Genomic DNA, 57,671 nt, shown 5'->3' on the forward strand with positions numbered 1-57,671 from the left:
GCTATGGCGGGAGCTATCTTATGGATTGTGAGGTTAAGCGGATAGTTGAATGGTGTTATTGCCGCAACCACACCCAAAGGCAGCCTTTGAGTGAATGCGAAAAATCCCTTGCCGTTGAGACCTGCATCCAGAGGCACACTTTCACCATAGATTCTTTTAGCCTCTTCGGCAGATAGCCTCAATGTCTCAATTGACCTGTCTACTTCAACCAGTGCCTCATTAATCGGTTTTCCCACTTCCTGACATAGGAGCTGAGCAAATTCCTCTCTCCTTTCCTCCAGTTTGGCGACTGCATTGAGCAATTTATTAGAAATCTTGAACGCTGACATTACAACCAAAGATTCCTTAGCATCATTTGCTGCATCAATTGCCAGTTGTGCAGTTTGCCTGTGAGCTATGGGTACCGTATCGATTACCTCACCGGTATAAGGGTTTTCAACATCAACTAAATCTTCACTTGAAATATGCTTTCCACCAATCAACATGTCCATTCTATCACCTTTACTTAATATTTTATATCATGAAATAATAAATATTGACTTATGGAAACAAATCGCTTTGAAACATTTTTCGACGCAATCATTGCAATAGTGATAACAGTGCTTGTTTTGAAAATCCCGCAACCTGCAAGTCCAACCTTAGGTGCCTTTCTAGAGTTGGAAACAATGTATGTTGCCTATTTTATCAGTTTCCTGATTTTATATAACCTATGGTATGCCAACCATAATTTATTTGGGCTTGTTGAAAGCATAGACAACACCACCCTTTGGATTTATGGAATGATGACATTTGTAATCTCATTGATACCTTATTTCACTATTTGGGTTGCCAATAACTTTTATTCAGTGCCCGCCGAGACAATGTTTGGAATCATATTCATTGTAACCCATATTCTTAACACATTGGCCACAAGGGCGGTTTACAGGAGCAATCCATACAATCAGAACCTGCAGAACATCAATCATAACTCATATTATATGAATTTGCCTTTAATCATAATTGCAATAGGATTCATTTTAACATACACAATATATGTTCCGGGAATCTATTATTCCTGTTTGATATCAATTATCCTATGGATTCTAATTGGAAGATTGCTGAGGAGGGATAACGATGGAAACTGAAAGATTCGAAGCGTTGATTGATGCGATTCTTGCAATCATCATCACAATTATTGTTTTGGAAATTCCACTTGCAAGCAACGGCAGTTGGCAGGCGCTGCTTGACATCAAATATGAGTTTATCATCTACGCAATAAGTTTCATGATCTGCTTTAACTTCTGGAATTTCAACAATAACGTATTCAGCATCGTGAATAAGATTGACCCTAAGGTTATTTGGACAATGGGACTTACACTGTTTGTGTTTTCATTGCTTCCGTATCTTACAACATTCGTTGCCGAGAACTTCTATGTGTTCTTCCCTCAATTCATGTACGGATTGATCTTTATCATAACCGCAATACTTTCAATGACAATCTGCAGATTCCTGAAGGATGCCGATCAGGGAAACATTGCCCTTCTGGTTGCCTTGGACAATTCCTATCCCATGTATTTCACAATCGCCTTGGTCCTAATTGGAATGGTGATTGGATATCTCGCATATCCTCCTGCCATAATGATATGCTGCCTGATTTCAATCTTTGGAGTTTGGATCATTCCAAAGCTTAAGGGTTAGACTATTTGAAATATTTTCCAAGACCATTCAACTGATTATTGAACTGGTTGACTTCCCTTGATGAGATTTCACCTGACAAGTCGCTCATGTAATTGTTGTACATGTGAATTGCAAGCAAAACCACGACAAATATTCCTCCAAAAAGCAGAATGAATTCCGCTGAAGACTGACCTTTGTTATCCATCACAATCCCCCCATGAGCAGGCTTCCGCCAAATGTAGAAATGAAATAGAATATTCCAAATGATGAAGCTGCCAAGGGTAGTGAAAACTTGATTCCCTTTTTGACATCAGCATACATGATTATGCTGATGATGAAGGCCACCAGAATCGAATGAATCACCAGATACGTCTCCCCTGCAATCGGTGCGGTCATGATGATTTCCGACTCGATGCCGTAGCTTTGCATGAAAGAAGAATAGACGCTGACCATACCAATCGAGAATGGCGTTGCGATGACAGCGGAAATCAGAAGGAACATCACAGACATCATCACTGCAGACTTTCTCTCACGCTTAATAGCCATCAAATCCCTCAGGTCATCGGATACATCCGACAACACCCTGGATATGCTTGATCCTGATTTTCTTCCATCAAGGATTATTCCAAATATCCTCTCCAGTTCCCTTGACTTCAACCGCCGGCTCATTGCACGCCAGGCATCATCAAAATTCCTGCCCATGCGAATCTCGATGATTGTCCTGTGAATTTCATCATAGAGCGGTCCTTCGCCGTACTGGGACATGTCCTCCATTGCGTTTTCGAAACTGAGTCCGACCTGAAGCATGCTTGAAAGCTGCCTTAGAAAGTCAGGCGCAGTCTTTTCAATCTCCTGAGCTCGCCTTTCCTGCTGGACAATGACATATGTGAAAAGTCCCGGAATTACGAATAACGGCAGAATAAATACGGAAATGGGAAAGCTTATCATTGTTACTGTTAACATTAATACAATCTCACTTACTGAAATGAAAATTATAAGTATGGCTAAAACTTTACTTGCATCCGTGAAAATGGCCCCACTCAGTAAAAACTCCTGCAATTTAGATAATTGCTTTTCAGGCATAATATTGTCAATAAATATCGCTAAATCATTGATTATTTTAAATTTCATGAAATAATATTAGATGTTAAATTATATAAAGCGTTGGTTGTTCTTAAAAACAATTTTATAATGTGAAAACAATATTATATCAAAAAAATAATGACCATAATTAGAATTATTGAAACTATATTCCGGAAAAAAAAGAAAAAGGTAAAATAGAGATTATTGATCTCTATTTTTTAATGGTTAATTTTTTGGTTACAATGTCTTTTCCGTAGGTTACTTTGTATTTGTATTTTTTGCCAACTTTGAGTTTTTTGAGCATGGATTTTTTGACTTTCCAGGTTGCAACTCCTTTTTTGTTGGTTTTTACTTTGTAAGTTTTCTTGTTGAATTTAATCTTGAGAATTTTACCTTTGAGGTATTTGCCGTTGACTTTCTTCAAGGAAACTTTTACTTTTGTAACTTTTTTGGATTTTTTGACTTTTTTGTTGCTTGCTTTGATAACATGTTTTATTGTTACCTTGTTGGTCACTTTTATGCCTTTGTATGTTGCTGTGATAGTGTATTTTTTGACTTTAACTTTGGTGTTAAGTTTCAAGGTTGCGTAACCGTTCTTGTCTGTTTTTACATTGTATGTTTTGCCATTGTATTTGATAGTGACTGTTTCACCTGCACCAACAGCTTTACCGTCTATTGTTACAAGAACTTTGTAGTTTGCTTTAGCTGAGTAAAGAGCGGCAACATTCTTGTTTTCAGAAAGAGCGAATACAGGAGGTGCATTCGAACTGACAGTAACGGCAATAGTCTGATTTTCTGCAGTATCATAAATTTCATTACCTGCGAAACTGACAGTGATTGTAGCGGTACCCGCAGCAAGAGCCTTGATTACTCCATTCTCAACTATAGCAACACTTGTATCGTTTGAAGTGTAAGTCAAGTTACCTGCAACAGCAGGATTCAAAGTGGCACCAGCAGAAATGTTTTCAAGAGCGTTTAATGTAAAATTATCATTTTCAAGAATGATTTCAGTAAAGACTTTACTTACAGTGACGATGACATTAGTTGAACTCTCAGCGTAATGATCATCACCCTCAACTTTAACAACAATATTCGCAGTACCCGCTTTCAAAGCAGTGACAACGCCGTTTTCATCAACACTGACGACACCAGAATTATCAGGAACAAAAGTAACATCCAAACCATCAGGAACAGTGGTGGCTACAATAGTAAATGTATCACCAATTTTCAAATCCAAAGTGGAATTATTGACAGTGACACTAGTACCATTCAACTTAACAACAACATTGATGGTCTTGTTTTGAGCAGCAGCATAATATTCATTACCCGCAAAACTGACAGTGATTGTAGCAGTGCCCGCAGCAAGAGCCTTGATTACTCCATTTTCAACTATAGCAACACTTGTATCGTTTGAAGTGTAAGTCAAGTTACCTGCAGAAGCAGGATTCAAAGTGGCACCAGCAGAAATATTTTCAAGAGCGTTTAATTCAAAATTATCATTTTCAAGAATGATTTCAGTGAAAAATTTACTTACAGTGACTGTGACAGTGGTTGAATTCTCAGTGTAATTGCCATCGCCGCCAACTTTAACAACAATAGTCGCAGTACCTCCTTTCAAAGCAGTGACAAAACCGTTTTCATCAACACTTACAACACCTGAATCATCAGGAACAAAAGTAACATTCAAATTAGCAGGATCAGGAGTGGCAACAATAGTAAATGTATCACCAATTTTCAAATCCAAAGTGGAATTATTGACACTGACACTAGCGTCATGCAAAGTGACATCAATATCAAATTTCTGTTCTACATTTTTAAATTGCGCAGTTACAGTAGCGATTCCACTTTCAGTAGGAGTGAATTTGATAGTTTCATTTAACTTGGCAACTCTTTTATCAACGCTGCCTCCTGTTGATGTGACTGTCAAGTTGATGTTGTTGAACAGAGCGTTATCATACTCAGCGACGCCTTGTGAATTTGAATCATATGCATATAATTTGAATATGATTTCTGAGGTTTCTAAAGGCCCCAGAGTATCTGAAGTTGCTGTAGCGTTTAAGAATAGCCAGACAGTACAGCTTGGCAAATTAGGATTAACGTTATAATTGGTTGCATTGTGCCCGAACCAGTTGTAGTCGGCATTGGAACCTGAAACACTTCTATAAAAGGAAATTGCAGCACCATTGCAATTCAAGAAGATATTGTCATTGATTGCCAAGTTGTGAACATCATCATAATTGTTATTCTGGAAATATATTATGCCATCATCGGCACTGTTATTTAGAAAAGCGCAACCGGAAACAACACCATCACTTAACCAATTCCAATAGATGGCGCCTCCCATTGAAGCAGAATTATTCACAAATATGCAGCCCGAAACAGCACTGTTAGGACCACACAACATGATAGCTCCACCCTTAGTTGCGGAATTATTCACAAAAACACAATCGGAAATATTGGCATTGCCGTCATACTCCCATAAGATGGCACCTCCATCATTCGCCCGGGATGCATTTATGAATGTTATACTCTTGAGCACCACATCATGTGATTGAATATAGAATATCCCTGCCTGTCCGGCACCATCTATGACATGGCCATTTCCAATGATTGTCAGCGGACGATTGATGATTATTCCATTTATAAAATAGCCGTCCGTGGTTGAATTATATTTGAAATCCTTATCCAAAGTAATTGTATCAATAGTGACGCCGTTTATAACGCTGTTCAACTCGGAAAATGACATTACCTCTGAAGTTATTTGTATAGTGTATGCAGCATCTTCCACTGTTGCCGTCAGCTTGCTTCCAGAACCCTCTGAATAGTAGCGTACAGGCCTTTCCAGATTTGTCCTGGTAGTATTGACTCTGCCATTTATTGGAGTCAATGTCAGGTTGACCTCTTTTAAACGGCCATTATCATATTCGGATATTTCGCTTGAGTTATAAGTGCATAACCTAAAGACGACATCGAATGAGTCTGAAAGGTAGAGTGCATTCGGAGTTGATGTGGCTGTTAAAAACAGCCAAGTATTTATTTCCACATTGGCTGTGGTTGTTGGCCTTATATTGTAATTGGTTGCATTATGCCCAAACCAGTTGTAGTCGGCGTTTGATCCGGAATCCATTTCATAAAAATAGATTGCAACCCCCTCATTATTCAGGAAGATGTTGTCATTGACTGAAAAGTTCTTGCCGTGATTTCCATTGTATAGATAGATGATACCCTCATCAGCGCTGTTGTTTACAAAAAGACAGCCTGAAACATTGCCGTTATCTCGCGTCCAGTACATAACACCGCCACACTCGGCACTGCTGTTCACAAAACTGCATCCAGAAACAACACCACCATTACCATTCCAAGAGATGACTCCCCCCGCATTTTGAGCCTCCTTTACAGAATTATTCTCAAAATTACAATAGAAAACAGAGCAATTATCGGCAAGAGTATTATCGATTGCACCGCCATATCTTGCAGAATTGCCTATGAAACTAGAATAAGAAACAGAACAATTGGTGCTTCGATAATAACAAATGGCACCGCCGCTATTTGCAGAATTATTCACAAAACTGCAGTCGAAAGCCATGCCGTTGGCACCATTCCATACAACGGCACCGCCAAAACCCTCAGCGGAATTATTCACAAAACGGCAGCCGGAAAGGCTGCCACAGACGCCATCCCAGCTGACAGCGCCACCATCATATGTTGATTTAGCGTTTATGAATGTTATATTTTTGATGACTACATTATCCGCCCGGATATTGAATATCCTTGCCTGTCCCTTGGCGTCGATTGTGCTTCCGTTTCCGTCAATGGTTATGGACTGGCTAATGGTTATCCCATCTTCATATCCGGATCCCTCATATGCATAGTCATTCTTCAATGTTATATTGGAATTGTATCCATTTTGAATTTCGCGTTCCAATGCGGCGAATGTTCCCTTGACATCCGCACTTATCATTTCTTGATTATCCGTTTGGCCGACTACTTGGCTTTCATCAGGCAAACTTATCTCCTCATTTTCATCAGTTTGAGTCGATTCTATTGTTGTAAAATTCTGACTTGCTACTGCTTCATCATTCACATCACTTGCACATACTCCCGCAATGCTGATGAGAAAAACAGCAATAATCAATATAAATATTGTCTTTTTGAACTTCATTTTACTTATCCTCTAAAAATATTTTTGATAAAAGATATTTTCATATATATACTTAAAAGTCTATAAAAAGACATATAAATATATATTTATATTGCAAAAGATATATTATATTTAAAAAAAATCTGAACAATTAAAAAGAATCATCTGAAAAAATATTAAATTTAGCGAATAAAAAAAATGTAAATGACCAAAACCCGATATGAAATATAATTATTTTAAAAATTTCGAGAAAAATAAAATGTGTTTAATATATTTCTAAAAATTTAAACAAATATCTCCTAATAAAAAATTTAATGATAATTTCACAGAATCCAGTCAATTTTACTAAATAATTTCAAAAAAATAAAATGGATATCATGAATATGACTAAAACTTTACTTGCATCCGTAAAAATGGCCTCACTTAGTAAAAATTCCTGCAATTTAGAAAATTGCTTTTCAAGAATAATATTGTCCAATAATATTACTAAATCATCAATTATTTTAAATTTCATAAAATAATATTAAACTTTGAAATATATAAAGGGATTGTTGTATTCTAAAGCAATTTTACAGGGTGAAAACAAGATTTATATTGAATAAATAATATTCTAAATCCTAATACGATTAGAGAATATTTTTTTCATGTTAAATTTATCAACATATAATGAATATTTCAACATCATTCAATTCAAACTAAGAGAATAAATTTAAAATAAAAAATAGAAAAAATATAGATTAATTAACTAAACGATTATTCTTCAGGAATTATCTGTTCAAATAAACTATCATCTGTAGTCATTACACATACCAGATCACCATCTTCGGCATAAAAAAATGCATGAACATTTAAATCATCAAATTTCTTTTCTGCAATTAAACCTTCATGGCCATTAATAAATTCTTTTTCTCCCAATCCTGACTTTTGAACATGGGCATCAGTCAAATTAGTTTCATAACCCGGATAGCTGTAATCTGACACTTGAATATATACTATATCATCTTCACCTTTATAATAACTCTCTGCACTAGCATAAAAAATAGCTCCGTTTGAGTTAGTAGTTTCATTTTCTGATATAAATGACTCATTTTTCTTATATCCATCAGGTATATTAAAATCATGCCCTGCAATGGTAGTTTCATCATTTAAAAAGTCCCCTGCACTAACTGAAACTATGGAAAAGATAGCTAAGCAAGCCAATGCCAGTACTAAAATTAATTTTTTAGAAACCATTTTTTTATCACCTATCTCCTAAGATTTAATTAATAATGTCTCTATCCTAAAGTATTATTAAAATTATCTATTTTCAATTAATTTTAGAATATTCGCGAAACCCTCTTCCAGTCACTGCTTTGCATTTCACGAATCATTTATTTTTACTCCACCCAAACTTAAAAGTCAAAGTCTATGTTAATCTCAAATAAATTATCGGTTTGCGCCAGTGCATTCACCAGCCTTTCATCCAAATCTGCATTATTGTCCTTGTAGTCAATTTCACCGAATTCCTCCCGAACTTGAAAAGCCAACTGGTCTTTATCCAAACTAAATTCCGCATCATCCTCCCCAGTATTTCCCCGAGCATCAAGCCTGATCCATTTATCTCCATTGAAGACTGTATTTAAAGCATGAACAATGTGGCCTTGACTGTCATCCTCCGCTATTGTCAGAAGCTGATAGCTGATTCCTGACGGAATTCCGTTTGCCCTTAGAAGCGCTGCAAGAAGACATGATTTTGCCCAGCATATTCCAGTTTTATTCATCAATGTATCACTGGCAGTTCTAGAAACAGTACTTACCCCAATATCCCATGAGTGGGGAATTTCATCTCTAACAAAGAAATAGCATCTTTTTATATAATCAGCGTCATCAGCCGATTGATTTTTTAATTCACAGACCTTCTCTTGAATATGAGAATTCATATAATCAATACTTGGTGTTTCAGCTAAGAACCTGTCCATAAACATCACCTAAACCCTATAGGAACCATAGTTACATATGTATTAATCTTGTTACTATGTCTGTTGGCACTAATTTATAATTTTTATTGGATTTATTATTATAAAAAGTAAATTTGAACGTCAGCGCATTTAGAATCATAGGATTAAAATTAAATATTTATGAAAAAATAACAGATTATACCTGGAATTTACCTAACTAACCTAATATATACTTTTTCACTTCTTTAAAAGCGTTCCTAGCTTCAGGTGACGGGAATAATGGATAGATATGGAACAGACCCTCTCCAACTATGAGCTTGACATCGACACCATCGCTTTTGAGATTATCAACGTATTTTCTGATATCCTTATAGAAGATTTCACTGCCCCCTACAAATATGAGCGTTCTTGGCAATCCCCTATTGTCGCCATAAAGCGGACTTACGTGATAATCCTTCATGTCCAAATCTCCAGCCCAGGACCTGCCGATTTCCCTTAAGCCGATATCCCCTAGAATAGGATCGTTTTGACTGTCATACGGAGTATTTTCCATTGAAACATCAACCCATGGGGAAAACACGATTATCTTCTCCGGCTGTGGCAAATCAATTTCTTTTAAGTGTTGACAAAACGATAATGCGAATCCTCCTCCAGCGGAGTCTCCCATCAATATGATGTTCCTATTCTGTGCAATTAGACCCCTATATACTTTTTCAATGGCATCCAGACATTCCATTGCATTGTGATTCGGGGCAAGCCCATAAACCGGTGCGATAACCTGAGCGTCCAAACTTCGTGACAGCTTGAAGCAATAGAGCAAATGCTGATAATTGATTTCATTTATGTATGCTCCTCCATGCACAAATAGAATGGTATGGTGAGCATTCTCATCGCCAAAAGTGAAAACATCAATACCGTTGAAATCCCTGCTTTTAAAAATTCCTTTAGGAATTTTAACCTGACTAGTTGCCTTTTCCTTGATAAAATCCTCAATCTTATCTTTAGAATCCATATAGGCGGGTTTTGTAAACCTTAAAATTATCTCTTCCAGACTTGCAACAAATGATTTTCCTGACATATTGACTCACATCATCTTCCATTATGGAAATGGATTGTTTCAAGTTAATATATTAATCAATTATCTTTTAAAAATTTCGAAAAATGCCCTGAATGTGATAAGCAAAGGATATATTTCCAGCCTTCCGCTCCACATGTTGAACATCCCTATTATTTTTAACGGCCATTCCATTGTTTGTGATAGTTGTCCAATCTCCAAACCGATGTTACCCTGCATTGACATGGAGAAAAACAGTGAATCGAAAGGGTCATGACAGTAAAGACAGAATGCAGCCCATGTGAATATGATGCACAGGCAGTAAAGGGTTATGTAGTTTCCGCTTTGTGTTGCGACCTTATCATCAAGTTTCCCCTTGGATTTAGGGTTTGGAATAACCGCTCCCCTCGGAGATATTATTTGACGCAGATTTCTATATATCCCCCTGGAAAAACTGATGACACGATTCAATTTGATTGCACCTACAGTGGATCCGGTGGAACCGCCAATAAGCATCAGCATCATTATAATGAATATGACAAATGAAGGCCAGGCCCCCATTACAGTGGAACTCTCAATACTTGCCCCAGTTGTTGTAATGGCAGAAACCACCGTGAACAGGATGTCCATTGGAAGAATGTTTGATGCGAAATATATTAGCATTGATGTAACTGCAATCAGGCAAATCATCACCTGAAACTGTGAATCATGAATTAATGATCTTCCGCGTGTCTTTATGATGTAAAAGTGAGCAAGGAAGCTTGTTGCCCCCAATACCATCAGGACCATTGTGATGAAATAGATTATGTCATTCTGGTAAAATCCTATGTTTGCGTTCTTGATGCTCATACCTCCGGTTGAGATAATGCTGAAGGTATTGCAGACCGCATCGAAAATAGGCATTCCGGCAAGAATGTATAGAACAATACCCAAGGCAGTATAAATAAAATAAATTATGATAGTATTTTTAAGAGTTGCCTTAGTGGATGGCTTTATACGGTCCTCACGGGCTTCTGATACATATAGCTTATGAGATGCGCTTCCGGGTTTTGCAACAAATGAAATAATAATAAGAACAACACCCAATCCCCCAATCCATTGTTGGAATGCTCTGAAGAACAGTATGCTGTATGGCAAAGCCTCCACATCAGCATAAATGGTAATTCCACTACCGGTTAAAGCTGACATGCATTCAAAAGCACAGTCAATGATGCCTGTACCGGTCACCAGATAAAGTATCGAAGCACAGACGATGCACGCCCACAGCCAAGAAAGAGAGGATATCATCATCGTATGCTTGAGGCGGACCCTTTTATCACCATATTTCCCAAAGGCTTTTGCAAATATAACTCCAAGAAAAATAGATATCAATGCAGGTATGAGATAACTGATTGCATTGAATTCCAGAAATATCAAATCGACTATTATGGGAACTAGGCATAGGAGTCCTATTCCAATCATCAAGAGACTCATATTTCTGGCAATAATCAACAAATCAACCTTATTAATATATCTCATAGAATTACCTGATTCATCAATCACTTAACTATTGAATGAATAAGTATATAAAATTTCATGTTATACAAATTTTACAGGAAATGTGGAAAAAATTGAATAACATTAAAGGCCAAATATTTAAAAATTTAAAAAGAAGAGGACATGAATAACTCTTCATAGCAAATTCTAATCGATATTCAACGGCAAATCACCAATGACATTGCCCCTTTTTGAAACGGCTATTGTATCCTCAAGCCTAACTCCAAATTCGCCTTCAAGATATATTCCCGGTTCAACCGTTATCACCATGCCTTCCTCAACTGTGGTCTCATCTCGAAGGGAAAACCCGGGAGTCTCATGGATGTCCAATCCCAAACTATGGCCTGTTGAGTGGATGAACTTATCGCCATAGCCATAATCAGCAATGATGTCCCTTGCAACCTTATCGACTTCACAACATTTCATTCCGGGCCTTATTGCCTTGATTGCCTTGTCATGGGCTTCCGCCACAATGTCCCAGATTTCCTGTTGAAATTCAGTATAAACCATTGTACGGGTGTTGTCCGAACAGTACCCATCATAGATTGCACCCCAATCGATTAGGATTGGCTGTTCTAATTTCTTGGCCTGCGGAATTGCATGCGGAAGACTTGAATCGGCTCCGCTTGTCACGATTGTGTCAAAGGATTCCTTGAATGCCCCGTTTTCAATCATGTGGCGGACAAGGTCAAATGCTATCTCCTTTTCAGTGTTTCCATTGTTCAATATGTCCAGCTGCAAAAATGATTTCTGAGCGATTTCTGTTGCCTTGGTTATCTTTTCAATCTCTAAAGGAGTCTTGATCATCCTTTGCTTGTCTATGTAGGTCTTGGCCTCAATTTGGAAGTCATCCTTGAATCTGGAATATGTGCTGAATGGCAAGGTTGGCTCGATTGCGAGGCTTTTGATTCCATCTTCCTTAAGTTCACGAATCATGACCTCATATGATTCATACTCCTTGACTTCTATTTTGGAATCCCTATTGGCCAGTTCCATATCCATTCCTGAGGCATAAATAATTGGATTATCCTTTATTATGCAAAATGCGAAGCTGGTTGGCTTATAATTTGATATATATTCCACATTAGTGAATTGAGTTAATAAATAAGCTTGGAAATCATCCTTTTTCATATCTTTTATAATATTGTCAATATGCAGGTCCATGATTAATATTTTAGAAAAAACTTTATATATATAATTAGATATTTTAACATTATGTTTAAGTTTACAGCAAGTGAAGTTAGAGATTTAATAATTGCATTCATCATCATTTCACTTTGTTTTGCAATAGTGAACGGTGGAAGAGATGTAAATGCAATATTATCTATTTTGCCTATTGTTATGGTTGGTGTGGGAGCAGGTTTTATCCTACACGAGCTTGGACACAAATTCGTGTCAATGAAATATGGATACTGGGCCGAATTTAAATTATGGCCTCAAGGATTGATATTCGCACTCATCACTTCATTTTTCGGCTTTGTATTCGCAGCACCTGGTGCTGTATACACCTACGCCAATTACATGACCGATGAGATAAACGGTAAGATATCCATTGCAGGACCTGTCGTCAACATTGCTCTTGCACTGATATTCCTTGGGATTGCAACAGCAGTTTATCCTTCCGCATTATATTCAGAAACCTACGCATTGGTATTCATCATCTGTGCAGTTGGATATTCCATCAACAGTTTCCTGGCCGTGTTCAACCTATTGCCTATCGGAAACCTGGATGGATCAAAGGTAATGGCATGGAATTTCGGAATTTGGGTTGTCACTATAGCAATAGCTGGAATTTTGACCTTAATGTCCATGACAATCGGCGTTCAAAATATTGTTAGATTAATTATAGGAATGTAAAATGACTGAAAAACTCACATACTTTAAAGGAACCCATAGGGTAATAGCTCCTAAAAAAACCGTTGAAATCAACGAGGACAAGCTGAAAACCGTTGGAATAACACGTGTTGCCGACATTACTGATTTGGATAGAATCGGAATGCCGGTATTTACAGCTATCCGACCAACCGCTGAGGATGGGGCAATCAGCATTTACGGTGGAAAGGGAATCAGCAAGGATCATGCCAAGGCTTCAGCCATGATGGAAGGTTTTGAGAGATATTCCGCCGAAAAGCAGGAAAGCGACGATACCATCTTTGCAACCCCAAACGAGATTGGCGAGAAGGGAGAATATATTGAGCCCAAATCATTGAACCTACCTCAGAAATTTGAAAAGGCAGATTTGGGAGACACCAGGTTCGAATGGAATTTGGCCCATGACATAATCACAGGCAATGATTATTATGTACTGTCAAATGCGGTTTTCCACCCATATAATCATGACAGCGATGTTGAAAGCCTTTTCAAGTCAAATACAAACGGACTTGCTTCCGGAAACGTTCTTGAGGAAGCGATATTGCATGGAATATTTGAGGTTATCGAAAGGGATGCATGGAGCATTTTCGAGATGACTCACAAGAACTATTCCCAAATCAACATAGACAGCATTGAAAGCGAGTTGATTAATGAGATTATTGACAAGTTCGAATCACAGGGAATCAAGATCAAACTGATGGACTTCACTGCAGACATAAACATTCCTACAATAGCCGCCTCAGCAGACGATACCGTGACAAGGGATGCGGGACTTCTGACATTGGGTATCGGAACCCACCTTGACCCGGAAGTCGCAATATTGAGAGCCTTGACTGAAGTTGCGCAAAGCAGAGCAACACAAATCAACGGTGCCCGTGAAGATACCGTCAGAGCCGATTTCGCCCGTGAAGCCGGCTATGAGAGAATGAAAAGAATCAACAAGTATTACTTCAGACAGGAAGAGGAGCAAATCAACCTCTCAGACATTGAAAACAAGTCCACCACTTCAATCGATGAGGATATTGATATTGTCAAGGAGGAACTGATTGCAAATGACATCAAGCATGTCCTATACACAGATTTGACAAGGCCTGAAGTCGATGTGAGTGTTGTTCGCGTAATCATTCCCGAAATGGAAGTCTATGCAATTGACCCTTCAAGGGCAGGCTACAGATTTTTAAAAGTATGATACTATGAAAATTTTAATTTATACAGGATTGTCAATTCCTTTTGATGAGGCTCGCCAAATCCTCGATTCCAGTGATGATGTTGAGGTCATCTACAAAAGACCAATCAAAAGAGGGGATTTGGGCCATGACATCAAGGAAAATCCGGACATTATTGGCATAATCGATGGGGTTTTCCATCAGAACTCCGCTGTGGGCCATCGTGAAATCCTTGATGTGATGAAAAGGGGTGTCAAGGTGTTTGGAGCCTCAAGCATGGGTGCGTTGAGGGCATCCGAACTGGACAGCCTCGGAATGCAGGGCATCGGGTACTGCTACAATCAGTATGCAAGCGGAGCCATCGATTCTGATGATGACGTTGCCGTGATGCTTGACAGCGAAAGCCTGGAGGCACTGTCCGTGCCTTTGATAAGCATGGATTATGTTTTTGCAAATGCCGTGTCTGAAAACATCTTGACACAGGATGAGAAGGACGAACTGGTTGAGATTTCCAAATCAACATTCTATCCGAAAAGGAACTATGCCAACACTTTGGCCAAATCCAGTTTGGATGATGAGAAAAAATCCAAATTGATTAATTTTATTCGTGAAAGCGAAGACATCAAAAAGCAGGATGCAAAGGAATTGCTCAATTTTATCAAAAACTACATTAATGAATAAGTTGATGTAGATTTACAAAAAACTATTTCTAAAAATTATAATAAGAACTCATTTAATTGAATCTGCAATCAAGCAAATGAAAGTAAAATTAAAAAACATTGTTTAAATAATCGAAAATTAAAATAAATGAGAGAGTTGAACTCTCCGAAAAATAGATGAAAAATTAATGAGGATTAATTCTTGTTTTCCATTTCCCTATATTTTTTCAAGACAATGTCTGGGGTTTCGATAACATGGTCAAATGTTGTTGAAAATTCTTTACTTTCAAAATCATCTTCGACCTTGCGGATACCGGATAAGGAAAATGAGTTGCCGTCAATTTTGAAACCAATGTCATCGGCGACCACGGAAATCAGATTGATTTCGATTTCGGAAGCCTTTTCCAAAGTCTGGTTAGCGGTGACATCATACTTTAGTTTCAAATTCTTATGTGGCATGATCTCATTAATTGTCCTTTTGATAACTGAATCAAAAAGTTCCAAAAATTTTAAAGCTGGAGGCATGTTATTAGCCCACCAGTAAGTGATGACAGAATTCAGAACAATGTTGTGTTCTGCAAAATCATCATATAACCTTGCACGAACACTTACAACACTATCATCTGTTTTAATCACTAAAACAGGACTAACAGCCATCTTATCACATTATTCTACTAATGCTTTAATCAAGTCGCTTGCCCTTACAAGTCCCACTAAGTCTCCTTCAACACCGATAACAGGAATTTGCTCAATGTTTAAGGATTTCATTTTTTTAGCGCAGTCTGTGACTTTGGTTTTGGAGTTTGCCACTTCAACATTGCTTACTGCAACGTCAGCAACTACTTTGTCTGTGAATTTCAAGTGATTTTTCTCAATGTACAAGACGGAAGTACTGTCCCAGGACCATTTGTCCCCTTCAGTACCTACTGTGGAACTGTGTTCGCTTCTTTCAGAGATGATTTCGATTTCGGATATGAAATCGGTTTCGGTTAAAATTCCTGATAACTTTGCATCATCATCTAATGCCAAAACAGATTTTAAACCAAATTGATTCATGGTTTCAAAAGCAACATTTAATGGAGCTTTTTCCCAGGTTGTTGGAACAGTAGTGATCATGAAATCTTCAACAGCTTGATTTACTTCAATTTTGGTTAAAGCCTTGGATACTATATCAAAAGATGTGATAATACCTACTAATTCGCCGTCATCGTTTACAACTGGAACTCTTCTAACGTTATTCTCCATCATAAGACGAGCAGCATCAACCACATCGTCACCAGGTTTAACAGTAATCAAATCCCTGGTCATCAACATTGCAATTTGTTCTTCATCAGGATTATTAATTAAGTCAGAACGAGTTACTAGTCCTACTAAAATATCAGTGTCTTCTTTAACTACAGGAAGCACTGCTTTGTTTTCTTTTCTCATTAAGTCTAAAACTTTTTCACGATTTCCCGGAACGGAAACGCTAACTACATTTTTAGACATTGTTCTTTTAACTAACATAAAAAACACCTTTTTACAATATACAATAATAAAATGGTAAATTTAATGAACTACGAGTACTGCGCATTTGGCTGAATTTACAACCTTGTCCGCTACACTACCCATAATAAATCTATCGAAACCAGATTTTCCGGAACTACCCATCACGATCAGGTCAACATTTTCTTCTTTTGCAACCTCTAAAATTACTTTAGCAGGTGACCCCTCTCTAATTACATGGGTAATTTTTATATTATCCTCATTTAACTTGTCAAATTCCTTGAGATTTTCTTCAGATCTCTCATTGAGAATTTGATTTAACTGGTATACTTCATCATCTAATGGAAGCCCGTTAACAAAATTATTCTCTGTGACACTCACAGCAACTATTTCAGCTCCACTGACCTTTGCCAAAAACAAGGCATGCCTCTGAGCTTTTTCTGCAAATTCGGACCCGTCTGTAGGGACCAATATTTTTTTATACATCATTAACATCTCCCATAATATATAGATTTATATCCATGATATTATATGCTAAATTTTTTGTTAATGGTATATAATATAGTTTTCGTTTCTTGCCTATTGCATATATTTAGGTAAGGATTTTTAGAAAAAGACTTGAAAATTATAAACTGTGCAAAATCACCCTCAGATATTAATGATTTCTGAACAACATCATTAATTTTGAAGCCACAGACGTTGGTTGTGGCCATCTTCAGCAGCTCCTGAGGATTGATATAGCTTTTATAATATACGGACATTATCTTTAAGCTGAACTCCAATTCCCTCAGCATGTTCGGTGAATTGAGCATGACATTGTCGGTTCCAAGCAATGGCCTGATTCCCAAATCAAGCATCCTGCCCACAGGTGTCACACCGACATTCAATGTAGCGTTTGCCCTTGGACAAACCACAACGTTCTGATTTGAAGATGCCACTGATTCCAAATCATCTCCTTTGGGGTTTGTGAGATGAACCAATTGGCTGAAATCGGATTCAACACCTTTGGCTATTTCACTGACACCAAAGTCATTCAATGAATCTATCTGATTGGATTCGGATTCCGCAACATGAATCGATGAAATCTTGCCTTGTCTATTGCACTCCTCAACGATCAAATCGGCAACTTCAGAAGTAATTTCGCCAAACCCGCTTGGAGCAATTCCATCAGCGATTTTCAATAGTTTACGAATAGCAACCTTAACCTTACTTAAATCCGGATCATCACCATAAAAGCTATCGTCACGACCAAGGATTATCGGCTTGATTGGCAAATCTGCAGAAGCCTTTCTCAAAAGCTTGACTCCCTCGATGCCTCCTTCCCTATAGTCGATGAAGTGTGTGGTTCCGGAATTGATCATGTCAATCATGGACTGTCTCATTGCCTCAATCAATTCGTCATCCTCTGCATTGGAAAGTGCAACATGCTTGACGCCATCGGGAGGCCTGACCATCTCACTGAGTGAAAGGCCATAGCCCTCATCCTTGATGATGGAATCCCCAATATGGATATGGCCGTTGATAAATGATGGGCAGACGACCGCACCATCAACATCAATGATTTTTCCTTCCTTGGCCTCCTTTGAGATTTCAATGATTTTCCCGTCGTCCACAACAACGTTTTCACGGACGGGAAGCAAATCCTGGCCTTTCAATATAATTCCGTTTGCTATAGTAAACATTAAAATAAAGTCTAACTTTTTTTATTAAAATAATTTATCATTAAATTTATTTAATCGAAAATCAATACTATAATTCAGCAATCATGAAAAATGATTTGCAAAAAATATTTTTCTTTTTAAACCATCAGGGTGATTTCTATTAACTCTCAGGAAATACGATACTTTTACAGGAACATAGTGAAAACCGGTAATGTATACAGAGTTAAATATAACAATAAGGACTATGGGGAGTTCAGTAAATTATCCGATGCATTATATGAAAGGGACGCACTGTTTTTCTGTAACTTCGATTATGACCTGCTTGTTGAATGCGACCTTGAGAACAAATATGAGAATATGGAATTGCCGCCGTTTCCCGAAAGGCGACCTAAAGGCAGGATCAAGGGAACCAAAGTCAACAAGAAGGAAAGGGAAGGGGAAATCCTATTCAATCATAAAATCAGGAAATTCTATATCAAAAAGGGCGATGACATCCTTGGATATTATGACTCAATGACCGAGGCGTTCTACTATAAGAAACTGCTGATGGACAACAATTGGGACATGAATGTCCTGAAATCCCACATCACCGAAAGAATTGACGTCAACATCATCATTGACCAAACTAAAGAGTATAAAGTCCAACTCAACTTCTGTCCTAAGTGTAAAAGCAGACTTAAAATTGGCGAAGAGGAATGTCCTTCCTGCGGTATTAACATTAAGGAATATCTATACAAAAATAATTAAAAAAAGGATAGAGAATAATTATTCTCCATCTACGTATTCGTTTAAAGATTTTACATTGATTTCATTATTTTGAACAGCCTGAATACCGTTTAAGACTGCTCTTGCGCCGGCTAATGTGGTAACATAAGGAATACCAAGTTCAATAGCCAAACGTCTAATGATATAACCGTCTTTTGCAGATTGTTTACCTTCAGAAGTGTTGATAATCAAATCAATTTCTTTATTTAAGATGGCGTCCCTGATGTTAGGTGAACCTTGTGACACCTTCAAGACCTTTTCGACTGAATCGAGTCCTGTAGCATCTCCAGTACCGTCGGTAGCCATAATCTTAAATCCTAAATTGGCAGCCTTCTCAGCGATTGGTCTGATTTTTTTCTTATCTGATTCTTTAACGCTGATGAATATCTTACCTTCTTTAGGCAATTCCATACCTGCTGAAAGCTGTGACTTATAAAATGCCATTCCATAGCTTTCGTCTATACCGATACTTTCACCGGTGGATTTCATTTCAGGTCCAAGCACGGTGTCTGATTCAGGCAATTTCAGGAATGGGAATACGGATTCTTTTACAGCGACATGCTCTATTTGAATTTCTTTGGTTAATCCAAAGTCTTTTAGTTTTGCACCGTTCATAATCCATGTTGCGACTTTTGCCAAAGGCACACCGATCGCCTTACTTACAAACGGAACTGTTCTACTTGCACGTGGGTTTGCCTCAATGATGTATACCATTTCCTCATCAAGCTTTACAGCATATTGGATGTTCATTAAACCTTTAACATCTAATTCCAAAGCCAGTTTTCTTGAATTTTCACGGATGGTGTCAAGAATATGTTTTGGAAGTGTTTGAGGAGGTATTACACATGCGGAGTCTCCTGAGTGGACACCAGCTTCCTCAATGTGTTCCATGATTCCTGCAATGAATACGTGATCTCCGTCACATAACAGGTCCACGTCGACCTCAATTGCATCTTCCAGGAACTTGTCCACTAAAATAGGGTGGTCTGGTGAAACCTTTACAGCTTCCTTCATATATTCCTCAAGCTCGTTCATGTCATAAACGATTTCCATTGCCCTTCCACCGATTACGTATGATGGACGTACGAGAACTGGGAATGTGATTCTTTCTGCAATCTCTTTTGCTTCCTCGAATGAGTTTGCTGTACCGTATGGAGCTTGGTGAATGTGGAGTTTTTCAAGCAATTCTGCGAAGAGTTCACGGTCTTCTACACGGTCGATGCTGTCATATGAAGTTCCCCATATCTTAACTCCTGCATTTGCAAGCGGCACTGCAAGGTTGATTGAGGTTTGACCTCCGAACTGCACGATAACGCCGTCAGGTTTTTCCTGTTCGATTACACCCATTACGTCCTCAAAGGTTAACGGTTCGAAGAACAGCTTATCTGAAATGTCATAATCTGTACTTACTGTTTCAGGGTTGTTGTTGATCAATATGGTTTCGATTCCATCTTCCTTCAAAGCAAGGGAAGAGTGTACACAACAGTAATCGAATTCGATACCTTGACCAATTCTGATTGGTCCTGCACCTAAAATCACTACCTTTTTCTTGTTGGTTGAGGTCAATTCATTACCCATATCATAGCTGCTGTAGTAATATGGTGTTTTTGCCTCAAACTCTGCAGCACAGGTATCTACCATCTTATATGATTGCTTGATATTGTACTTGTTGAGCAGGTTTCTGATGTACTCCTCGGTCTGGCCTGAAAGGTCAGCCAAACGTTTGTTGGAACAACCTATTTGTTTTGCTTTTCTTAAGTACTCTTCATCATCTAGTTTATCGGCTGAAACATCATTTTCGAAGTTGACGATGTTTCTGATTTTGTATAAGAAGAAATTGTCAATCTTGGTGAGTTCACGGATTTTGTCAATGTCCATTCCATCCTTGATTGCTGAATAGATTTGGAAGTAGATTAGGTCTGTTGGATTTGCAAGGTCTTCCTCTGTGTATTCGACATATTCAAATCCGTCAAAGCCCATGTCAAGTGATCTTAATGCTTTTTGGAATGCCTCTTCAAAGGTTCTTCCAATAGCCATGACCTCACCGGTTGCTTTCATTTGAACTCCCACTTGACGGCTGATTCCCTTAAACTTGTCGAACGGCCATCTTGGGATTTTGATAACGACATAGTCGATTGCTGGTTCGAATGATGCAGGGGTCTCTTTTGTGATGTCGTTTTTGATTTCATCCAAGGTGAGTCCCAGTGCAACTTTTGATGAGATTTTTGCAATCGGATAACCTGTCGCTTTTGATGCTAGCGCACTACTTCTTGATACACGTGGGTTTACTTCAATTACCTTGTATTCATCGGTTTCCGGATTTAAGGCAAATTGAATGTTACATCCTCCGCGTATTCCCAGTGCACGGATAATCTTGATTGATGCGTCACGCATCTTCTGGATTGTCTCATCACATAAACATTGGATTGGGGCAACTACCACACTGTCTCCTGTATGGATTCCCATAGGGTCGATGTTTTCCATGGTACATACGATGATACAGGTGTCTTCCTTATCCCTCATTACCTCAAATTCGATTTCCTTCCATCCTAAAACGGATTCGTCAATGAGAACCTGGTTAATGAAACTCATGTCAAGTCCGTGGTTTGCGATTTCAATCAATTCCTCTTCGTTGTGAGCGATTCCCCCGCCGGTTCCACCTAATGTGAATGCCGGCCTGACAATTACAGGATATCCAATATCCTTAACTGCCTCAAGCGCTTCGTCAACGCTTTCAACAGCGTGACATTTAGGAATCTGTTCACCGATTTCTTCCATGAGGTTTGCAAACAAGTCACGGTCTTCCACATCTTTAATTGTTTGAACGTCGGAACCTATGACCTTAATTCCTTCGAGTAATCCTAAGTCTCCAAGTCCTGTTGCAATATTCAATCCGGTTTGTCCACCCATGGTTGGTAAAATAGCGTCAATATTTTCTTGTTCAATGATTTTTGCAACAACTTCAGGAGTCAATGGTTCAGTATAAACAGTATCGGCCATTCCAAGGTCGGTTTGAATTGTAGCAGGATTACTGTTAACGAGTACTGTTTCAATACCCTCTTCTCTTAATGATTTACATGCTTGTGAACCGGAATAGTCGAACTCTGCTGCCTGTCCGATTTGAATAGGTCCGGAACCAATAATCAATACTTTTTTAATATCTTTATCAACTGGCATTGTGTAATCCCCTCTTATCTAATAATCATCCATCATTTTGCTAAACTCATCGAAAGTGTCTCTTGTATCATTTGGACCAGGCCCTGCTTCAGGGTGGTACTGTATACAGCGCATTGGAAGCTCTTTGTGAGAGATACCTTCCGGAGTTCCATCATTCAAGTTAACGTGAGTCAATACTAAATCAGTCTCTTTTAAAGATTCCTTATCTATAGTAAAACCATGGTTCTGTGATGTGATAAACACTTTTCCTGTGTTTAAGTCTTTTACAGGCTGGTTTTCACCACGGTGTCCAAATTTCATTTTATAGGATCTTGCTCCAAATGATTTAGCAATTAGCTGTTGTCCCATACAGATTCCGAAAATAGGCAATCTGTTGGATAATTTTTTCATGGTTTCAATGGTTTCAGACACCCTGTCAGGATTTCCAGGTCCTGAGGTAATCATCAAACCGTTTGGTGAATAGTCAAGTACGGTCTTGTAATCAATATCATAAGGGAACAATATTACTCCTATGTCCCTTTCCAAAAATGAGTTGATAATGTTCTTTTTGACACCACAATCGATTAAAGCAACTTTCTTGTCGGCATCCTCATTGAACATTTTAATTTCTTTTGTTGAAACCAATGGCACGACATCAACATCTTCAATGCTTGGTTGGGACTTTGCCATTTCAATCAACTTGTCGTCATCAACATCTTCAGTTGTTATAGCTGCTTTAAATGAACCTTTTTCACGTATTTTGAGTGTTAGGTCACGAGTGTCTATTCCACTTATTCCTGGAGTTTTGAATTCTTTTAAAAACTCATCCAAAGTCTTTTGAGGTCCGAAGTTAGATACTTCACGACAAACTTCACGACAAACGAATCCTTCAACTTGTACTTTATCTGACTGATACCAGTCCTCACTTACTCCATGGTTACCTTCCAATGGGTAAGTGGACATTAATATTTCTCCTTTAAAAGACGGATCAGTTAATGATTCGGTATAACCGCCCATACCTGTGGAAAAAACGAGTTCTCCCAATTTGGTGGTTTCATAACCGAACGCTTCACCTTTTAAAACAGTTCCATCTTCCAAAGCTAATTTAGCTATTTTTACCATTAAATCACCATTTTAAGAAAATATAATTCTATATCCTTTATATATTTTATTTTACTATATTATTAAAGTTTGTTTTTTAGATGAAAATTAATATCTAAAACAAAATATGATTCAGATTTCAGATGATAATTTTCAAATTTTTGAATGAGTTTATAATCTAAAAATTATAAACTAATATTCAATCAGAATTTGTGCGAGAGCAAGAACATGGACGGCGAATCCGAAAAGCTAATCAAAAAACAGATGAGAAATCCTGCCGATTTTAAAAAATTCAAAAAGATGGTCAGTGAAACAAAGGCATACAACGTACCCAAATCATTTACAGGAGAATTGAGGCCATATCAGAAAATCGGCTACTCATGGATAGTCTCAAACATAAGATACAACTTCGGATGCATATTGGCGGATGACATGGGGCTCGGTAAGACAGTGCAGGTGCTGACCGCAATCCTGCATTTCAAGGAGATGAATCCCCTGGACAATGAGCCGTCACTGATTATAGTTCCGCCCACCCTGATATCCAACTGGGAAAACGAAATCAGGAAGTTCACTCCGGAGCTGACATATTACATTTACCACGGATCCAACAGAACATTCCCATTTGAGGAATATGACATAATACTGACCTCATATGGAGTGGTCAGGCTTGATTTGGACATATTCATGGACAAGACCTGGTTTTTATGTGTCATTGATGAGGCACAAAACATCAAAAATCCAAATACCCAACAGACAAGGGCGATTAAAAGCGTTAAGGCAAAAACAAAAATAGCCCTGACCGGTACACCTATTGAAAACAAGCTGACAGACTACTGGTCAATATTCGATTTCGTGAATAAGGGATACCTCTCATCGCTCGACAGCTTCAAGGCGAACTACGTCATGAGAATCGAAAGGCTGGAAGAGACAAAAACCTTGGAGAAATTCAAAGCAATCACCAAGCCGTTCGTGCTCAGGCGTCTCAAGACCGATGACAACATCAAGGACGAGCTTCCGGACAAGATCGTCAACGACATCTACTGTTCCCTCACCAAAAAGCAGATATTGCTGTATAATGCCATAATGGAGGGAATATTCGAGGATCTTGAAGGAAAAACAGGAATTGAACGTAGGGGAATCATCCTGAACATCATAACCGGCCTGAAACAGGCATGCAACCATCCCGCACAGTACCTGCGTTCGGACAACCCTAAAATCTCCGAATCCGGAAAGATGGAACTGCTGATTACAATCCTTGAAAACATTCTGGACATGGATGAGAAGGTGATAATCTTTACCCAATATGCCCAAATGGGCGAAATCATTCAGAAGCTTGTTTCCAAAAAGCTAAAGACAGATGTGCTGTTCCTTCACGGTTCACTCACGCAACAGAAACGGGCAGAGGTGATTGAACGCTTCCAAGAGGACAATAGCTGCAAGATTCTGGTCGCAACACTGAAAACAGGAGGCGTTGGACTTAACCTGACCGCCGCCCAGAATGTAATACATTACGACTTATGGTGGAATCCTGCAATTGAAAACCAGGCAACAGACCGTGTGCACAGGATTGGTCAGAAAAGCGATGTGATGGTGTACAGGTTCATCACCAAGGGAACCCTTGAGGAAGTAATCGATGAAATGAGTAAAAATAAGCTTAACTTGGCCGAAAAGGCAATAAGCAGTGACGAGACATTCATCACTGAAATGAGTGATGAGGAATTGAAGGAAAAGCTATCCCTGAGATTATAGTCATTTCTTGCCGGATTTAAATTTATTCGCCAATTTCACGACTTTGCCGTTAATCTCTTTTTTAGTTGTTGGGTTCGTGATTGGCGTCAAAGGACCATTAAACGATTATTCAATTTTCAAGCTGAAATTGAGGCTTCTTGATGAATGTGTCAGTGCACCGATTGAAATGATGTCCACACCATATTCGACATAATCCATGATGTTTTCCTTGGTGATTCCTCCTGAAACCTCAATGAGGGAATTCTGACGAATATCCAATCTGTTCAACTCATCGATGACCTCCTTGACCTCATCGCCTGACATGTTGTCAAGCATCACGATGTCCGCACCGTTCCTGACGCATTCGACCGCATCCTCCAGTGATTCAACTTCAATTTCGATTTTTTTGGAAAAACTAGTGTTTTCTTTAGCCTTCAAAAGAGCCTCCAACGGGTCTCCACAGACTGCAATGTGATTATCCTTGATTAGAACCATGTCATCCAGGCTGAAACGATGGGTATCGACACCGCCAACACCTAAAGCGTATTTGTCGAATTTCGCTATTGCAGGTGAGGTTTTGCGGGTGCCTGCAATTCTCACATCATAATCCCCGACCAAATCAGCATATTCGCTTGCCGCACTGGCCACTCCACTCATCCTCATGAGCAGGTTTAGGGCGGTCCTTTCAAGAAGAAGTATTGTTCTTGCATCCCCCCTGAGGGATATCAGTAAATCTCCTTTTGATATTTTGACTCCTTCTTTCAGACAAAGTGTGATTTCAACGCCATATTCCTCAAATAAATTGCGAATAACGTCAATACCTGCCAAAATACCCTCATCCTTTGATACTATGGATGCATTTACAATCTTGCCTTCCTCAACCACTGCGTTTGAAGTGATGTCGCCAAATCCTTCATCTTCAGCCAGCATATATTCAATAATCTTGTCCAAAAAAATCACCTAAAATTTAATATGATTATGATAATATATATTAAAATAAGAACTATAAAAGTGATTACATTATGGAAATAATATTTTTAGGAACTTCCTCTGCAGTCCATTCAAAGGAAAGAAACCATCCGTCAATTGCACTTAAAGCATTTGGGGATGTGATGTTGTTTGATTGCGGTGAAGGAACACAAAGGCAAATTCTTTTCACTAAAGTGAGTCCGATGAAAATATCCAAGATCTTCATCACACACTACCATGGAGACCATATCCTGGGACTTCCGGGACTGTTGCAGTCAATGAGCCTCCATGGAAGGGAGTCCAAACTGACAGTCTATGGACCTCACGGATTGAACGGCGTCAAAAATGCCATTTACTCCCTTGGATACTGTGCAATCGATTTTCCGGTTGAGTTTGTTGAGATAGACTCAGGAATCGTTGAGGAGACTGACGAATACGTCATAACCGCACAAAGGGTCAGGCATAACGTTCCGACACTCGCATACTCCATTGAAGAGAAGAAAAAACCTCGTTTCCTGCGTGAAAAGGCAATTGAATTGGGCGTTCCGGTCGGTCCGGATTTTGGAAGATTGCATAACGGAGAGGAAGTCGAAGTCAACGGGAAGATAATCAAACCCGAACAGGTGCTTGGAGAACCAAGAAAAGGAATTAAAATAACTTATTCCGGTGACACCAGACCTTGTGAAGAGATAATCAGCCTTGCACAGGACAGCACCATTCTTATCCATGAATCAACTTTCATCAACAAGGACAACACCAATGCAGAAGAGCACGCACATTCAACATCAATCGACGCAGCATATGCCGCAAAATATTCCAACAGCAAGGAGCTGATCCTTACACACATCAGCACAAGATACGGTGAGGAATACGCCAACATAATGCTTGAGGAAGCCCGTGAAATATTTGAAAATACCCGAATAGCCAAAGATTTAATGGAGATAGAATTATGAATCTTCCGCCAATCAGCAACACATCAATGACCTTGCTTTCGATTCTGGCTATAATCATAATAACCTCAATAGTTACAAGAATCATTGCATCCCTAATGAACAGGATGACCCGATTCAAGAAGGACATGACAGCAATCTATCTCATAAGAGACATAATCAACTACATCATCTATTTCATTGCATTGATGGCCATTCTGCAGCTCTTTGGAATAAATCTTGCAGGAACATTGCTGAGCTTAGGTATTGTTGGTATTGCAGTGAGCTTTGCGGCAAAGGATATCATATCAAACCTGTTTTCAGGAATCATCCTGATTCTCGGCAGAAGCGTCAAGGTTGGAGACACGCTTTCAATAAAAGGCGAGAAGGGATATGTCGAGAGAATCTCCCTTAGGTCAACCGTGATTGTCGACGATAACGGGGTCAGGAACCATGTTCCGAATTCAGTGCTGACAAACAACGAATATCTCCAATACAACCCCCCTGAAAAATACAGGGTCGACATAATATCCGGATTGAACCTGAATATCGATATTGAGGATTTCAGAGCCCATATGATCAAGATAATGGAAAGCTATCCTGAAATAAGCGACTATCCAAAGCCTGAAGTTTACGGTAAAGAAATCAGCTTTAAACAAAGTAAAGTGAAGGTATCATTTTGGGTAAATAATTTTAATGATAAAGATAAATATAAAATAATAATAATGAATGAAATTAGAAAATTTGTTCAAAAAGGTGAAAATGATGAATAATGCGCTTCAAGAAGAGATTTTAAAATTGAAAGAAGAGAAAAATGCGATTATCCTTGCACACAATTACCAGCCAAAGGAAGTTCAGGAAATAGCTGATTTTCTTGGAGATTCCCTGGAATTGTGCATTAAAGCATCAGAAATTGAAGATAAGGATTTAGTGATTTTCTGTGGTGTAGATTTCATGGCAGAAACTGCATTTATCCTCAATCCCGACAAAAAGATTGTAATTCCAACTCTTGAAGCCGAATGTCCAATGGCACACATGCTTCCTGAAGAGGTTTTGCTTAAAGCGAAAGAGGAACATCCTGATGCCGGAGTCATCCTTTACGTAAACAGTATCGCCGAGGCAAAGCAGCATGCGGACACATTGTGTACCTCAGCCAACGCAGTCAAGGTGACTGAAAGCTTACCTCACAAAAAAATCCTATTCGGACCAGACAAGAACCTTGGAACCCATGTTGCGGACAAATTGAAGGATAAAGAAATCATTCATGTTCCAAGCGACGGCCATTGTTACGTTCACCGATTGATTCACGTTGAAGACGTTGAACTTAAAAGAAAGGAATATCCTAATGCGGAAATCATCTGCCATCCTGAATGCAAGCTCGAAGTCCAAAAGGCATGCGATGTGGTAATGTCCACCGGAGGAATGCTAAGGCACATTGCAGAAAGCGACAAAGAGGAATTTGTAATCGGAACTGAAATCGACATGATTACAAGAATCAATTCAGAGGTTCCAGGCAAAAAGCTATACCCATTGCTTGAGGGAGCAATCTGCAACACCATGAAACTGCATACCCTTGAAAAAATCAGAGATTCCCTCATTAATGAGGAACCTAGAGTCACATTGCCTAGCGAAGTTGCGGATAAATCCAGAAAAGCTGTAGAGCATATGCTGGAAGTGTCCAAATAACTTCTCTTTTTTTCTATTTTAAAAATTGATTCAAGAAGGAAATTATGCTGTCTCCAATAACGACATAATCATCGTTGTTGTAGTAGTAATCCTCTTTTTCATCTTCCTTTGTTAAAATAATTGCATCCTTAACCAATTCTCTGAATGGCTGCATGTCATATTCTGAGTGGAAGTAATTCTTGTTTGTTCCAACGAATAGCGATTTGGCCTTAATATTGGACAATTGATTTGTGACATCGAATGCCATGTCGCAGTCATTCCTGAATTTGAGATCATAAAGGTCTGTGAAGAAGCATTCGTCGTTGAAATCATCGAAAACCGCCTGAATCTCATCATTTTCCATGTTGTTAAAGACTTTTTTGGATGCAGTATGTGCAAACAATATGGAATTCACCGTAATTATGCTTTTTGTTTTGGAAACGCTATATCCGTCAGTATAATAATCCTCTGTTGCATCTATGATGTTTTCCAATACTTTTGCAACTATATATTTATATCCTGAAAGCTTAGCCGCTGAATTGACAATTAAAAGGAATTCCATCTCATCAGGATATTCACATGCCCATTTTAAAGCCTGATATCCTCCCACTCCTTCACCAACCAAACCTAAAACGTTTTTCATGTTGAATTTTTCGGCCAAAAACTGCCTTTTAAAGTTTACCAAATCAATGATTGAATAAGATGGAAAATCATAGTTCAATCCTGTGTTTGATGGCGAACATGAATCAGGAGTACCCAGCGCCCTAATATTGATAAAAAAGAATTCATCTGAAAAATCGCTGTTTTCAATGATATAATTATGAGCCTCCCTCAAATAGGAATATGTCGCATTATAAGTGGGAAAAAACACTATTGCATTTGTAATGGTCCCCTCATCATCATATCTGGGAACGCCATATGTGATATATTGAACTTCAACATTTTCAAGGGTCCTTCCATATTCAAATTCAAAGGAATCCATCACATAGATTCCACTTTCACGTGTCCTCTGTAAAATAATATCACAACCTATATTATTAGATAGTCAATTATAACTATTTAAATCATTTTGTTAAAAAGAATGTCATTATTTATTAAAAAAATGGGAACCCATTCAGTTTCACATGTCCTCCAGGAAACTTGAAAGGAAAACGTTCATCTCTATCTCTTCACGCGCAATGAAATCATCCAGCCGGTATTGTGCCACATCACTGGCAAAGGGATAAAGCTCATCATCAAAATATGTCCTGATTATCAGTGCATCATCAGCAATGCAGGTCTTCTCATCAAGATTGTCGTTCAGGAAGTTCAATTGCTCACTGGACAGGCCGAAAACCGAATATTCAACAAAATTAACATCACCTGAAGCAAAATCCGTAATCTTAACAATCATCAAATTCCTCCATGAATTCCCTCAACTCATCTGATATGGTTTCAAGTTCGTTGAAGCATAAATGGCCCAATTTGGAATCCATAACTATCAACTGAGAATCGTCAATCATTTCAGCCATTGGAATGCCGTCAAGGTCTGTCGGGAAGTGCGGATCCTGCTTGCATGATATTATCAGTACCTTGGACTTGATTTTGTCCAAATCGCTTTCAACATCATAATACATGCAGGACTCATTGCAGTACTTCAAGTCATAGATGTCGACTTCAATCATTTCATTTCCAAAGTTTTCGAATTCATAAGCCAATTCATCATTGGACATTTCCCTCAATGCTTCCTTTGAAAGTCCAAAATTAAATTCAGCAAGATTTGCAAGCCTTAAAGTTCTGATTAAAGAATAAGTCAATTCACCCTTTGCATAGTCAGGGTCAGATGTAATGATTTCATCAACGAATTTTGAGAGAATGAAATCATGGCCTGCAACCTTATAGCTGCTAACTCCAGTGATTATGAAATCTGAGTATTCTGGATAGTTTATTGCAGATGTCAGTGCGACAAAACCTCCCATTGAATTGCCGATCATGCCCAGGACATGATCGAGATTGAACTTTTCCTTCAGGAACTGCTTTTGAAAGTTGACGACGTCCAAGATTGTGTATTTGGGGAATTTGTTTTTCAAATCGGTTGTTGACGGAGAGCATGAATTCGGAGAGCCCAATGCAGTTAGGCTAATGAAGAAATACTTTCTTTCATCAAATGCATCGCCTTCACCCACCAATGGGGCCACCTTCTTCATTGAGGCATAGTTTCCAAGTGAACCGTGACAGTATATGATTGCATTCTTGATTTGGCCATCCTCATCATAGATTGGAGTGCCGAAAGTCATATATTCGACCTTAACTTCATTCAGAACTTCACCGTTTTCGAATTCGAATGAATCCATAACGTGATACTCGTTTTTGCTTTCAAAATATTCATCATCGTAAATGTAAATTCCCCCAGACAATCCTTGTTTACCTTTTTAAAAAACAAATTATTTAAATTAAACTAAACAATGTAATTGTAATGAAATATAAAATTCTAGAAAAACCAGGTTGCGAAGATGCTTACGATTTGATTCAGGACGCATTGAGAAAGAAAGCAACAATCATAATTTTTGCATGCTGTAAAGTCAGCTATGAAGGCCGTGCATTAAGTGAACTAAACTGGGGAGAACGCATAATAATGATCAAGCCCGACGGAGCCTTTTTAATCCATCAGGAAAAAAAGGTCGAGCCGGTTAATTGGCAGCCTCCAAAATCAAGGACAAGGGCATACATAAAAAATGACAACCTGTTTTTGGAAAGCCACAGAAGGTCTCCTAAGGAATTGCTTACAGTTGAAGTCAAAAAGGTCCAATTCATCAGTTACGCCAATATGGAGGACTATGAGGAGCTTGAGCAGGCAGGCTATGAAAAGGACATGAGCGACATGATTATGGAAAAGCCACACATGATTGAGGAAGGATTTACCCCAACCACCCGTGAATACAGCGTCGAGCATGGATTCATTGACATATTGGGAAAGGACAGCGACAACAACCTAATGATTCTCGAACTTAAGGCTCGTAAAGCAGGCGTCACTGCCGTCAAGCAGCTTAGAAGATACATCCAGGATATGGAAAATACGGATAACGATTATTTAAGGGAAGTCAATGCCGAGAAAAAGAAAATAAGGGGACTTCTCGTTGCACCATCCATCATGGATGACGCCTTGGAACTGATTGAAGAGGAAGGCATTGAATTCGTATCAGTTGAGCCTCCTCGTGAGCTAAAAAGAGATAAGAAAGTTACATTAGATTTCTTCTAATCTAATGCATCCTCTATTTTTTTCAATTCGTTGTCGAAGAATTTCTTTGTATAGTCATTTGCCGGAATTGAAACGGTTACATGACAGTCCTTTTCGAGTTTATAGATAAGATAATCCTCACCATCCAATGAAAGTGAATCATCATCACTCAACAGTTCCAATTTAGACAATTCTTCAAGGATATTGTTGTATTCTGTCTCTTCAAGGTCAATCACCTCATCAAGATCCATGTCCTGAAGTTTGGAATTCAATTGCATTGCAATTGCCACAAATCCGTTGACAGTCTTATCTGAAATGTTGAACTTGGTGTTTCTGATTTCCTCCATGGAGAATTTAACATGCTGTACAGTGTTTTCAGTGACCGGAATCTCATTGGACAATCCGATTTGGTTTATTTCATAATGATTTTCCCATTCACCAATCTTGTAAACTGCATAATTTATATCATCGAGACTAATAATTTTTTCATCTGCCATACTATCACACTTATTAAATATATTTTTATATTATAATTAATAAATGTAAATTTTAACGGAGGTTAAAGTGTGAAAAAATGTCCTGAATGTGGAAATCCTAGTTATGATGGTGCTCCTGTTTGTGGAAATTGCGGTTATAAATTTCCAAAGGCAAAGGTTGTAGCGCCTAAAAGCGAGGATATATTCCAAAAAGAACCAAAAGAGAAAAAAGATTCTAATAATGAGGACACAGTTAGTATAATCAAAAGTAAAAAACTTATTATTGGAGCAATATTACTTATAACCATAATTGCCATTTGCGGAATCGTCCTTATGGGAAATAGCAATTCCGGCAGCAATTCCAGTTCACCATTACAGTCAATAGATAACGTGAAAGAATATTCTGCGGGAGATTTTGCATTTAAATATCCTAGCGATTGGCAAGACCTTAATGAAACCGATTTAGAGCATCCTGGAGCAAAATTCATCCAGAAAGACAATATCACCATCGAGTATTATAATGTTACAAGCAGTGCAGATTCCATTAAAGAAATAACCCAAGGAATCATTACATCTGCACAAGGAAAAGGTGCTTTCGTAGAGCTTGTTGAAACTATAACTTTAGATGGTAGAAACGCATCAAATATCGTTCTAGAGGATGCTGACGGAGATTACACCCGTTACGTTTCAATGTTTAGTGAAGGAATGACTTACGTCTTTAAAGTTAACGGAGATTCAATGAATTCCGTTACTTCCGAAGAGATCAATTCCGTAATTAATTCTGCAGATATTGCTTAAGTATGATTAAACATCATACTTTTTTTCTATTTTTTTAAGTGTTATTATGACAAAAATCAAACTCGCACTCTGTCAAATGAATGTCATTGACGATAAAGAGGCCAATCTAAAGAAAGCCACTTCAATGATAACTGATAGTGCAAACAAGAATGCTGATTTTATAGTTTTGCCTGAAATGTTCAACTGTCCCTATTCAAATGACAAGTTCATAGAATACGGAGAAAATGAAGATGAAAGCATCACGTTAAAGGCCATTTCCGAATTGGCTAGTGAAAATAATGTCTATATACTGGCCGGATCAATTCCGGAATATGAAAACGACAACCTGTACAACACAAGCTACCTCTTTGACAGAACAGGCTCAGTCATAGCAAAGCACAGAAAAATGCATCTTTTTGACATTGACGTCAAGGATAAAATCAGTTTCAAGGAATCCGATGTTTTAACTGCCGGCGACAATGTCACCGTGGCCGAAACGGAATTCGGCAAGGTTGGAATCGGAATATGTTATGATGTGCGCTTTCCGGAGCTTGCTCGTTTGATGGTTGAGGATGGTGCCTTGATATTGTTCTATCCCGGCGCATTCAACATGACGACCGGTCCTGCGCATTGGGAATTGTTGTTCCGCTCAAGATCCCTTGATAATCAGGCTTTTTGTATTGGCGTTGCTCCTGCATTGAACATGGATGCAAGCTACCACAGCTATGGTCATTCAATAGTTACCAACCCATGGGGAGAGGTTATCAGCCAAGCGGATGAAAAAGAGGATATTATTTTCTGTGAAATTGACTTGAGTGAAATAAAAAAAGTAAGGGAAGAGCTTCCCCTTTTAAAAAATAAAAGGAAAGATCTCTACGAAGTCAGATTACTGTAGTTTGTCAAGTCTTTTTTGGAAGTATGACAATTTCTTGTCATTATCTGCAAACACTTCACAGGCGGTTTTCAAGACCCTGACCTCACTGTCATAGTCATTTGCCTTCCTGTATAGAATGCATAATCTTTTATAAGGTGCGTCTTTTGCCTGTCTTGATTCGACATAGCTTTCATATCCCTTGATGGCCTTTTGGACATTGGTCTTTTCCATTTCCTTAAGTGTGCTCATCGGAATTAATGACACCACCTCTTCACCGGACGCCTTAGCCTTTTGTCTTTTTTGAGCCTTTTTGATTGCCTTGTTGCATGACTTTTTAAAGTCCTTATCACTTTCGGCCTTACGTGCATCCTTGATTAGTTTGATTGAATCATCTGTTGCAATGTCTCCAAGTGCCTGGATTGCTGCGAGTCTTACACCCCAATCCTCATCTTCAAGGCATTTTGCTATTGCGTCAAGTTCCTCTTCCGCCTGAAGTTCACCGAGGGAACGCACTGCAACTTTTCTAACGCCAAAATCCTCGTCATTTGTCGCTTCCACAAAGTATGGGATGACCTTTTTGTCTCCGGTTTCCTTAAGTGCGAATGCGAGGAAACGTTTATCCTTTCCTTCTGCGTTTTCAAACTCTTCAATTAATTTGTCAACGGCCACATCACCCATGTTTCCTAAAATTTCAGCAGCCTTAAATCTGACTTGGGCGCTTTCATCTGTGGTGGCCTTAATCAATGGTTCAATAGCTTCCTCATCGGTTATTCCAACCAATGACTCTATTGCTTCTTTTCTCACTTTAACATCATCATCTGATAGATTGTTAATGGCTTCTTCAAAACTTAAATCTGACATGATAATAGGTTAGGTTTTAGGAATATATAAGTTTTTGAGCCACACGTTAAACATTCATTTAAAATTAGAATTGCTTTCTTGAAAGGTTTAAGATAATGTGAAAGGCGATGAGGCAAATTGATTGAATTTAAAAAAAGTAAAAAAAATAAGAGAATAATTCTCTTATTTAGATAGCAGTCCATCCACCGTCAATACAGATTAATTGACCGGTACAGAAACTGGATGCGTCAGATGCAAGGTAAATTGCTATACCGTCTAATTCACCAGGTTTACCTAAACGTCCAGCTGGACAGTAAGCTGCAATGAGGTCCATGAATCCAGGTAATTCAATGGAGTCAACAGTTAATTCGGTTTCGAATACTGCAGGACCAATAGCGTTTACGGTAATGTTGTATTTAGCCCATTCTACAGCTAAGTTTTTGGTTAAGTTCATTACTCCACCTTTAGCTGAGGAGTATGCACTAATTCCTCCACCAGGGAAGATTACTCTGGAGTGGATTGAACCAATGTTGATGATTTTACCGTATTCTTGTTCGATCATGATTTCTCCAACAGCTTTACACATGTAGTAGACACCACTTAAGTCAATGTGGATGTGTCTTTCCCATTCTTCGTTGGATTGGTCAGTGACCATTTTGTTGTTACCCATACCTGCTGCGTTAACGAGGATGTCGATTCTTCCGTAAGCATCCATTGTTTTTGCAACAGCAGCGGTGATACTGTCATAATCTCCGACGTCACATACAGCGTACATTACTTCGGTTCCGTATTCTTTTTCGATTTCAGCAACGTTTTCTAATAATCTTTCTTCTCTTCTAGCGAATAATGCTAATTTTGCACCTTGGCTTGCGTATGCTTGTGCAATTTGCCAACCAAGTCCTGAGGAAGCACCAGTAATAACTGCTACTTTGTCTTTAATATCGAAATAATTTTTCATTTTTTATACCACCTTAGGCAAAAAGCCTATGTATAATAATATAGACATTAAACTATTTAATAATTATTATTTAGAAATATTAAGCATATGTAAAAAAATATTTAAATTTTATTTAAAAAATATGGAAAATATTCAACAAACTACTAAAAAATAAATGTAAAATCTTTTAGGCAAACTAAAATTTTCATTGAAAATTACTACACTGAACATAAAATTTAATTAAAATTAAACCTTAACATAAATATTGACAAGAAAAATTATATAGTGGTATAAAAATGATTGAAGAGCAAGATAAGACATATTCGAAAAAAGAAATCTTTAAGATTCTCCATCCATGGGTCAGACAGTGGTTTGATTCACAGTTTGAGGACTTCACACCAGCTCAGAAAAAGTCAATCATGGACATCCACAGGAACAACAACATCCTGATTTCATCACCGACAGGATCCGGAAAAACACTAACAGCATTTTTATCAGTAATCAGTGAACTGACAACCCTTGCAGAGGCGGACAAGCTAGAGGACAAGGTTTACTGCATTTACATTTCACCCCTTAAAGCTCTCGACAACGATATTGAAAAGAATCTGGATGAACCATTGGACGGAATTGAAAAGATAGCTGGCAAAAGCCTTGGAATAAGAAAGGCCGTCAGAACGGGAGACACCACACAATACCAAAGGCAGAAGATGCTCAAAAAGCCTCCGCATATCCTAATCACAACTCCCGAAACATTATCGATATTGTTGGTGGCGCCGAAGTTCAGGGAAAAATTGAGCCACGTCAAGTATGTGATCATTGACGAGATCCACTCGCTGGCCGAAAACAAAAGGGGAGTTCACCTAAGCCTATCTCTAGAGAGGCTCCAACACCTGATTGGACAATACACAAGAATAGGGCTCTCCGCAACTGTCAGCCCAATCGACGAGGTGGCAAGATTCCTTGTGGGATACGAGTATGGGGTTGAGCGCAACTGCAAGGTAGTCAACATCAACTACCTCAAGGAACTGGACATGGAAGTTATGTGTCCGGTAAGCGACATCGTGCTTGCGGACGAGGAGGACACACGCCTTGGAATGTATGACCTGCTGGATGACCTGATACAGGAAAACAAGACAACGCTGATATTTACAAACACCCGTAGCGGAACAGAACGCTTCGTATACAATCTAAAGAAAATGTATCCGATGAACTATAACGATTCGAACATTATGGCACACCATTCCTCACTATCAAAGGAAGTCCGTCTGGAAACCGAAAACAAGCTTAAGGAAGGGAAGCTCAAGGCAGTGGTTTCATCAACATCCCTGGAACTTGGAATCGATATCGGATACATTGACCTTGTGGTGCTAATCAATTCGCCGAAATCCGTTGCAAGAGCCCTGCAGAGAATCGGCCGAAGCGGACACAGGCTACATGAAAAGTCAAAGGGAAGAATCATAGTCACCGACCGTGACGATCTGGTGGAATGTTCAGTGCTGCTTAAAAATGCCAAGGAAGGCAAGATTGACAGAATCAGCATCCCTAGAAACTGCCTTGATGTTCTGGCGCAGCACATTTATGGAATGAGCATTGAAAATCCATGGGACCTCGATTACGCCTATGACGTCATACGCAAAAGCTACTGCTATAAGGACCTCTCAAGAGACGATTACGAGGATGTCCTAAGCTATATGGCTGGAGAATATCCTGAACTTGAGGAGCGTTACGTCTATGCCAAAATCTGGATTGACTATAAGGAGAATACCTTTGGAAAACGTGGAAAGCTCGCCAGAATGCTATATTCCACAAACATAGGGACAATACCTGACTCATCAGGAGTTCTTGTCAAGTATGATGGGGAAACAGTCGGTAAAATCGAAGCTGCATTCATGGAACGGCTGAAAAAGGGAGACACATTCGTTTTGGGCGGAAGAACATACAGATTCAATTACGCCAAGGGAATGACAATCAACGTGACCCCCGCCAGCGGCCCTCCGACAATACCTTCATGGTTTTCACAACAGCTGCCGTTATCCTTTGACCTTGCAATGGAAATCCAGCGCTTCAGGTCATATATGGAATCAAAATTCGAATACAGGAGAAGCAAAGAGGAGATAATGGAATTCATCTACGATTACCTGTATGTCGATGACTTTGCGGCAAACTCCATTTACGAGTACTTCGTTGAGCAATACAAATATGCAAAAATCCCATCAAACCGCTGCCTATTAATCGAATACTACAGAGGATTTGGAGACAGGCGTTTTGTAATATTCCATTCACTCTTCGGCAGGAAGGTTAACGATGCGCTCTCAAGAGCCGTTGCCTATGTGGTGGCGCAAAGATACAACATGAACATCACAATCTCAATTTCGGACAACGGATTTTACTTGAGCTCAGACAGCACCATTGGAGGTTTGGAATCATTTAAAGAGCTGACTCCGGAGAATTTTGAGATGATACTGACCAACTCATTGAACAAAACCGAAACGTTGGCCTCAAGGTTCCGCCATTGTGCAGGAAGATCCCTTATGACCCTTAGAAGATATAAGGGAGAATCCAAATCGGCCGGGCGCCAGCAGGTCAGGGGAAAGATCCTGCTTAAGTTCGTGCAGGAGATGGATGAGAATTTCCCAATTTTAAAGGAATCAAGAAGGGAAGCCCTTGAGGATTACATGGACATCAAGAATGCGCTGAAAGTCATAGAGATGGTCAATAGCGGAGAGATGGAAATCAAAACCATCAATACAGTCATTCCAAGTCCCTTTGCATTTAATCTGGTTTCACAAGGTTATCTAGACGTTTTAAATCAAAACGATAAGGGAGAATTTACGAAAAGAATGCATCAGGCAATTCTTGATCAGATAAAAGACAAATTGAAAGACATTTATTAGATATTCATCATACCAGAAAAAATAAATATTTTTATAAATGATATTAGATAATTTATATTAAAAGGTGATAATTATGACTAAATGGAGCGCAGTATTTGTTGGTTTCATATTAGCTGTATTTGTAAAATCATTCTTTGCGCAATATGAATTTGTTGGACTGTTGATTGTTGGATTCATCACAGGTTATATCGCCCATGACGGTGCTTTGAGTGGCCTGTGGAATGCTGCCGTTGCAGGAGCATTGGGAACAATTATCACAGCGATATTGTTCATTTTAGTTGCAACTTTTGGAGGAAGCTTCCTCGGTGCCTTTGGAGGATTGACAGGATTTACAATTTCAGGAATTGCAAGCATATTCACAATCATTGGAGATTTAATCTATTATGCAATTGTTATGGGAATAACAGGTGCAATCGGAGGAGCTATAGCTTCTAAAAAATAAGTTTGGAGAGATAAAAAGTGAAATACAATATAGACATTAACGTTAAGGCTTTGGTGTTCGGTGCGGCAATAGCTGCTGCCTTCATAATATTCGGATGGCAATTTTGGGACTGGTTTTACCCATGCTCCGCAATAGGACTCCTATATGCAGGATACGGACAGAACACCATCAAAAAAGGAACACTCATGGGAGCATTTGCTTCAACACCGATCATAGTATTGACATTCCAAGGATACTTAGGTGCTTTTGATGGATATTTCTTAACAGAAAACGGAATATTAACTGTTGCGTTAATCATTCTTCTTGTCGGTGCTTTTGTTGGATTTGTTGGTGCCTGGGCAAAAAGAGACCGTGTGAAAGCCATGGCTGAATACGAGAAAAAACAAAATATCGGAAAAAACAAGAATAAAAATAAAAATAAAAAATAATAACTCTATGTTATTATTTTTTCTAATTCATCTCTTTCTATACCACGTTTGATTTCAAGAGCTATTCTTCTACCCATACTCATTGGTTTACCGTAAGTTAGGTAGGAGTAAGGAGAACCATCCATGAAGGTGTTTGTTCCACCATCGGTTCTAGCACTGATTTCAAAACAGATTACTTCTAAATTATCATTTACCAAGGTTTGCATACAGAATGGACCATTCAATCCTGGCGCAACTAATTTTTTAGCGCTTTCAGTTAATTTATCAGCAATGTCAAATACCTGTGGAAGTAAAGATTCACGAATTACAGCTGGGTGGTTACCGGTTACAACATAAGATGGGCTTAAGTCAATGTCCAATTGGTCTTTAGCAGGCATTCTTACAAAACCGTCAATACTTGATTCGTATCTTGTGTCCATACCCATTAATTCAACAGTATCATCAAGAGCGGAGTAGAAATAGTGTATACAGTAGTTACAACCTGAAACGTATTCTTCTATGTGTGCTGCTTCTACATCACTGTCCTCTAACCATCCACGTGCTTTCATTGCTTCGATTTTAGCATCGAATTCTTCTGTGGATGATGCTACAAAGTAACCTCTTCCTCCTCTTGCACCTGGGAACTTGACCATTACAGGACGGTCAATTTCTGAAGGATCATTATATTTGAATGGTATTCTTACGTCACCTTCAACAAGTAAAGCTCTTTCCTTGTCCCTTTCTGCTTCCCATCTGAGAACATCTCTGTTTCCGAACATTGGGACATTGAATTTGTCTTCGACATTGTCAAGACCAGCATATGCGACAAAAGAACCGTGAGGAACAACAATTGCATTCATGTCTCTGAGTTGTTGTTGAACATCTTCGTTGACAATATCCTTGAATTCATCAACGATAATGTATTCGTCAGCTACACCAAAGCGTTGATATGGAATTTCTCTTCCCTTTTGACACACAATAGCTGTTTTAAATCCTTCTTCTTTTGCACCTTGCAAAATGTGTAAAGATGTGTGACTTCCGAGAGTAGCTATTGTAATTTCACTTTTATCGTATTTAGCCAAAATATCTAAAATATCTTCCTTTTTAACTTCTCCCATTTTATCTTCTCCTAAAAGAATGATGTATATATTTATATTTATAACAATTAATAAGTTTTTTTAATTAATTTTAAAAGCAATAATAAACAAAATATAACTTGAATAATTAAGGATTGGAAAAAATGTTAATAGGTTTAATTTCAGACACCCACATACCCGACAGGGCAAGGATATTGCCCACCAAAGTGATTGAAGCATTTGAAGATGTTGAATTGATAATCCATGCAGGGGATTTGACTTCCCCAAAGGTCATTGAAGAGCTGGAAGAAATAGCTCCTGTCATGGCGGTTCAGGGCAATATGGATAGGGCGCGTGGAATTGACCTGCCGAAAGCCAAGATTATTGAAGCTGAAGGTTTAAGAATTGGGGCGATACATGGAGAAGTCTATCCAAGAGCGGACAGCGACCAGTTGCTGTACCTCGCCAAGGAATTGGATGTGGACATCCTGGTATCAGGCCACTCACACCAACCGAAAATAGAGCAGAAGGAGGGAATACTCCTCCTGAATCCGGGAAGCCCAATCGTTCCTAGACTTGCGGACAGGACCGTGATGCTGCTTGACATCAACAACAGACAAGTGGATGTCGAGATTGTGAAAATAGGCTCACCGGTATGCAGCGCACTTGATTTTGACCAATACAAGAGGGATTGAAATGGGAAGCAAATGGCAGATGGAAAAACATAATGACCCATATTACAAAAAGGCTAAAAAAGAGGATTACCGTTCAAGAGCATCATATAAACTAAAACAGCTGGACAAGAAATACAAGCTTATAAAGGAGGGAAACACCGTCGTGGACCTTGGAGCAGCACCGGGAGGCTGGTCACAGGTGGCCCTTGAAAAGGTCGGCGAAGAGGGCATCGTTGTCGGAGTTGACCTGAACAGGTTCAAGAAATTCCATGAGGAAAACTACTACGGAATCAGAGGGGATTTCACAACCCCCGAGGTTCAGGAAAAGATCATGGAACTGATTGGCGGAAAGGCAAAGGTCGTGATGTCCGACGCGTCACCGTCACTTTGCGGAATCAAAAACATTGACCAGCTGAGATCCATCGACCTGACCTATGCAGTAATCGGAATAGCTGAAAACATCCTTGAAGAAAAGGGAAATCTTGTCATGAAGGTGTTCCAGGGCCCAGAATATAAGGAAATGCTTGACTCCCTCAAGGGAAAGTTCAGACATGTAAGAACCACAAAACCAGCATCATCACGTAAAAAGAGTTCTGAAATGTATGTCGTTGGCCTTGAATATATGCCAAATAAAAAAAAGAGAAAAAGAAAATAATTAAAGAGTATTATACGCTTCACCAGCGGCTTTTAATTTTTCTTTTGCAAATTCAATTCTACTGTCAACCTCATTGGACGGCTTGCCCGCATCAAGAGCGCTTTTAACATTTTCAATAGCTGAATTTGCCCGTGTCAACTCCAACTTGGCGTCATTGTAGTATTGCACATCATTTGTGTCGCCGGCATAATATGTAGCCTTGACACTATCAAACTTCACGGACAGATTATCATATGATGCCTGAAGCTCTGCAAGCTCATCATATTGGGTTCCAGATGAGATTTCATTTGTAATTCCTGAGGAAACAACGCTATAACCTACATAAGCAACAACAAGAATTGTTGAGATTATCATTATGATTCCAACAACAGAAATTAACATAGAAGTGGATTTGAATAAGCTTAATCTAGATTTTCTCATATTAACCTCAATTAATTAAATTTTCTAATATTACTATATTAATATTAGTATTTAATTGTTACTTATGAAAGCCCCTTGGGCAATATTTTTTAACTATGAAAAATTAATATTATGACAATGAACTCTACTACAAAAACACAAACATCAACCGCAAAATTCGAGGAATTTTTTGCGACATCATACAAGGATGACGTATTCAAAATACTCGAGAAATATCCTGATGAGCGATCACTTAACGTAAACTATCAATCACTGGAAATGTTTGACCCTGAGTTGGCGGATTTGCTTATCGAAAAGCCTGAAGAGGTCATTGCAGCAGCACAAACTGCAATCAAAAACATTGACCCTCTGGTGAAGGATGCTGACATCAACATCCGTTTTGAGAATCTTACAAACATTGTCGCCCTAAAGGACCTTTTAAGTAAATATATAGGAACATTTGTTGCAGCTGACGGTATCGTGAGGAAAACCGATGAAATCAGACCACGTATTGAAACCGGTGTTTTTGAATGTAGAGGATGTATGAGATTGCATGAGGTGGAGCAGACCTCCGGAAACCACATCGTGGAACCTTCATTATGTAGCGAATGTGGAGGAAGGTCATTCAGACTGCTTCAGGAGGAATCCAAATACATCGACACCCAAACCGCAAGGATGCAGGAGCCTTTGGAAAACCTGTCCGGAGGAACCGAACCTAAGCAGATGCTGATGGTTCTGGAAGACGATTTGGTGGATGAGTTGAATCCGGGAGACAAGGTAAGGATAACCGGAACATTGAAAACATTCCGTGAGGAGAGAAGCGGAAAATTCAAGAATTACATTTACGTGAACCATATTGAGCCTTTGGAACAGGAATTTGAGGAATTGCATCTTTCAGAAGAGGATGAAGAAAGAATCCTTGAACTATCACAAGACCCTCACATTTATGATAAGATTATAAAGTCAACCGCCCCATCAATCAAGGGATACAGGGAGGTTAAGGAAGCCATTGCACTCCAGCTATTCGGAGGGGCTGCAAAGCAACTCGAGGATGAAACCAAACTAAGAGGAGACATCCACATCCTGATCGTTGGGGACCCTGGTATCGGTAAGTCCCAGATATTGAAATACGTTTCAAGACTGGCCCCAAGAAGTATCTATACAAGTGGTAAGGGTACAAGTGGAGCGGGTCTGACCGCAGCCGCCGTCAGAGACGAGCTTGGTGGATGGTCCTTGGAGGCAGGTGCACTGGTGCTTGGGGACCAGGGTAACGTATGTGTCGACGAGCTGGACAAGATGAGGTCAGAGGACCGTTCAGCGCTTCACGAGGCATTGGAACAACAGACCGTAAGTATTGCAAAGGCAGGAATCATGGCGACATTGAACTCAAGATGTTCCGTTCTTGCGGCCGCAAACCCTAAATTCGGCAGGTTCGACAGGTACAAGATACTCGCAGAGCAGATTGACTTGCCTGCACCGATTATTTCCCGTTTCGATTTGATTTTTGTTATTGAAGACAAGCCAAGCAGGGAAAAGGATTCAGAATTGGCAGCACACATTCTGGAAATGCACAAGGAAAACACTGTCGATTACGAAATTGAACCTGAACTGCTTAGGAAATATATTGCATATGCCCGTAAAAATGTCAATCCTCGCTTAACAGATGAAGCGAATGAGATTTTAAGGGAATTTTATGTAAGCACAAGAAACAGCAATCCTGAAGAGCAGGGAGCCGTTCCAATCACAGCAAGACAACTGGAGGCAACCATCCGTTTAGCTGAAGCAAGTGCCAAAATCAAGCTTAAGGATAAGGTGGAAAGAGAGGATGCCGACAAGGCAGTGAAACTTACTATGTTCTGTCTCAAGGATGTCGGTGTTGATCCTGAAACCGGTGAAATCGATGCAGACATCGTAAGCGGAGGAACCCCAAAATCCGACAGGGACAAAATCCAAAGAGTGACAGAAGAAATCAAAAAGCTCGAAGAGGAATATGCGGGAAGCGCTCCAATGAATGTGCTTATCTCAAAGATGAGTGACGATTATGGAGTAAGTCCGGAAAAAACTGAAGAGATCGTTAGAAAACTGGTTCAGAAAGGAGCTATATACGAACCGCAAACCGGACACTACAAAAGCCTACTCTAGGCCCGGCAAAATATTTTGGGAATGATTTCCCAACCCTAAATTTTTTTACGTCAGTGGTTATGATGAAAAATTATTGCCATTAACAATACATTAATAAATGATTAGAACCAAATTTAATATATTATACTTATACTGATTTTATAAGGAGAGATAATTATGGATAAATACGAAGATTTATTAGAAAGAGCAATAGACCAATTACCTCCTGAAGTATTTGAACACAAAAGATTCAAAATTCCTAAAGCTTATTCAGACATCCAAGGTAATAGAACTTTCATCAAAAACTTTAAGGATGTTGCAGAAGGTTTGAACAGAGACCCTCAACACCTATTGAAATTCTTGATGAGAGAATTAGGTACTGCAGGAAACATCGAAGGTCAAAGAGCAATCTTACAAGGTAAATTTACACATTACCTAATCAACGAAAGAATTGAAGATTATGTAGACAAGTACGTAATCTGTCACGAATGTAACAGACCGGATACTAGAATTATCAGAGAAGGTAGAATATTCATACTTAAATGTGCTGCTTGCGGTGCAACAGCGCCTTTAAAATCATTATAAATTCTACTTTTTTTACTTATTTTTTAGATGAAAATGTTTTGTCCAGAGTGCGGAAGTACAGATAAGGAAATGGTTGGAGACGTCTGCATAGACTGTTTTTTAAAGGAATTTCAGATGCTTGAGTTGCCAAAACGCATTGAAGTTCAAATCTGCAGCCATTGCAACAGCAAACTTGAGGAAGGAAAATGGAGTGACGAGTTCATTCCGGAAGAAGAAATCATATTCCGCGCACTTGAGAGAAATGTAGAAGTGGCTGACGAAGTGACAGATGAAAACGTCAGTCTGGAAATCAAGCAAATCAAAGGAACAATAGCCACATGCGGTGTTGAAATCGTTGGAAAAGTTCATGGCACAGAAATCGAGGAAAGCCATGAAACCGAAGTCAAAATACTGAAGACAGTCTGTCCAACATGCAGCAAAGTACAATCCGGATATTATGAGTCAGTCATCCAGTTTAGAGCAGACAAGAGAGAAATCAAAAGTGAAGAGTACGATAAGGCTGACGAGATTGTTGAAAGGACACTGATTAAGCAATCCAAAAAAGACAAGCTGGCATACTGTCCACAGATTGCAAGGCTTAAAGAGGGCCGTGACTATTACATCGGTTCCCTGAAATCTGGTAAAAAGGTGGCCGAAGCGTTGACAGAGGAATTCGGAGGAGTGATAAAGGAATCTCCTAGGCTCATCAGTGAGGACAAATCCACAGGAAAGGGATTGTACCGAATCTGGATTTCAGTCAGAATCCCTGAATTTGAAGTCGGCGATTTCGTAAAGTATGAAGAAAAGATCATGAAAGTAACCAGCATCGGCAAAAGCAGCGTTGTTGGAGAGGACATCTCAACAAACAAGAAACATAACATCCCTATGAAAAACATGGAGGACATTGAACTTGTCAAGAGGTCCTCAGAAGTTGAGACCACAACAATAATATCAAAATCACCAAGCATTATACAAATCCTGGATCCGAGCGACTATTCCGCAGTTGACTTGGAAATGAAAGAGGAATTCACAGACTATAATATTGGCGACGAAATCAAACTCATTAAAATTGATAATTACATTTATTTAATAGACTAAGTGATAAAATGAATATTGAAGAAAAAATTCAGTTAATCGAGGAAGGAACCCTGGAAGTTATAGATACAGAAGAATTGAAGGAAGTTCTTGCTAAGGACCAGCCTATAGCTTATACAGGTTATGAACCTTCAGGTAAAATCCATTTGGGACATGCGGTGACTGTGCAAAAGTTAAAACAACTGCAGAAATTAGGATTTAAAATCAAAATCCTTCTAGCAGACTACCACGCATTCTTGAATGGAAAAGGAACTGTTGAAGAGATAGCTAAAACTGCTGAATACAACAAGAAATGTTTCCAGGCTCTTGGCCTTGACGAAACAACAGAATATGTCTTAGGCTCATCATTCCAACTGGAACCTGATTACACTGACAAAGTCTATCAATTAGCTACAATGACCACTTTAAAAAGGGCCAGAAGAAGTATGGACCAGGTTAGCCGTGCGGATGATAACCCTAAGGTGGCAAGCGTGATTTATCCTATCATGCAAACCGTGGACATGGCTGCGCTTGAAGTCGACATTGCACTTGGAGGAATGGAACAGAGAAAAATCCAAATGCTGGCACGTGAAAACCTTGAAAAAATCGGTGAAAACGTCCCTGTCTGTATTCACACCCCATTGTTGCACGGCCTTGATGGAGACGCTAAAATGTCTTCAAGCAAAGGAAACTACATAGCTGTGGATGACAGCGTTGAGGAAATCACCAAAAAAATCAAGAAAAGCTTCTGTCCTCAGGGAGAGGTGGAAGGAAACCCAATGATTGAAATAGCTGAAACCTTCGTTTTCCCAAATCAAGATACATTACTTATCAAAAGACCTGAAAAATTCGGTGGAGACATTGAATTGACTCATGATGAGTTGATCAAGGACTTCAGCGAAGGCAATTTACATCCAATGGATTTAAAAAATGGAATTAAAGATTTCTTAATTGAATTCTTTGCTCCTGTAAGAGAATACATGGAGGAAAATTAAATGGTTGAAGAAAAACAGGAATATGAAATGGGCCTGCCGAACGGCGTTGGCGAACAAATGCTTGCTCATGCATATGAAAAATTCGACATTAAACTGGAACAGACCGAATTTGGTCCTAAGTTAATTGGGGAATATGAAGAGCTTGTAAAAGTAAGAGAATTTTTAGAAAACGCAATCCGTGAAAGATTAGAAGAATTGGAAAAATAATCACTGATTGTTTTTCTCCATTATTTCTTTTAATTCTTTAATTTCTTCTTTTAAATCATCTATTTTTTTATCACTTTCTTTTAGTTGGCTACTCATTTTTTCAATTTCCGCCTCTGACTTTTCGACCTTTTCCTTTAGGTCATGGATATGGTAGGTTCCCTCCTTCAGGACATTATCCATGAAATAAGACGAAATAGCTCCTGTGATTGCACTGAATATGAAAACACCTATAATCAGCAATGCTAAACTGAATACTTTACCGTATATTGTGTTTGGGGTGATATCCCCGTAACCTACGGTGGTTATACTGACAACCACAAACCACAGGTTGTCAAAGAGATTGTTCATTGACGGATCAATCAGGTAAAGCCCCAGGGTTGAGCCTATGATGATGAAAACCAGCACTCCCAGAATCTCATCGAGGCGAGTGTTGTATAGAAATTCCCCAACGATTCTGAAAAAGGCCAATATCAGCAGCATGACCCTAATCACCTTAAATACAATCAGATAATTGAATCCTAAAAATGGGGACAGTATCAGGTCAAATGGAATGCATACAAACAATTCCATCCAATTTTCCCTTACATAAATCAACTTGTTTGTCGATTCATGGAATCCCCTAAAGAAGTCTAAAAACAGGACTAGGCACACGAACACGTCGAAAGCTATTATTGGAAGGTATTCAGTGGTGATGCTGAACATTATTGATGTCAAAAGTGAGATTATGTTAATGCATATTAAGAGGCTTAACAATATTTTTGAAATGGCGTACAGTTTTAATTTCATGAATTCACCTAATGCAATCCGGACAGATGCCGAGATATGGTGCTACGGCTTTCTTAATATCTGATGAAACCTTATTCGGTCCGTTGGTGGCGTCAATTATCTCGCAGGTGTAATCTTCAGCCAGATTCAAATACTTTTGCCTTACTTCAGTTAGCAGTTCCTCGTTTTCAAAGGTGTCCTCACCGGATGCCCTTGCAACAGATGTCTTTGCATCCAAATCAAGCAATATCAACAAATCGGGCCTTTTGGCATACCTGTTCAAGACTTCAATCCATTCCGCATCGTCCTGGTAAACCAGTGATGAGAGGAATGACCTGTCTGAAATGATAATTTTGGATTCGTCTTCCAGCCTATCCATTATGAATAGCCTGTCCGCTGCAAAAAGAAGCCCCAATATCCTTTGAACCTCTTCGGTTTGCGCATCGGGCTGCTGTAGAATTTCACGAATCAGGACTCCGACTTTGGAATCTGTCGGTTCCCTTAATGTCTCCACCCTAAAACCATTGGCTTCCAGCCATTCTGCCAACATTTGAATTTGGGTGGTTTTTCCAGCACCATCAATTCCTTCAAATACTATGTACATAAGATAGAATATGTTTTAATTATATTAATAATTAATTACAGAAATTTAAATGTAAAAATCAAATCAAGGTGTATTTAAAAAATGCTTATAGAAGAATTATTGGCTCCGGCAGGTTCATATGACGTGTTGGTCATTGCAGTCAATGCAGGTGCCGATGCCGTTTATATTGCCGGACAGAATTACGGGGCCAGAGCCTATGCCAAAAACTTCACAATGGAAGAGATTGAAAAGGCCGTCGAATATGCTCATTTGAATGGCAGCAAAGTCCATGTTACCGTAAACACACTTATCAACAATTTCGAGATTGTTGACGTTCTCAATTACCTCTTCAAGCTATATCAGATTGGAGTGGATGCCGTTATTGTGCAGGATTTCGGATTGATATGGCTTTTGAAAACTTTCATTCCAGATTTGGAGGTTCATGCATCAACCCAAATGGGATTGAACAACTATTCCTCAATCAAATGGGCCAGCAAAAACAACATCAAAAGGGTTGTCCTTCCAAGGGAAGTGAACATCAACCAGATTAGGAATACCCATGACCAGCTTGAAAGGGACAACATTGACATGGACCTTGAGGTGTTCGGCCACGGTGCATTATGCTATTGTGTAAGTGGAAAATGCTACATGTCCTCATATAACAGCGGAAGAAGCGGAAACAGAGGAGCATGCGCCCAACCATGCAGAAGGGAATACCGCCTAAAATACAGAGGTTATAATATAGGAAACGGATATCTCCTATCCACACATGACCTTGCAACCTATGACCACCTTCAGGAAATCGGTGACGCAGGAGTCAAATCGCTGAAACTGGAAGGCAGAATGAAATCCGGCGACTATATCGGAACCATAGTGAACAGTTACAGGAACCTCATAGACGGCAATGAGGGAGACTATAAAAAAGATTTGCACCTTGTATTTAACCGCCAATTCACCGACGGATACATGTTGGGAGACAAGCCTGGAGACGTGATGGGCAGAGGCCATTCAGGACATGAAGGTCTCTACATCGGAGACATCACTGATATTGACGGCACCAAAGTAACAATTGAAATTAAAAACCATGAGATTCCAGTCATTCTGGAACCTGGTGATGGAATCGCATTCAAATACAACGGCAAAATCAAGGGAATTTATCTTGAAAACATCATAAAGCAGGATGAGAATGAAATCATAATCGACACCACACGTCTCGTCAAGGTCGGAACAGAAGTGTTCATCAGCTATTCCAAATCAACACACGATTACCTGAAACAGTTCGAAAAGGAGACTGTCAAGAATAATGTGCCAATCAACCTGTCCCTGACTTGGGACGAGAACATGAACCTGTTTACGAAAGTTGAATTTTACCTTGACGGCGAACTGATCAATTTCAGGCACAAGACGCTGGACAAGTTCGAAAAGGCCAAAAACAAGCCGGTTACAGAAGAGGTCATTGAACAGCAATTAGGCAAAACCGGCGGAACACCATTCTACATCGGCAACATCAGATTCAACAACATGCCCAACGACATTTTCATACCTATTCGTGAAATCAACCAGATCAGACGCGAAATACTTGACAACGCAACCGAATTGCTGAAAAATCACTACACTCCAACCAAAAAGGCAGTGAAGGAAGTGCGCAAGAACCTGACCAAGTTCTTCGAGGATTATGAAAGCGACAAGGGAAAAGTCAAGAACAAAACTCCAAAGCTTTCAATATTCATTGATGACATCGCACAAATCAAGGCAGCGTCCGGATTTGACCTGAAGAGAATTTATTTTGACGGCAATTGCCATTACAACAATCCTAAGGACTATTTTGAAAATATCAAGGAAACATTGAAAAAAGGCAGCCTCATGGCCTCACCGACTGAGTTCGTTTGGGTCTTATCGTCATTCATATCTGAGGAGGATGCAATCAGATGCAATGAAATCGTCAAGGAACTTGAAGATGAGGGAATCATCGTTTCAGTGATGGGGGACTTTCCGGGAATGGCCGAGATATTCGACTGTCCAATCTACGGAAACCATAACCTGAATGTCTGGAACAGCTTCTGCGTGCGTGATTTAAACGAGGCAGGATTCAAGTCATTGATATTGTCCTCAGAGCTTTCAGGCCGTGAAATCAGGGAATTGCTCCTTAAAAATCATGACAGAAACATTGACCTTGAAATGATTGTCAACGGAAACCTTGAGGTCATTGTCAGCAAGGACGATTTCACAAACCTGAATGACGGCAAGGACTTCATCATCTCAAATGATGCCGATTACGCCACTTTAGAGGATAAGAAGAGGAAAAAATTCAAATACAAAATATTCTTCGACTACAACAGGCAAAGCCACATCATCAACAAGGACTGCCTATGCCTAATCGAGGAGATAAACGAGATTAAGGAATTTGGCCTTGACTCATTGATTCTGGATTGCAGATACTCAAATGAGAAATACACTTCACAGATATTATCCATTTACAATGAAAGCCTACAGAATAAAGACCAGGAGGAATTGACCAAATACAAATACGAAATAATGGATTTCTCACAGTCTTACATCAACAAGGGCAATTATATTGAGGGAAGGTTACATGAGAATTCCTGAATTGCTTGCACCTGTCGGGTCAATGGAGCATTTGAAAGTCGCAATCAATGCAGGAGCCAGCTCCGTCTATTTGTCCGGAAAGAATTATGGTGCCCGCAAGTTTGCAGAGAACTTCACCATCGAGGAAATAACCGAAGCGGTCAATATTGCCCATATGCACAATGTCAAGGCATACATTACCGTGAACACCCTAATCAAAGAAAACGAGCTGGAAAACGTTATAAACTATTTATCAAAGTTATATTCAATTGGAGTGGATGCTGTTCTCATTCAGGATTTGGGACTTATAGAGTTAATCAATGAATACCTGCCTGACCTGAAGGTCCATGCATCGACACAGCTGACCTGTGAAAACCAATTGAAGCTGGATTATCTTGAAAGCAAGGGAATCAGAAGGGTCGTACTTCCGCGCGAGATGAGAAAGGAGGAGATTGAAAACCTCAAAACAAATATGGAACTTGAAATCTTTGCCCATGGAGCATTATGCTACTCCTACTCAGGACAATGCCTAATGAGCAGTTTCAAAGGAGGAAGAAGCGGAAACAGAGGAACCTGTGCCCAACCTTGCCGACAAAAATACCGGATTGATGGGATAAAAAAGCAGGACTACTATCTCTCCCCATGTGACTTAAGCTTATTCAATCAACTTAAGGAAATCGCCAACCTGAACATAAGCTGCATCAAGATTGAAGGAAGAATGCGCTCAAAGGAATACTTGGCAATTGTCGTGAGCAACTACAGGAAAGCCCTGAACAAACTGAAAAGCAGAAAGGAGACCAAAAGCGAGGAAATCAGCCTGGTGTTCAACCGGGGATTCACTGAAGGGCAGTTCTCAAGCACATCCCAAAGAAGCATAAGGTCCGGACACATCGGCCTGAAGATAGGCAGGGTAATCAGAAGCGGCAAAAACCAGATTGCCATACGCCTGCATGACCATATCCAAACCATGCCCGAGAAGGGTGACGGATTGCTGATTGTTAAAAATGACAATGACTATGGATTTGAAATATCCCAGAATCCAATCATAACCACATTGAATCACTTCAACAGCGGCAAAAACAAGCAGGTGAAAGACTTGACTAGAAAAAACAAGGTCATGATTGTCAAGAAGGTATGGCAGAACAAGAAGAGCGATTTCAACCTGAATGAGTCTGAGGTTTACCTGACAAAAAGAAATAGCTTGACCAAAAGGGTTAAGGAAATCGAAAACAAGGGTTCAAGTTACGTCAAATCCAAATTGATGCTTACATTCTCATTGAAAAACAAGTTCCCTCACCTGAAGGGCAGACTGACACTCGCAAACCATAAAGTCATTGAGGCTGAAGTGACCGGAGACAAGGCATTTGAAAAGCCGCTGCGAAAAAGTGTCAGCAGAGAGACAATCGCCAAGCAACTGTCAAAAACCGACAATTACCCATATGAGATAGTGCAGACCAACATCAACTATGATGGGACACTGTTCATCCCGATCAGCAAAATCAACGAGTTGAGAAGGAACCTGTTTGAAAAGCTGGAATCAGAAGTCATCTCATCATACCGACATAAAATTAAGAAAATCAAGTTAAGTCATGCTGAAAATAATGCCACTGAAAAGGAAGCCTGCATTTCATTTTACACCAATAACCTGAAACATTTGGAGAATTTGGAGGGTGTCAAAAGGGTTTATTTGGAAATTCCTCCACAGGACGATTCACTGGTCTACAGCGATGAGGACTATAACCTCAATTATATGGTCAGCTTCATCAGGAGCGCCTGTGAAATTTCCCATGATAAGGATTATGAACTGATTTGGAAATGGCCCGACATTACACATGACAAGTTGATTAGGGCATTGAACAAGGTTAGGGGCATATTGAATAAAATGCACTACAGCCTTCCGATAATGAGCGACAATTTCAATGGGGACTATGCATTTTACTCAACAAACATCACAAACACCGAGACAATCAGAAGTCTCAGGAATTATAAAATTTTAACCCTATCTCCGGAACTTAGAAAAGGGGATTATGAAAACATAATAATGCATTGCGAATGTCCGGAAAGGCTTGAATTGCTGGTACAGGGAAATGTCGAGCTTATGAAGACAAGATACTCATTATTGTATGGCAAAGAGCAAAAGAAAAACTATGGTAATTTCCTGATTGATAAGAATCGCAACAGGTATCCTATTCACAAAAGCATTTCCGGAGAGGAACTTGTCATTTTTGACAGCGACGAGCTTTCATTGATTGATGAAATCAACGGGCTTAAAAATCTCGGATATTCCAATTTCTCAATCGACGGAAGATACAAGGAAGACGACTATTGCAACATGGTCAATATCTATAGGGAAGCATTGAACGGAAACGTAAACAAAAAGGAACTTGAAAAGTACAGTTCCAAAAATACGACTGCTAATTTTTAATATTACTTTCCAAATGCTCTCGGCAAACTTTGAATATATACTATTAATATATTTTATTTACACAAAGGGGTTTGGTAACATGAACGGAGAAAGAATAACATTGCAGAACATTAAGGGAATAGGAGATAAAATCTCTGAAAAAATACTCAACAGCGTTGGGGGAGAAGAGGAACTCCAGAAAATAGTTGATAATGTCGATGTTGAAAAAATATCAGCGATTGATGGAATCAGCCAAAGGAAGGCTATTGAAATCATGAACCAGCTATTGAACAATCCTGAATATGAATTCATAAAAAGCGACCGTGCAATGGAGCTTTACGAGGACATCATAAACAAGATTTTATCATATTCCAACACATCCTACTCAAAAAATAGGATCTTGCTGCTTTCTCCATCAAAGGACATGGACAAAATCAACACACAACTGGATTTTGTGATGAATGCAAAAGAGCATGTCTCCCAACTCCCAATCATCAAATTAAGGGGACTGATGAAAAATCTGAAAAGCGTTGAGGAAGCAAAACCCGAATATGACCCCAGCAAAGTTATTCTTGTTGAAAGCGCTGAAGACAATTCATATCTTACAGATTTGGGATTGAACCAGTACTACCCCATCATTACCGCCAATGACTCACCATTGCTTCAGGAGGAAATGAGAAACTATGACTTGGTATTCTATGTCTATTCCCAAGGAATACTCGATTTTGAAGGAATGCCAAATGTTATAATGATTAGCATTGACGATAATGACTATGAAATCGTTCCGGAAAAGATCATTAACTTTTTCATTCAAAACAAAGACCTTTTCGCAAGGGTTCATGAAATTCAAAAGATCAGAAACCGAGAAAGCGTCTTGGGAGACATCATTCCAATCATCAATGAGTTGAACATCATCGACAAAAGGGAAGTGGATATTGAAGAACTAGTCTTCTCACTTAAAGATGAGATGGATGAGGAGCTGGAAAAGTCAATCAAACAGGTTGACCTCGAAGGAGATGAGATTCTCAACCTATTAAACAACAACTTCCCACCAAAGATTAGCAAAATATTTGATGAAATTATAAATAAAAGGAAGGAAATCATCCGGGAAAAAACAGGCATGAGTTTTGACCCATACCTCAGAACATACCCCATCCAAATTGATGAAACAGAAATCGAAAGGGTGACCCTGGAACAGTCCTCCAAAAAGGAAAACGACATCTTCGACATTAAAAGAAGCGCAGCAATAGAACTGAATTCAATTAAGCAAAAGGCAATTGAAGAGGTGGAAGATGTAATAAGATTTGATTATGAATTCTGCTTAGGCAGTTTCGCATATGAATACGGATTATGCAGACCGGAATTCAGCGAGGAAATCAAATTAACAGGAGCACTACATCTTGAACTGGCGCTTAAAGCCGACAATAAAGATATCCAAAAAGTAGATTATCAATTGACTAGAAATGAAAATGTTGCACTTTTAACAGGAGCGAACAGCGGGGGCAAAACCACACTCCTTGAAACATTGACACAAATCTCAATCATGGCACAAATGGGACTCCCAGTAAGTGCGGATAACGCTGAAATAAAATTATTCGATGAAATTTACCATTTTTCAAAGAAAAGATCTCTAGATGCAGGAGCATTTGAATCTTTCTTGAATGTGTTCATACCAATCGTCACCACAGATAGTGAAAAGTTAGTATTACTAGATGAACTTGAAGGAATCACCGAACTTGATGCAGCCGTGAAAATCATATCAACATTCATTGATATGATAAAAGAATCCAACTCTTATGGTGTTATTGTCACTCATATGGCAAGGGAACTGATGAATTACACCAATATTCGCGTGGATGGTATTGAAGCAAAAGGATTGGATGAAAACTACAATCTGATTGTGGATAGGACACCTAAAATGAATTTCCTTGCAAAAAGTACACCGGAATTAATTCTGAAAAGAATATATGAAAAATCAGACGATGATTTAAAAGCTGTATACGCTAGGATTTTAGAAAAATTCTAAAAGCCAGTATACTACTTTTTACTATTTTTCAATTATCAATCTCAAGTAGGGTTGCATGCCTACGGATAACTAATATTTTGGAAAAATGTTAAAAAAAAATAATTTCACCTCTTAAATATTATCTTTTTTAAAAAAAAAAAGAAACATTACATTACTATAATATATATCTAACATTATATAAGATTTATTGAAAAAAATGAGCGAGCAATCCTTAGAAATATTTCTTAAAATGGAGTTTGCCATAATCTACAACTATTGATTTATCAATCGTACAATTATAATTTCGAATATTTTAGTTTTTTCAATTCCCCTTTTCAAATTTAAACTAATTATTTAAATATTATTTTTGATAGAAATTAGTATTAGTAGGATATAAAATTGCTTTATATAACCTATTGACACAAATATGGCAAATTTCAGCCATGTTAGCTAAAATGGACATATAGGAGAATTAATAGAAATGAATGAATCGGTCAAGGAACACTCATGGATTCCATTAGTGTTAGTCGCTTGTGCCTCATTTATTATAACATTGGACGCCACGTTCATGAATGTAAGTATTTCTAAGGTTGTAGTCGATCTGCATACTGATGTAAGTACCATTCAGTTGATTATGTCATTTTATACATTAATCACCGCTGCATTCATGCTGCTGAGTACCAAACTTCAGGACATAGTCGGTAAAAAGAAACTGTTCATAATCGGTACCATTCTTTATGGTGTCGGTACATTTACCGCCGCAATAAGTTGGAGCACACCAGTGTTATTTATTGGATGGGCATTGATTGAAGGTATTGCCGGGGCATTAATGACACCTGCCACCGTTTCCCTCATTAGTGGAATATATACCGGTGAAAAACGTACATTCGCTTTGGCAATTGAAAGTGTGATGGTTTCCATTTCTGCTGCTGTCGGTCCACTTTTCGGTGGGGTCATGACAACATTCTTAAGTTGGAGATGGGGATTCGCAGTTGAATTAATATTTGTAATCTTTATTTTAGTAATGCAACATAAAATACCTGATTTCGAACCTACCGAATCCAGAAAAGATTTGGATATCACAGGCACTATAATTTCAATTATAGGACTTGTCTTGTTTGTTTGGGGTATTTTGATGCTTACAAAAGATTCATCCAGCGTTGCTATAATAGCTATAGGTTTAATCATACTAGCAGCATTCGCATGGTTTGAAATCAGAAGGAAAAGAAATGGCAAAGTGCCATTACTTGATATGGAATTATTCAAGGACAGAAATTTACGTGTAGGAGCAATAATTAGGTTAATTGGTTGTCTTGCAATGGGTGGTGCATTGTTTGCAGTTTCACTCTTCCTGCAAAGTGTAATGCAGTTAAATGCGTTGAATACCGGTTTGACTACACTTCCGATGACTATAGGTCTGCTTATTTTCGCAATAGCAGCTCCAAGTTTATCCGCTAAATTTAGTCATAAGACCCTCATTGCCGCAGGATCTTTAATCGCAATCATCGGATGTGTGATTTTAAGCTATCAATTCAGATTGAATACAACAATGTATGACCTAATGCCTGGCCTGTTCGTATTAGGGGCTGGGCTTGGTTTCGTAATGTCTTTAAGTACAGATATTTCATTGATCAATATTCCTAAGAAAAGTGAAAATAACGCATCAGGCGTTCTTACAACCACTCAGACATTAGGTGAATCAATGGGTACCGCACTCATTGGGGTAATTCTAATTCTTGGAGTTATGGGCGGTCTCTCCACTGCAATCGACATGTATGCACCAGAGCATTCAAACGACCCACAATTCTTTGATGATGCAGCCAATTACCTCCAGGCAGCAGGTACAGAAAATATCACACAGGACAATACAGTCATGAATGCCGTAGAGGTCATTATTCAGGAAGCTATGGGATTCGTAATGGTAATAACTGCCATTCTGCTGGGAATTGTATTCATTGCAACGTTGCGGCTGCAGCCGAAAAAACAATGAGAGTTCATCTCTCATTTTCATTTTTTAATCAAATATAAAAAAATTGGAGGAAAAAATATGGAACCGAATAAACTAGCGGGAATATTATCAATAATTCTGGGATTAATCTTTATAGTTTGCCCAGTGCTCAGTACTGCAACACTATCCAT

The 57,671-nt window shown here is 39.0% G+C and carries 54 protein-coding genes (2 of these 54 running past the window's edge); 28 read left to right on the forward strand and 26 right to left on the reverse strand.

Features of this window, described 5'->3' with window-relative positions:
• Positions 1-491 carry the beginning of a lactaldehyde dehydrogenase gene (locus tag MBBTH_RS05045; RefSeq protein ID WP_116591965.1) on the reverse strand. The gene continues 922 nt to the left of window position 1, outside the view, so only the first 491 of its 1,413 coding nucleotides appear in the window; it begins with the start codon at positions 489-491; its stop codon lies off the left edge, out of view.
• 51 nt (positions 492-542) lie between these two features.
• Between MBBTH_RS05045 and MBBTH_RS05050 the strand changes: the two genes are divergently transcribed.
• On the forward strand, positions 543-1,124 hold the full coding sequence (locus MBBTH_RS05050; RefSeq protein ID WP_116591966.1) for a TMEM175 family protein: 582 nt from the start codon (positions 543-545) through the stop codon (positions 1,122-1,124).
• Complete coding sequence (locus MBBTH_RS05055) at positions 1,114-1,677, forward strand: TMEM175 family protein (RefSeq protein WP_116591967.1); 564 nt, start codon at positions 1,114-1,116, stop codon at positions 1,675-1,677. Before MBBTH_RS05050 ends, MBBTH_RS05055 begins: the two co-directional genes overlap by 11 nt.
• 1 nt (position 1,678) lies before the next feature.
• On the opposite strand, the gene MBBTH_RS05060 is transcribed toward MBBTH_RS05055, so the two are convergent.
• The 8 genes from MBBTH_RS05060 to MBBTH_RS05095 all read right to left on the reverse strand — a co-directional run bounded on the left by MBBTH_RS05060 (position 1,679) and on the right by MBBTH_RS05095 (position 12,571).
• On the reverse strand, positions 1,679-1,861 hold the full coding sequence (locus MBBTH_RS05060; RefSeq protein ID WP_243409687.1) for a class III signal peptide-containing protein: 183 nt from the start codon (positions 1,859-1,861) through the stop codon (positions 1,679-1,681).
• Complete coding sequence (locus MBBTH_RS05065) at positions 1,861-2,787, reverse strand: type II secretion system F family protein (RefSeq protein WP_116591969.1); 927 nt, start codon at positions 2,785-2,787, stop codon at positions 1,861-1,863. Before MBBTH_RS05065 ends, MBBTH_RS05060 begins: the two co-directional genes overlap by 1 nt.
• Before the next feature lie 163 nt (positions 2,788-2,950).
• On the reverse strand, positions 2,951-6,901 hold the full coding sequence (locus MBBTH_RS05070; protein ID WP_116591970.1) for a right-handed parallel beta-helix repeat-containing protein: 3,951 nt from the start codon (positions 6,899-6,901) through the stop codon (positions 2,951-2,953).
• A gap of 732 nt (positions 6,902-7,633) precedes the next feature.
• Positions 7,634-8,113 (reverse strand): hypothetical protein, encoded by a 480-nt coding sequence (locus MBBTH_RS05075; RefSeq protein ID WP_116591971.1) that lies wholly within the window; start codon positions 8,111-8,113, stop codon positions 7,634-7,636.
• Positions 8,114-8,271: 158 nt separating this feature from the next.
• Entirely contained in the window at positions 8,272-8,838 is a 567-nt protein-coding gene (locus tag MBBTH_RS05080) for a transglutaminase-like domain-containing protein (RefSeq protein ID WP_116591972.1), read from the reverse strand.
• Between the two features lie 196 nt (positions 8,839-9,034).
• Entirely contained in the window at positions 9,035-9,895 is an 861-nt protein-coding gene (locus tag MBBTH_RS05085) for an alpha/beta hydrolase fold domain-containing protein (protein ID WP_116591973.1), read from the reverse strand.
• Between the two features lie 60 nt (positions 9,896-9,955).
• Complete coding sequence (locus MBBTH_RS05090) at positions 9,956-11,389, reverse strand: TrkH family potassium uptake protein (RefSeq protein ID WP_116591974.1); 1,434 nt, start codon at positions 11,387-11,389, stop codon at positions 9,956-9,958.
• Positions 11,390-11,554: 165 nt separating this feature from the next.
• Positions 11,555-12,571 (reverse strand): aminopeptidase P family protein, encoded by a 1,017-nt coding sequence (locus MBBTH_RS05095; RefSeq protein WP_394340195.1) that lies wholly within the window; start codon positions 12,569-12,571, stop codon positions 11,555-11,557.
• Between the two features lie 51 nt (positions 12,572-12,622).
• Between MBBTH_RS05095 and MBBTH_RS05100 the strand changes: the two genes are divergently transcribed.
• The 3 genes from MBBTH_RS05100 to MBBTH_RS05110 are packed head-to-tail and all read left to right on the forward strand — an operon-like array spanning position 12,623 to position 15,126.
• Positions 12,623-13,264, forward strand: a complete 642-nt coding sequence (locus MBBTH_RS05100) for a site-2 protease family protein (RefSeq protein ID WP_116591976.1) — start codon at positions 12,623-12,625, stop codon at positions 13,262-13,264.
• A gap of 1 nt (position 13,265) precedes the next feature.
• Positions 13,266-14,468 (forward strand): YcaO-related McrA-glycine thioamidation protein, encoded by a 1,203-nt coding sequence (locus MBBTH_RS05105; protein ID WP_116591977.1) that lies wholly within the window; start codon positions 13,266-13,268, stop codon positions 14,466-14,468.
• 4 nt (positions 14,469-14,472) lie between these two features.
• Positions 14,473-15,126: a TfuA-related McrA-glycine thioamidation protein gene (locus MBBTH_RS05110; protein WP_116591978.1), complete on the forward strand. Its 654-nt coding sequence runs from the start codon at positions 14,473-14,475 to the stop codon at positions 15,124-15,126.
• 173 nt (positions 15,127-15,299) lie between these two features.
• On the opposite strand, the gene MBBTH_RS05115 is transcribed toward MBBTH_RS05110, so the two are convergent.
• Genes MBBTH_RS05115 through MBBTH_RS05130 form a run of 4 tightly spaced genes read right to left on the reverse strand, consistent with a single transcriptional unit; the run spans position 15,300 to position 18,271 of the window.
• Entirely contained in the window at positions 15,300-15,761 is a 462-nt protein-coding gene (locus tag MBBTH_RS05115) for a hypothetical protein (RefSeq protein ID WP_116591979.1), read from the reverse strand.
• A 9-nt stretch (positions 15,762-15,770) separates the two neighbouring features.
• Positions 15,771-16,610: a CBS domain-containing protein gene (locus tag MBBTH_RS05120; protein ID WP_116591980.1), complete on the reverse strand. Its 840-nt coding sequence runs from the start codon at positions 16,608-16,610 to the stop codon at positions 15,771-15,773.
• A 42-nt stretch (positions 16,611-16,652) separates the two neighbouring features.
• Complete coding sequence (locus MBBTH_RS05125) at positions 16,653-17,075, reverse strand: universal stress protein (protein WP_116592040.1); 423 nt, start codon at positions 17,073-17,075, stop codon at positions 16,653-16,655.
• Positions 17,076-17,116: 41 nt separating this feature from the next.
• The gene (locus MBBTH_RS05130; RefSeq protein ID WP_116591981.1) at positions 17,117-18,271 is read right to left on the reverse strand and encodes an amidohydrolase family protein; all 1,155 of its coding nucleotides are present in this window, start codon (positions 18,269-18,271) and stop codon (positions 17,117-17,119) included.
• 177 nt (positions 18,272-18,448) lie between these two features.
• Between MBBTH_RS05130 and MBBTH_RS05135 the strand changes: the two genes are divergently transcribed.
• Positions 18,449-18,997 (forward strand): zinc ribbon domain-containing protein, encoded by a 549-nt coding sequence (locus tag MBBTH_RS05135; RefSeq protein WP_243409690.1) that lies wholly within the window; start codon positions 18,449-18,451, stop codon positions 18,995-18,997.
• Positions 18,998-19,015: 18 nt separating this feature from the next.
• Here MBBTH_RS05135 and carB read toward each other — a convergent pair whose 3' ends face one another.
• Both carB and carA read right to left on the reverse strand, forming a co-directional pair.
• Entirely contained in the window at positions 19,016-22,192 is a 3,177-nt protein-coding gene (carB, locus tag MBBTH_RS05140) for a carbamoyl-phosphate synthase large subunit (protein ID WP_116591983.1), read from the reverse strand.
• An 18-nt stretch (positions 22,193-22,210) separates the two neighbouring features.
• The gene (carA, locus tag MBBTH_RS05145) at positions 22,211-23,293 is read right to left on the reverse strand and encodes a glutamine-hydrolyzing carbamoyl-phosphate synthase small subunit (protein WP_116591984.1); all 1,083 of its coding nucleotides are present in this window, start codon (positions 23,291-23,293) and stop codon (positions 22,211-22,213) included.
• A 207-nt stretch (positions 23,294-23,500) separates the two neighbouring features.
• Here carA and MBBTH_RS05150 point away from each other — a divergent pair, with 207 nt between their 5' ends.
• Positions 23,501-25,021, forward strand: a complete 1,521-nt coding sequence (locus MBBTH_RS05150; RefSeq protein WP_116591985.1) for a DEAD/DEAH box helicase — start codon at positions 23,501-23,503, stop codon at positions 25,019-25,021.
• Between the two features lie 105 nt (positions 25,022-25,126).
• Here the strand turns inward: MBBTH_RS05150 and nadC are convergent, their stop codons facing one another.
• Positions 25,127-25,951, reverse strand: coding sequence for a carboxylating nicotinate-nucleotide diphosphorylase (nadC, locus tag MBBTH_RS05155; protein WP_116591986.1), 825 nt, complete (start codon positions 25,949-25,951; stop codon positions 25,127-25,129).
• A gap of 71 nt (positions 25,952-26,022) precedes the next feature.
• Between nadC and rnz the strand changes: the two genes are divergently transcribed.
• Genes rnz through nadA form a run of 3 tightly spaced genes read left to right on the forward strand, consistent with a single transcriptional unit; the run spans position 26,023 to position 28,584 of the window.
• Positions 26,023-26,922, forward strand: coding sequence for a ribonuclease Z (rnz, locus tag MBBTH_RS05160; protein WP_116591987.1), 900 nt, complete (start codon positions 26,023-26,025; stop codon positions 26,920-26,922).
• Complete coding sequence (locus tag MBBTH_RS05165; RefSeq protein ID WP_116591988.1) at positions 26,919-27,671, forward strand: mechanosensitive ion channel family protein; 753 nt, start codon at positions 26,919-26,921, stop codon at positions 27,669-27,671. Before rnz ends, MBBTH_RS05165 begins: the two co-directional genes overlap by 4 nt.
• Entirely contained in the window at positions 27,664-28,584 is a 921-nt protein-coding gene (nadA, locus tag MBBTH_RS05170) for a quinolinate synthase NadA (RefSeq protein WP_116591989.1), read from the forward strand. The genes MBBTH_RS05165 and nadA overlap by 8 nt, the downstream gene beginning before the upstream one ends.
• Positions 28,585-28,597: 13 nt before the next feature.
• Here the strand turns inward: nadA and MBBTH_RS05175 are convergent, their stop codons facing one another.
• The 3 genes from MBBTH_RS05175 to MBBTH_RS05185 all read right to left on the reverse strand — a co-directional run bounded on the left by MBBTH_RS05175 (position 28,598) and on the right by MBBTH_RS05185 (position 30,959).
• On the reverse strand, positions 28,598-29,545 hold the full coding sequence (locus MBBTH_RS05175; RefSeq protein WP_116591990.1) for an alpha/beta hydrolase family protein: 948 nt from the start codon (positions 29,543-29,545) through the stop codon (positions 28,598-28,600).
• Between the two features lie 138 nt (positions 29,546-29,683).
• Positions 29,684-29,956, reverse strand: a complete 273-nt coding sequence (locus MBBTH_RS05180) for a DUF5750 family protein (RefSeq protein ID WP_116591991.1) — start codon at positions 29,954-29,956, stop codon at positions 29,684-29,686.
• Entirely contained in the window at positions 29,946-30,959 is a 1,014-nt protein-coding gene (locus MBBTH_RS05185) for an alpha/beta fold hydrolase (protein WP_243409692.1), read from the reverse strand. The genes MBBTH_RS05180 and MBBTH_RS05185 overlap by 11 nt, the downstream gene beginning before the upstream one ends.
• Before the next feature lie 59 nt (positions 30,960-31,018).
• Between MBBTH_RS05185 and nucS the strand changes: the two genes are divergently transcribed.
• On the forward strand, positions 31,019-31,801 hold the full coding sequence (gene nucS / locus MBBTH_RS05190; protein ID WP_116591992.1) for an endonuclease NucS: 783 nt from the start codon (positions 31,019-31,021) through the stop codon (positions 31,799-31,801).
• On the opposite strand, the gene MBBTH_RS05195 is transcribed toward nucS, so the two are convergent.
• Positions 31,798-32,277: a hypothetical protein gene (locus MBBTH_RS05195; protein ID WP_116591993.1), complete on the reverse strand. Its 480-nt coding sequence runs from the start codon at positions 32,275-32,277 to the stop codon at positions 31,798-31,800. The genes nucS and MBBTH_RS05195 overlap by 4 nt on opposite strands.
• Before the next feature lie 69 nt (positions 32,278-32,346).
• Between MBBTH_RS05195 and MBBTH_RS05200 the strand changes: the two genes are divergently transcribed.
• Both MBBTH_RS05200 and MBBTH_RS05205 read left to right on the forward strand, forming a co-directional pair.
• Entirely contained in the window at positions 32,347-33,054 is a 708-nt protein-coding gene (locus MBBTH_RS05200; protein WP_116591994.1) for a PsbP-related protein, read from the forward strand.
• 46 nt (positions 33,055-33,100) lie between these two features.
• Positions 33,101-33,928, forward strand: coding sequence for a carbon-nitrogen hydrolase family protein (locus MBBTH_RS05205; protein WP_116591995.1), 828 nt, complete (start codon positions 33,101-33,103; stop codon positions 33,926-33,928).
• Here MBBTH_RS05205 and MBBTH_RS05210 read toward each other — a convergent pair.
• Positions 33,920-34,768 (reverse strand): HEAT repeat domain-containing protein, encoded by an 849-nt coding sequence (locus MBBTH_RS05210; protein ID WP_116591996.1) that lies wholly within the window; start codon positions 34,766-34,768, stop codon positions 33,920-33,922. The genes MBBTH_RS05205 and MBBTH_RS05210 overlap by 9 nt on opposite strands.
• Before the next feature lie 166 nt (positions 34,769-34,934).
• Positions 34,935-35,705, reverse strand: a complete 771-nt coding sequence (locus tag MBBTH_RS05215) for an SDR family NAD(P)-dependent oxidoreductase (protein WP_116591997.1) — start codon at positions 35,703-35,705, stop codon at positions 34,935-34,937.
• A gap of 275 nt (positions 35,706-35,980) precedes the next feature.
• Here MBBTH_RS05215 and MBBTH_RS05220 point away from each other — a divergent pair, with 275 nt between their 5' ends.
• The 3 genes from MBBTH_RS05220 to MBBTH_RS05230 all read left to right on the forward strand — a co-directional run bounded on the left by MBBTH_RS05220 (position 35,981) and on the right by MBBTH_RS05230 (position 39,448).
• Complete coding sequence (locus tag MBBTH_RS05220) at positions 35,981-38,578, forward strand: ATP-dependent helicase (protein ID WP_116591998.1); 2,598 nt, start codon at positions 35,981-35,983, stop codon at positions 38,576-38,578.
• Positions 38,579-38,651: 73 nt separating this feature from the next.
• Complete coding sequence (locus MBBTH_RS05225) at positions 38,652-39,020, forward strand: DUF5518 domain-containing protein (protein ID WP_116591999.1); 369 nt, start codon at positions 38,652-38,654, stop codon at positions 39,018-39,020.
• Between the two features lie 17 nt (positions 39,021-39,037).
• Complete coding sequence (locus tag MBBTH_RS05230) at positions 39,038-39,448, forward strand: hypothetical protein (RefSeq protein WP_116592000.1); 411 nt, start codon at positions 39,038-39,040, stop codon at positions 39,446-39,448.
• 5 nt (positions 39,449-39,453) lie between these two features.
• Here MBBTH_RS05230 and MBBTH_RS05235 read toward each other — a convergent pair whose 3' ends face one another.
• Positions 39,454-40,545: a formate--phosphoribosylaminoimidazolecarboxamide ligase gene (locus tag MBBTH_RS05235; RefSeq protein ID WP_116592001.1), complete on the reverse strand. Its 1,092-nt coding sequence runs from the start codon at positions 40,543-40,545 to the stop codon at positions 39,454-39,456.
• A gap of 113 nt (positions 40,546-40,658) precedes the next feature.
• Here MBBTH_RS05235 and MBBTH_RS05240 point away from each other — a divergent pair, with 113 nt between their 5' ends.
• Both MBBTH_RS05240 and MBBTH_RS05245 read left to right on the forward strand, forming a co-directional pair.
• Positions 40,659-41,198 (forward strand): metallophosphoesterase, encoded by a 540-nt coding sequence (locus MBBTH_RS05240; RefSeq protein ID WP_116592002.1) that lies wholly within the window; start codon positions 40,659-40,661, stop codon positions 41,196-41,198.
• Position 41,199: 1 nt separating this feature from the next.
• Positions 41,200-41,832, forward strand: a complete 633-nt coding sequence (locus MBBTH_RS05245; RefSeq protein ID WP_116592003.1) for an RlmE family RNA methyltransferase — start codon at positions 41,200-41,202, stop codon at positions 41,830-41,832.
• Here MBBTH_RS05245 and MBBTH_RS05250 read toward each other — a convergent pair whose 3' ends face one another.
• The gene (locus MBBTH_RS05250) at positions 41,833-42,252 is read right to left on the reverse strand and encodes a hypothetical protein (RefSeq protein WP_116592004.1); all 420 of its coding nucleotides are present in this window, start codon (positions 42,250-42,252) and stop codon (positions 41,833-41,835) included.
• A 117-nt stretch (positions 42,253-42,369) separates the two neighbouring features.
• Here MBBTH_RS05250 and mcm point away from each other — a divergent pair, with 117 nt between their 5' ends.
• From mcm to MBBTH_RS05275, 5 genes are all read left to right on the forward strand, one after another.
• A complete protein-coding gene (gene mcm / locus MBBTH_RS05255) occupies positions 42,370-44,373 on the forward strand; it encodes a minichromosome maintenance protein MCM (RefSeq protein WP_116592042.1) in 2,004 nt (667 codons plus the stop codon).
• Positions 44,374-44,529: 156 nt separating this feature from the next.
• A complete protein-coding gene (locus MBBTH_RS05260) occupies positions 44,530-44,937 on the forward strand; it encodes a translation initiation factor IF-2 subunit beta (protein ID WP_116592005.1) in 408 nt (135 codons plus the stop codon).
• Between the two features lie 33 nt (positions 44,938-44,970).
• The gene (locus MBBTH_RS05265) at positions 44,971-46,014 is read left to right on the forward strand and encodes a 60S ribosomal export protein NMD3 (protein ID WP_116592006.1); all 1,044 of its coding nucleotides are present in this window, start codon (positions 44,971-44,973) and stop codon (positions 46,012-46,014) included.
• An 8-nt stretch (positions 46,015-46,022) separates the two neighbouring features.
• Positions 46,023-46,985, forward strand: coding sequence for a tyrosine--tRNA ligase (locus MBBTH_RS05270; RefSeq protein WP_116592007.1), 963 nt, complete (start codon positions 46,023-46,025; stop codon positions 46,983-46,985).
• Positions 46,986-47,192: a hypothetical protein gene (locus tag MBBTH_RS05275; protein WP_116592008.1), complete on the forward strand. Its 207-nt coding sequence runs from the start codon at positions 46,986-46,988 to the stop codon at positions 47,190-47,192.
• On the opposite strand, the gene MBBTH_RS05280 is transcribed toward MBBTH_RS05275, so the two are convergent.
• Both MBBTH_RS05280 and tmk read right to left on the reverse strand, forming a co-directional pair.
• The gene (locus MBBTH_RS05280; protein WP_116592009.1) at positions 47,193-47,978 is read right to left on the reverse strand and encodes an ion channel; all 786 of its coding nucleotides are present in this window, start codon (positions 47,976-47,978) and stop codon (positions 47,193-47,195) included.
• Positions 47,979-47,982: 4 nt separating this feature from the next.
• Positions 47,983-48,561 (reverse strand): dTMP kinase, encoded by a 579-nt coding sequence (gene tmk / locus MBBTH_RS05285; protein ID WP_116592010.1) that lies wholly within the window; start codon positions 48,559-48,561, stop codon positions 47,983-47,985.
• Between the two features lie 81 nt (positions 48,562-48,642).
• Between tmk and MBBTH_RS05290 the strand changes: the two genes are divergently transcribed.
• The 5 genes from MBBTH_RS05290 to MBBTH_RS05310 all read left to right on the forward strand — a co-directional run.
• Positions 48,643-51,144: a U32 family peptidase gene (locus MBBTH_RS05290; protein WP_116592011.1), complete on the forward strand. Its 2,502-nt coding sequence runs from the start codon at positions 48,643-48,645 to the stop codon at positions 51,142-51,144.
• On the forward strand, positions 51,131-53,548 hold the full coding sequence (locus tag MBBTH_RS05295; RefSeq protein ID WP_116592012.1) for a U32 family peptidase: 2,418 nt from the start codon (positions 51,131-51,133) through the stop codon (positions 53,546-53,548). The genes MBBTH_RS05290 and MBBTH_RS05295 overlap by 14 nt, the downstream gene beginning before the upstream one ends.
• Positions 53,549-53,627: 79 nt before the next feature.
• Positions 53,628-55,553 (forward strand): MutS-related protein, encoded by a 1,926-nt coding sequence (locus tag MBBTH_RS05300; protein WP_116592013.1) that lies wholly within the window; start codon positions 53,628-53,630, stop codon positions 55,551-55,553.
• Positions 55,554-56,013: 460 nt separating this feature from the next.
• On the forward strand, positions 56,014-57,522 hold the full coding sequence (locus tag MBBTH_RS05305; protein ID WP_116592014.1) for an MFS transporter: 1,509 nt from the start codon (positions 56,014-56,016) through the stop codon (positions 57,520-57,522).
• 57 nt (positions 57,523-57,579) lie between these two features.
• Positions 57,580-57,671: the beginning of a DUF308 domain-containing protein gene (locus tag MBBTH_RS05310; RefSeq protein ID WP_116592015.1), read on the forward strand. Its footprint extends 367 nt past the window's final position; the window shows 92 of its 459 coding nt (coding positions 1-92); its start codon is at positions 57,580-57,582; the stop codon falls past the right edge of the window.

Source organism: Methanobrevibacter thaueri (assembly GCF_003111625.1).
Taxonomy (GTDB): domain Archaea; phylum Methanobacteriota; class Methanobacteria; order Methanobacteriales; family Methanobacteriaceae; genus Methanocatella; species Methanocatella thaueri.

What these genes read in the sequence shown, in the direction of transcription:
- MBBTH_RS05050 (WP_116591966.1), top strand. Translation starts at nt 543, where the DNA reads ATGGAAACAAATCGCTTTGAAACATTTTTCGACGCAATCATTGCAATA.
- MBBTH_RS05055 (WP_116591967.1), top strand. Translation starts at nt 1,114, where the DNA reads ATGGAAACTGAAAGATTCGAAGCGTTGATTGATGCGATTCTTGCAATC.
- MBBTH_RS05060 (WP_243409687.1), bottom strand. Translation starts at nt 1,861, where the DNA reads ATGGATAACAAAGGTCAGTCTTCAGCGGAATTCATTCTGCTTTTTGGA.
- MBBTH_RS05065 (WP_116591969.1), bottom strand. Translation starts at nt 2,787, where the DNA reads ATGAAATTTAAAATAATCAATGATTTAGCGATATTTATTGACAATATT.
- MBBTH_RS05070 (WP_116591970.1), bottom strand. Translation starts at nt 6,901, where the DNA reads ATGAAGTTCAAAAAGACAATATTTATATTGATTATTGCTGTTTTTCTC.
- MBBTH_RS05075 (WP_116591971.1), bottom strand. Translation starts at nt 8,113, where the DNA reads ATGGTTTCTAAAAAATTAATTTTAGTACTGGCATTGGCTTGCTTAGCT.
- MBBTH_RS05080 (WP_116591972.1), bottom strand. Translation starts at nt 8,838, where the DNA reads ATGGACAGGTTCTTAGCTGAAACACCAAGTATTGATTATATGAATTCT.
- MBBTH_RS05085 (WP_116591973.1), bottom strand. Translation starts at nt 9,895, where the DNA reads ATGTCAGGAAAATCATTTGTTGCAAGTCTGGAAGAGATAATTTTAAGG.
- MBBTH_RS05090 (WP_116591974.1), bottom strand. Translation starts at nt 11,389, where the DNA reads ATGAGATATATTAATAAGGTTGATTTGTTGATTATTGCCAGAAATATG.
- MBBTH_RS05095 (WP_394340195.1), bottom strand. Translation starts at nt 12,571, where the DNA reads ATGGACCTGCATATTGACAATATTATAAAAGATATGAAAAAGGATGAT.
- MBBTH_RS05100 (WP_116591976.1), top strand. Translation starts at nt 12,623, where the DNA reads ATGTTTAAGTTTACAGCAAGTGAAGTTAGAGATTTAATAATTGCATTC.
- MBBTH_RS05105 (WP_116591977.1), top strand. Translation starts at nt 13,266, where the DNA reads ATGACTGAAAAACTCACATACTTTAAAGGAACCCATAGGGTAATAGCT.
- MBBTH_RS05110 (WP_116591978.1), top strand. Translation starts at nt 14,473, where the DNA reads ATGAAAATTTTAATTTATACAGGATTGTCAATTCCTTTTGATGAGGCT.
- MBBTH_RS05115 (WP_116591979.1), bottom strand. Translation starts at nt 15,761, where the DNA reads ATGGCTGTTAGTCCTGTTTTAGTGATTAAAACAGATGATAGTGTTGTA.
- MBBTH_RS05120 (WP_116591980.1), bottom strand. Translation starts at nt 16,610, where the DNA reads ATGTTAGTTAAAAGAACAATGTCTAAAAATGTAGTTAGCGTTTCCGTT.
- MBBTH_RS05125 (WP_116592040.1), bottom strand. Translation starts at nt 17,075, where the DNA reads ATGTATAAAAAAATATTGGTCCCTACAGACGGGTCCGAATTTGCAGAA.
- MBBTH_RS05130 (WP_116591981.1), bottom strand. Translation starts at nt 18,271, where the DNA reads ATGTTTACTATAGCAAACGGAATTATATTGAAAGGCCAGGATTTGCTT.
- carB (WP_116591983.1), bottom strand. Translation starts at nt 22,192, where the DNA reads ATGCCAGTTGATAAAGATATTAAAAAAGTATTGATTATTGGTTCCGGA.
- carA (WP_116591984.1), bottom strand. Translation starts at nt 23,293, where the DNA reads ATGGTAAAAATAGCTAAATTAGCTTTGGAAGATGGAACTGTTTTAAAA.
- MBBTH_RS05150 (WP_116591985.1), top strand. Translation starts at nt 23,501, where the DNA reads ATGGACGGCGAATCCGAAAAGCTAATCAAAAAACAGATGAGAAATCCT.
- rnz (WP_116591987.1), top strand. Translation starts at nt 26,023, where the DNA reads ATGGAAATAATATTTTTAGGAACTTCCTCTGCAGTCCATTCAAAGGAA.
- MBBTH_RS05165 (WP_116591988.1), top strand. Translation starts at nt 26,919, where the DNA reads ATGAATCTTCCGCCAATCAGCAACACATCAATGACCTTGCTTTCGATT.
- nadA (WP_116591989.1), top strand. Translation starts at nt 27,664, where the DNA reads ATGAATAATGCGCTTCAAGAAGAGATTTTAAAATTGAAAGAAGAGAAA.
- MBBTH_RS05175 (WP_116591990.1), bottom strand. Translation starts at nt 29,545, where the DNA reads ATGGATTCCTTTGAATTTGAATATGGAAGGACCCTTGAAAATGTTGAA.
- MBBTH_RS05180 (WP_116591991.1), bottom strand. Translation starts at nt 29,956, where the DNA reads ATGATTGTTAAGATTACGGATTTTGCTTCAGGTGATGTTAATTTTGTT.
- nucS (WP_116591992.1), top strand. Translation starts at nt 31,019, where the DNA reads ATGAAATATAAAATTCTAGAAAAACCAGGTTGCGAAGATGCTTACGAT.
- MBBTH_RS05195 (WP_116591993.1), bottom strand. Translation starts at nt 32,277, where the DNA reads ATGGCAGATGAAAAAATTATTAGTCTCGATGATATAAATTATGCAGTT.
- MBBTH_RS05205 (WP_116591995.1), top strand. Translation starts at nt 33,101, where the DNA reads ATGACAAAAATCAAACTCGCACTCTGTCAAATGAATGTCATTGACGAT.
- MBBTH_RS05210 (WP_116591996.1), bottom strand. Translation starts at nt 34,768, where the DNA reads ATGTCAGATTTAAGTTTTGAAGAAGCCATTAACAATCTATCAGATGAT.
- MBBTH_RS05215 (WP_116591997.1), bottom strand. Translation starts at nt 35,705, where the DNA reads ATGAAAAATTATTTCGATATTAAAGACAAAGTAGCAGTTATTACTGGT.
- MBBTH_RS05220 (WP_116591998.1), top strand. Translation starts at nt 35,981, where the DNA reads ATGATTGAAGAGCAAGATAAGACATATTCGAAAAAAGAAATCTTTAAG.
- MBBTH_RS05225 (WP_116591999.1), top strand. Translation starts at nt 38,652, where the DNA reads ATGACTAAATGGAGCGCAGTATTTGTTGGTTTCATATTAGCTGTATTT.
- MBBTH_RS05235 (WP_116592001.1), bottom strand. Translation starts at nt 40,545, where the DNA reads ATGGGAGAAGTTAAAAAGGAAGATATTTTAGATATTTTGGCTAAATAC.
- MBBTH_RS05245 (WP_116592003.1), top strand. Translation starts at nt 41,200, where the DNA reads ATGGGAAGCAAATGGCAGATGGAAAAACATAATGACCCATATTACAAA.
- MBBTH_RS05250 (WP_116592004.1), bottom strand. Translation starts at nt 42,252, where the DNA reads ATGAGAAAATCTAGATTAAGCTTATTCAAATCCACTTCTATGTTAATT.
- mcm (WP_116592042.1), top strand. Translation starts at nt 42,370, where the DNA reads ATGAACTCTACTACAAAAACACAAACATCAACCGCAAAATTCGAGGAA.
- MBBTH_RS05260 (WP_116592005.1), top strand. Translation starts at nt 44,530, where the DNA reads ATGGATAAATACGAAGATTTATTAGAAAGAGCAATAGACCAATTACCT.
- MBBTH_RS05265 (WP_116592006.1), top strand. Translation starts at nt 44,971, where the DNA reads ATGTTTTGTCCAGAGTGCGGAAGTACAGATAAGGAAATGGTTGGAGAC.
- MBBTH_RS05270 (WP_116592007.1), top strand. Translation starts at nt 46,023, where the DNA reads ATGAATATTGAAGAAAAAATTCAGTTAATCGAGGAAGGAACCCTGGAA.
- MBBTH_RS05275 (WP_116592008.1), top strand. Translation starts at nt 46,986, where the DNA reads ATGGTTGAAGAAAAACAGGAATATGAAATGGGCCTGCCGAACGGCGTT.
- MBBTH_RS05280 (WP_116592009.1), bottom strand. Translation starts at nt 47,978, where the DNA reads ATGAAATTAAAACTGTACGCCATTTCAAAAATATTGTTAAGCCTCTTA.
- tmk (WP_116592010.1), bottom strand. Translation starts at nt 48,561, where the DNA reads ATGTACATAGTATTTGAAGGAATTGATGGTGCTGGAAAAACCACCCAA.
- MBBTH_RS05290 (WP_116592011.1), top strand. Translation starts at nt 48,643, where the DNA reads ATGCTTATAGAAGAATTATTGGCTCCGGCAGGTTCATATGACGTGTTG.
- MBBTH_RS05295 (WP_116592012.1), top strand. Translation starts at nt 51,131, where the DNA reads ATGAGAATTCCTGAATTGCTTGCACCTGTCGGGTCAATGGAGCATTTG.
- MBBTH_RS05300 (WP_116592013.1), top strand. Translation starts at nt 53,628, where the DNA reads ATGAACGGAGAAAGAATAACATTGCAGAACATTAAGGGAATAGGAGAT.
- MBBTH_RS05305 (WP_116592014.1), top strand. Translation starts at nt 56,014, where the DNA reads ATGAATGAATCGGTCAAGGAACACTCATGGATTCCATTAGTGTTAGTC.